Annotated in this window: 56 protein-coding genes and 1 tRNA gene (2 of these 57 only partly in view); 25 read left to right on the top strand and 32 right to left on the bottom strand. The window is 65.4% G+C overall.

Going from position 1 to position 56084, the window contains the following annotated elements:
- Positions 1-332: the beginning of a gamma-glutamyl-gamma-aminobutyrate hydrolase family protein gene (locus ACVINW_RS29285; protein WP_456754479.1), read on the bottom strand. It extends 439 nt beyond the left edge of the window; only the first 332 of its 771 coding nucleotides appear in the window; it begins with the start codon at positions 330-332; the stop codon falls past the left edge of the window.
- A gap of 280 nt (positions 333-612) precedes the next feature.
- Here ACVINW_RS29285 and ACVINW_RS29280 point away from each other — a divergent pair, with 280 nt between their 5' ends.
- The gene (locus tag ACVINW_RS29280) at positions 613-1755 is read left to right on the top strand and encodes an AI-2E family transporter (protein ID WP_456754478.1); all 1143 of its coding nucleotides are present in this window, start codon (positions 613-615) and stop codon (positions 1753-1755) included.
- Positions 1756-1822: 67 nt separating this feature from the next.
- Here ACVINW_RS29280 and ACVINW_RS29275 read toward each other — a convergent pair whose 3' ends face one another.
- From ACVINW_RS29275 to ACVINW_RS29255, 5 genes are all read right to left on the bottom strand, one after another.
- Entirely contained in the window at positions 1823-2059 is a 237-nt protein-coding gene (locus ACVINW_RS29275) for a hypothetical protein (RefSeq protein WP_456754477.1), read from the bottom strand.
- A gap of 44 nt (positions 2060-2103) precedes the next feature.
- Complete coding sequence (locus ACVINW_RS29270) at positions 2104-3321, bottom strand: diguanylate cyclase (RefSeq protein WP_456754476.1); 1218 nt, start codon at positions 3319-3321, stop codon at positions 2104-2106.
- A 248-nt stretch (positions 3322-3569) separates the two neighbouring features.
- Positions 3570-4046 (bottom strand): 30S ribosomal protein S9, encoded by a 477-nt coding sequence (rpsI, locus tag ACVINW_RS29265; RefSeq protein WP_212013477.1) that lies wholly within the window; start codon positions 4044-4046, stop codon positions 3570-3572.
- Positions 4046-4510, bottom strand: a complete 465-nt coding sequence (gene rplM / locus ACVINW_RS29260) for a 50S ribosomal protein L13 (RefSeq protein ID WP_021079117.1) — start codon at positions 4508-4510, stop codon at positions 4046-4048. The genes rpsI and rplM overlap by 1 nt, the downstream gene beginning before the upstream one ends.
- Before the next feature lie 153 nt (positions 4511-4663).
- Positions 4664-5092: a PaaI family thioesterase gene (locus tag ACVINW_RS29255; RefSeq protein WP_456754475.1), complete on the bottom strand. Its 429-nt coding sequence runs from the start codon at positions 5090-5092 to the stop codon at positions 4664-4666.
- 70 nt (positions 5093-5162) lie between these two features.
- On the opposite strand from ACVINW_RS29255, the gene ACVINW_RS29250 reads away from it, so the two are divergent.
- The 8 genes from ACVINW_RS29250 to nadC all read left to right on the top strand — a co-directional run bounded on the left by ACVINW_RS29250 (position 5163) and on the right by nadC (position 13103).
- Positions 5163-5990 carry an enoyl-CoA hydratase gene (locus tag ACVINW_RS29250; RefSeq protein ID WP_456754474.1) on the top strand — a complete coding sequence of 276 codons (828 nt, stop codon included), beginning with the start codon at positions 5163-5165 and terminating at the stop codon, positions 5988-5990.
- A 129-nt stretch (positions 5991-6119) separates the two neighbouring features.
- Positions 6120-6704 (top strand): CoA-binding protein, encoded by a 585-nt coding sequence (locus ACVINW_RS29245; RefSeq protein WP_456754473.1) that lies wholly within the window; start codon positions 6120-6122, stop codon positions 6702-6704.
- A 148-nt stretch (positions 6705-6852) separates the two neighbouring features.
- Positions 6853-8133 carry an O-acetylhomoserine aminocarboxypropyltransferase gene (locus ACVINW_RS29240; protein ID WP_456754472.1) on the top strand — a complete coding sequence of 427 codons (1281 nt, stop codon included), beginning with the start codon at positions 6853-6855 and terminating at the stop codon, positions 8131-8133.
- A gap of 158 nt (positions 8134-8291) precedes the next feature.
- Positions 8292-8696, top strand: a complete 405-nt coding sequence (locus tag ACVINW_RS29235) for a hypothetical protein (protein WP_456754471.1) — start codon at positions 8292-8294, stop codon at positions 8694-8696.
- Between the two features lie 14 nt (positions 8697-8710).
- Complete coding sequence (locus ACVINW_RS29230) at positions 8711-9667, top strand: NUDIX hydrolase (protein ID WP_456754470.1); 957 nt, start codon at positions 8711-8713, stop codon at positions 9665-9667.
- A 54-nt stretch (positions 9668-9721) separates the two neighbouring features.
- Positions 9722-10708 (top strand): quinolinate synthase NadA, encoded by a 987-nt coding sequence (gene nadA / locus ACVINW_RS29225; RefSeq protein WP_456754469.1) that lies wholly within the window; start codon positions 9722-9724, stop codon positions 10706-10708.
- Positions 10705-12255: an L-aspartate oxidase gene (locus ACVINW_RS29220; protein ID WP_456754468.1), complete on the top strand. Its 1551-nt coding sequence runs from the start codon at positions 10705-10707 to the stop codon at positions 12253-12255. The genes nadA and ACVINW_RS29220 overlap by 4 nt, the downstream gene beginning before the upstream one ends.
- Positions 12252-13103, top strand: coding sequence for a carboxylating nicotinate-nucleotide diphosphorylase (gene nadC / locus ACVINW_RS29215; protein WP_456754467.1), 852 nt, complete (start codon positions 12252-12254; stop codon positions 13101-13103). The genes ACVINW_RS29220 and nadC overlap by 4 nt, the downstream gene beginning before the upstream one ends.
- 10 nt (positions 13104-13113) lie before the next feature.
- Here the strand turns inward: nadC and ACVINW_RS29210 are convergent, their stop codons facing one another.
- Complete coding sequence (locus ACVINW_RS29210; RefSeq protein WP_456754466.1) at positions 13114-14199, bottom strand: COX15/CtaA family protein; 1086 nt, start codon at positions 14197-14199, stop codon at positions 13114-13116.
- Positions 14200-14301: 102 nt separating this feature from the next.
- Here ACVINW_RS29210 and ACVINW_RS29205 point away from each other — a divergent pair, with 102 nt between their 5' ends.
- On the top strand, positions 14302-14511 hold the full coding sequence (locus tag ACVINW_RS29205) for a DUF2842 domain-containing protein (RefSeq protein ID WP_229183239.1): 210 nt from the start codon (positions 14302-14304) through the stop codon (positions 14509-14511).
- Here ACVINW_RS29205 and ACVINW_RS29200 read toward each other — a convergent pair.
- Entirely contained in the window at positions 14508-15572 is a 1065-nt protein-coding gene (locus ACVINW_RS29200; RefSeq protein WP_456754465.1) for a polysaccharide deacetylase family protein, read from the bottom strand. The genes ACVINW_RS29205 and ACVINW_RS29200 overlap by 4 nt on opposite strands.
- Positions 15573-15726: 154 nt before the next feature.
- On the opposite strand from ACVINW_RS29200, the gene ACVINW_RS29195 reads away from it, so the two are divergent.
- Positions 15727-16920 (top strand): GNAT family N-acetyltransferase, encoded by a 1194-nt coding sequence (locus tag ACVINW_RS29195; protein WP_456754464.1) that lies wholly within the window; start codon positions 15727-15729, stop codon positions 16918-16920.
- A gap of 13 nt (positions 16921-16933) precedes the next feature.
- On the opposite strand, the gene ACVINW_RS29190 is transcribed toward ACVINW_RS29195, so the two are convergent.
- A complete protein-coding gene (locus tag ACVINW_RS29190; protein ID WP_456754463.1) occupies positions 16934-17872 on the bottom strand; it encodes a LysR family transcriptional regulator in 939 nt (312 codons plus the stop codon).
- Positions 17873-18218: 346 nt separating this feature from the next.
- Here ACVINW_RS29190 and ACVINW_RS29185 point away from each other — a divergent pair, with 346 nt between their 5' ends.
- On the top strand, positions 18219-19547 hold the full coding sequence (locus ACVINW_RS29185; protein ID WP_456754462.1) for an MFS transporter: 1329 nt from the start codon (positions 18219-18221) through the stop codon (positions 19545-19547).
- 64 nt (positions 19548-19611) lie between these two features.
- On the opposite strand, the gene ACVINW_RS29180 is transcribed toward ACVINW_RS29185, so the two are convergent.
- Positions 19612-21948, bottom strand: a complete 2337-nt coding sequence (locus ACVINW_RS29180; RefSeq protein ID WP_456754461.1) for a GumC family protein — start codon at positions 21946-21948, stop codon at positions 19612-19614.
- Between the two features lie 176 nt (positions 21949-22124).
- Between ACVINW_RS29180 and ACVINW_RS29175 the strand changes: the two genes are divergently transcribed.
- The 4 genes from ACVINW_RS29175 to ACVINW_RS29160 all read left to right on the top strand — a co-directional run bounded on the left by ACVINW_RS29175 (position 22125) and on the right by ACVINW_RS29160 (position 26961).
- Entirely contained in the window at positions 22125-22751 is a 627-nt protein-coding gene (locus ACVINW_RS29175) for a polysaccharide biosynthesis/export family protein (protein ID WP_456754460.1), read from the top strand.
- A gap of 3 nt (positions 22752-22754) precedes the next feature.
- Positions 22755-23894: a glycosyltransferase family 4 protein gene (locus ACVINW_RS29170; RefSeq protein ID WP_456754459.1), complete on the top strand. Its 1140-nt coding sequence runs from the start codon at positions 22755-22757 to the stop codon at positions 23892-23894.
- A 115-nt stretch (positions 23895-24009) separates the two neighbouring features.
- Positions 24010-25554: an undecaprenyl-phosphate glucose phosphotransferase gene (locus tag ACVINW_RS29165; RefSeq protein ID WP_456754458.1), complete on the top strand. Its 1545-nt coding sequence runs from the start codon at positions 24010-24012 to the stop codon at positions 25552-25554.
- A 138-nt stretch (positions 25555-25692) separates the two neighbouring features.
- Positions 25693-26961 carry an O-antigen ligase family protein gene (locus ACVINW_RS29160; RefSeq protein WP_456754457.1) on the top strand — a complete coding sequence of 423 codons (1269 nt, stop codon included), beginning with the start codon at positions 25693-25695 and terminating at the stop codon, positions 26959-26961.
- Here ACVINW_RS29160 and ACVINW_RS29155 read toward each other — a convergent pair.
- Positions 26933-27406: a MarR family transcriptional regulator gene (locus tag ACVINW_RS29155; RefSeq protein WP_456756532.1), complete on the bottom strand. Its 474-nt coding sequence runs from the start codon at positions 27404-27406 to the stop codon at positions 26933-26935. The two genes, ACVINW_RS29160 and ACVINW_RS29155, sit on opposite strands and share 29 nt — an antisense overlap.
- 147 nt (positions 27407-27553) lie before the next feature.
- Here ACVINW_RS29155 and ACVINW_RS29150 point away from each other — a divergent pair, with 147 nt between their 5' ends.
- Positions 27554-28753 carry an FAD-dependent oxidoreductase gene (locus tag ACVINW_RS29150; protein WP_456754456.1) on the top strand — a complete coding sequence of 400 codons (1200 nt, stop codon included), beginning with the start codon at positions 27554-27556 and terminating at the stop codon, positions 28751-28753.
- Positions 28754-28887: 134 nt separating this feature from the next.
- Here ACVINW_RS29150 and ACVINW_RS29145 read toward each other — a convergent pair whose 3' ends face one another.
- From ACVINW_RS29145 to ACVINW_RS29135, 3 genes are all read right to left on the bottom strand, one after another.
- Positions 28888-30063: a saccharopine dehydrogenase family protein gene (locus tag ACVINW_RS29145; protein WP_456754455.1), complete on the bottom strand. Its 1176-nt coding sequence runs from the start codon at positions 30061-30063 to the stop codon at positions 28888-28890.
- A gap of 131 nt (positions 30064-30194) precedes the next feature.
- Entirely contained in the window at positions 30195-30977 is a 783-nt protein-coding gene (locus ACVINW_RS29140; protein WP_456754454.1) for a DUF169 domain-containing protein, read from the bottom strand.
- An 87-nt stretch (positions 30978-31064) separates the two neighbouring features.
- Positions 31065-31859, bottom strand: coding sequence for a YdcF family protein (locus ACVINW_RS29135; RefSeq protein WP_456754453.1), 795 nt, complete (start codon positions 31857-31859; stop codon positions 31065-31067).
- A gap of 66 nt (positions 31860-31925) precedes the next feature.
- Between ACVINW_RS29135 and ACVINW_RS29130 the strand changes: the two genes are divergently transcribed.
- From ACVINW_RS29130 to ACVINW_RS29115, 4 genes are all read left to right on the top strand, one after another.
- Positions 31926-32867 carry an acetamidase/formamidase family protein gene (locus ACVINW_RS29130; RefSeq protein WP_456754452.1) on the top strand — a complete coding sequence of 314 codons (942 nt, stop codon included), beginning with the start codon at positions 31926-31928 and terminating at the stop codon, positions 32865-32867.
- 86 nt (positions 32868-32953) lie between these two features.
- Positions 32954-34780, top strand: a complete 1827-nt coding sequence (locus ACVINW_RS29125; RefSeq protein WP_456754451.1) for an AMP-binding protein — start codon at positions 32954-32956, stop codon at positions 34778-34780.
- 175 nt (positions 34781-34955) lie between these two features.
- Entirely contained in the window at positions 34956-35156 is a 201-nt protein-coding gene (locus ACVINW_RS29120; protein ID WP_016844973.1) for a hypothetical protein, read from the top strand.
- A gap of 103 nt (positions 35157-35259) precedes the next feature.
- Positions 35260-35727, top strand: a complete 468-nt coding sequence (locus ACVINW_RS29115; RefSeq protein ID WP_456754450.1) for a GcrA family cell cycle regulator — start codon at positions 35260-35262, stop codon at positions 35725-35727.
- A 156-nt stretch (positions 35728-35883) separates the two neighbouring features.
- Here ACVINW_RS29115 and ACVINW_RS29110 read toward each other — a convergent pair whose 3' ends face one another.
- The 3 genes from ACVINW_RS29110 to ACVINW_RS29100 all read right to left on the bottom strand — a co-directional run bounded on the left by ACVINW_RS29110 (position 35884) and on the right by ACVINW_RS29100 (position 39492).
- Positions 35884-36846, bottom strand: coding sequence for an SDR family oxidoreductase (locus ACVINW_RS29110; protein WP_456754449.1), 963 nt, complete (start codon positions 36844-36846; stop codon positions 35884-35886).
- A gap of 351 nt (positions 36847-37197) precedes the next feature.
- Positions 37198-37425 (bottom strand): hypothetical protein, encoded by a 228-nt coding sequence (locus ACVINW_RS29105; RefSeq protein WP_456756531.1) that lies wholly within the window; start codon positions 37423-37425, stop codon positions 37198-37200.
- A gap of 531 nt (positions 37426-37956) precedes the next feature.
- Positions 37957-39492, bottom strand: coding sequence for a porin (locus ACVINW_RS29100; RefSeq protein WP_456754448.1), 1536 nt, complete (start codon positions 39490-39492; stop codon positions 37957-37959).
- A gap of 457 nt (positions 39493-39949) precedes the next feature.
- Between ACVINW_RS29100 and ACVINW_RS29095 the strand changes: the two genes are divergently transcribed.
- Both ACVINW_RS29095 and ACVINW_RS29090 read left to right on the top strand, forming a co-directional pair.
- Positions 39950-40462, top strand: a complete 513-nt coding sequence (locus tag ACVINW_RS29095) for a MarR family winged helix-turn-helix transcriptional regulator (protein ID WP_456754447.1) — start codon at positions 39950-39952, stop codon at positions 40460-40462.
- Between the two features lie 143 nt (positions 40463-40605).
- Positions 40606-40683, top strand: a tRNA-Pro gene (locus ACVINW_RS29090).
- A gap of 17 nt (positions 40684-40700) precedes the next feature.
- Here ACVINW_RS29090 and ACVINW_RS29085 read toward each other — a convergent pair.
- The 6 genes from ACVINW_RS29085 to ACVINW_RS29060 all read right to left on the bottom strand — a co-directional run bounded on the left by ACVINW_RS29085 (position 40701) and on the right by ACVINW_RS29060 (position 45493).
- Positions 40701-41318 (bottom strand): MerR family transcriptional regulator, encoded by a 618-nt coding sequence (locus ACVINW_RS29085; protein ID WP_456754446.1) that lies wholly within the window; start codon positions 41316-41318, stop codon positions 40701-40703.
- A 209-nt stretch (positions 41319-41527) separates the two neighbouring features.
- Entirely contained in the window at positions 41528-41863 is a 336-nt protein-coding gene (locus tag ACVINW_RS29080) for an integration host factor subunit alpha (RefSeq protein ID WP_035631661.1), read from the bottom strand.
- A gap of 130 nt (positions 41864-41993) precedes the next feature.
- Positions 41994-42971 (bottom strand): beta-ketoacyl-ACP synthase III, encoded by a 978-nt coding sequence (locus ACVINW_RS29075; RefSeq protein WP_456754445.1) that lies wholly within the window; start codon positions 42969-42971, stop codon positions 41994-41996.
- The gene (gene plsX / locus ACVINW_RS29070; protein ID WP_456754444.1) at positions 42968-44029 is read right to left on the bottom strand and encodes a phosphate acyltransferase PlsX; all 1062 of its coding nucleotides are present in this window, start codon (positions 44027-44029) and stop codon (positions 42968-42970) included. Before plsX ends, ACVINW_RS29075 begins: the two co-directional genes overlap by 4 nt.
- 322 nt (positions 44030-44351) lie before the next feature.
- The gene (locus ACVINW_RS29065; protein ID WP_456756530.1) at positions 44352-44945 is read right to left on the bottom strand and encodes a YceD family protein; all 594 of its coding nucleotides are present in this window, start codon (positions 44943-44945) and stop codon (positions 44352-44354) included.
- Complete coding sequence (locus ACVINW_RS29060; protein ID WP_456754443.1) at positions 44942-45493, bottom strand: ubiquinol-cytochrome C chaperone family protein; 552 nt, start codon at positions 45491-45493, stop codon at positions 44942-44944. Before ACVINW_RS29060 ends, ACVINW_RS29065 begins: the two co-directional genes overlap by 4 nt.
- 137 nt (positions 45494-45630) lie before the next feature.
- On the opposite strand from ACVINW_RS29060, the gene ACVINW_RS29055 reads away from it, so the two are divergent.
- Both ACVINW_RS29055 and ACVINW_RS29050 read left to right on the top strand, forming a co-directional pair.
- Positions 45631-46110, top strand: a complete 480-nt coding sequence (locus ACVINW_RS29055) for an outer membrane protein assembly factor BamE (protein ID WP_456754442.1) — start codon at positions 45631-45633, stop codon at positions 46108-46110.
- A 157-nt stretch (positions 46111-46267) separates the two neighbouring features.
- The gene (locus tag ACVINW_RS29050) at positions 46268-47275 is read left to right on the top strand and encodes a Bug family tripartite tricarboxylate transporter substrate binding protein (RefSeq protein ID WP_456754441.1); all 1008 of its coding nucleotides are present in this window, start codon (positions 46268-46270) and stop codon (positions 47273-47275) included.
- Positions 47276-47442: 167 nt separating this feature from the next.
- Here the strand turns inward: ACVINW_RS29050 and ACVINW_RS29045 are convergent, their stop codons facing one another.
- The 9 genes from ACVINW_RS29045 to glyA all read right to left on the bottom strand — a co-directional run.
- Positions 47443-47598 carry a hypothetical protein gene (locus ACVINW_RS29045; protein ID WP_167528976.1) on the bottom strand — a complete coding sequence of 52 codons (156 nt, stop codon included), beginning with the start codon at positions 47596-47598 and terminating at the stop codon, positions 47443-47445.
- Between the two features lie 239 nt (positions 47599-47837).
- Positions 47838-49958 (bottom strand): sodium-translocating pyrophosphatase, encoded by a 2121-nt coding sequence (locus tag ACVINW_RS29040; protein ID WP_456754440.1) that lies wholly within the window; start codon positions 49956-49958, stop codon positions 47838-47840.
- 223 nt (positions 49959-50181) lie between these two features.
- A complete protein-coding gene (gene thiL, locus ACVINW_RS29035; RefSeq protein ID WP_456754439.1) occupies positions 50182-51183 on the bottom strand; it encodes a thiamine-phosphate kinase in 1002 nt (333 codons plus the stop codon).
- 138 nt (positions 51184-51321) lie between these two features.
- Positions 51322-51816 (bottom strand): transcription antitermination factor NusB, encoded by a 495-nt coding sequence (gene nusB, locus ACVINW_RS29030; RefSeq protein ID WP_212013410.1) that lies wholly within the window; start codon positions 51814-51816, stop codon positions 51322-51324.
- A 2-nt stretch (positions 51817-51818) separates the two neighbouring features.
- Positions 51819-52310, bottom strand: a complete 492-nt coding sequence (gene ribH, locus ACVINW_RS29025) for a 6,7-dimethyl-8-ribityllumazine synthase (protein ID WP_456754438.1) — start codon at positions 52308-52310, stop codon at positions 51819-51821.
- A gap of 234 nt (positions 52311-52544) precedes the next feature.
- Positions 52545-53153, bottom strand: a complete 609-nt coding sequence (locus ACVINW_RS29020) for a riboflavin synthase (RefSeq protein WP_456754437.1) — start codon at positions 53151-53153, stop codon at positions 52545-52547.
- Positions 53153-54313, bottom strand: a complete 1161-nt coding sequence (gene ribD, locus ACVINW_RS29015; RefSeq protein WP_456754436.1) for a bifunctional diaminohydroxyphosphoribosylaminopyrimidine deaminase/5-amino-6-(5-phosphoribosylamino)uracil reductase RibD — start codon at positions 54311-54313, stop codon at positions 53153-53155. The genes ACVINW_RS29020 and ribD overlap by 1 nt, the downstream gene beginning before the upstream one ends.
- Entirely contained in the window at positions 54310-54792 is a 483-nt protein-coding gene (gene nrdR / locus ACVINW_RS29010; RefSeq protein ID WP_016844999.1) for a transcriptional regulator NrdR, read from the bottom strand. Before nrdR ends, ribD begins: the two co-directional genes overlap by 4 nt.
- 75 nt (positions 54793-54867) lie before the next feature.
- Positions 54868-56084, bottom strand: the 3' portion of a protein-coding gene (gene glyA / locus ACVINW_RS29005) for a serine hydroxymethyltransferase (RefSeq protein ID WP_456754435.1). The gene runs 85 nt beyond the window's last position; 1217 of the gene's 1302 nt are visible here — the last part of the coding sequence; its start codon lies off the right edge, out of view; it ends in the stop codon at positions 54868-54870.

The following is a 56084-nucleotide window of genomic DNA, read 5'->3' as shown; positions in this document are numbered from 1 at the left end:
CCGAAGATCGGCACGCCGCGCGCGACGCAGGCCTCCGTCAGCGCCAGCGCCACGTCATCGCGGTGGATGTCGTAGGGCTCGTGGGCGGCGCAGGGCTCGGTGTTGAAGCGGGTCGGATGGACGTTGGCGCGGGCTCCGGTCAGGACGACGCCGTCGACCACGTCGAGCAAGGCACCGACCTCGGTGATTTCGGGGCTGCCCGCGAACATCAGCGGCACGGCACCCGAGACCTCGGCAACCGCACGCAGGTTGCGCTCCCCGACCATCTGGACTGTGAAACGATTTTCGATGCGATGGGCGTTTCCGATCACGCCGACCACGGGCCGTCTCATTATTGAAGTCTCGCGCAATGATTCTTCTAAGCTTGCGACGTTGCGGAGACGATCATGCCTTCGAGTTCCCGCCGGATCAACCGTCTATTCCTGCACAGGGGGGCTTGCAGCCCTGCACAGATTGGCGCCCCGGCGGGCCGAAATCCGGCCGGACGCCCGGCAGGTCGTCCCCGTCACCACGGCGCGTCAGCGGCAAACCGGCACGGCCGGCCCAGCTTGATCCCGGCGGGATTTTCGCCAAAGACTGCTCCGGACACCGTCCGCGAAAGGGGAATCACCCGTGACTGACTCGGCTGACAATCGCCTGCAGGCCCGCAACGACCTGGCGTGGGCGATCGCCATCGGCGGCATCGGCATCGTGCTGTTCGCCGCCCTGCTGCTGTTCGCCTGGCAGTTCGCCGCGACGCTGTTCCTGCTGTTCGCGGGCATGCTGCTCGGGGTCGGCCTCAATGCCATGACCACCCTGCTCGGCCGGCTGACCGGGCTGCCGCACGCGCTGCGGCTTGCGATCGTCTGCCTGGCGATGGCAGGCCTGTTGTCCGGCATCGTGTTCCTCGGCGGCACCACCATCGCCCAGCAGGCCACCGTGCTGAGCAACACGATCAAATCGCAGCTCGGCAGCGTCAAGGAATTCCTCGAGCAGCACGGCGTCGATACTAGCTATCTCGATTTCACCAATGCCGCCGGCGAGGCCAAGGGCGAAGGCACAGCGGTGGCGACGACGACAACGAGCCCGGCGGCGGCGTCCCAGTCCCATGGCATCCCCGGCGCCGGCGCGCTGGCCTCCAGCGGCGGCGCCATCATCAGTCAGACGCTGAAAGTCCTGCTCGGCACCGTCAGCGTGGTCGGCAACTTCTTCATCGTGCTGTTCCTCGGGCTCGCCTTCGCGGCGCAGCCCGGCATCTACCGCGCCGGGCTGTTGTTCATCGCGCCGGCCAAATACCGCGCGCAGGCGACCGTCATCGTCGACCGCATCGGCGAGACGCTGGAGCGCTGGCTTATCGCCCAGATCATCACCATGGCGGCGGTGTTCCTGGTCACCTGGATCGGGCTTGCCATCATCGGGATTCCGAGCTCGTTCATCCTGGGCATCCAGGCCGGGCTGCTCGCCTTCATCCCGACGGTTGGCGCCATCCTCGGCGGGCTGATCGTGGTGCTGGCGAGCCTGGCGAGCGGCTGGATCGCGGCGCTGTCGGCCTTCGTCCTGTTCCTCGGCGTGCATGCGCTGGAAAGCTACGTGCTGACCCCGATCATCCAGCGCCAGGCGCTCGACATCCCGCCGGCCACGCTGTTCGCGTTCCAGATCCTGCTCGGCGTCGTGTTCGGCGTCTGGGGTCTGGCGCTGGCGCTGCCGCTGATGGCGATCGCCAAGGTGATGATCGATCACTTCAAGGCGGAGGATCAGGCTCCGGCGCACAGCTAAAGCGTTTTCAAGCGAAGTGGTACCGGTTCGCGTCAGGAAAACGCGTTAGGACGACAACGAAAGCACTTCAGGAGAACAGCAGGACTGTCCCCACCACCATCAGCAACAGGCCGAGCAGCATCACGATCGGCCAGCGGCTGTTCGGCGCCTCGTATCGCCCTTGCGCGCGCCGTTCGGCGATCAGCGCGGTCTCGTATTCATCGGAGTCCGCGAACAGGCAGGCGAATCCGCTGCGGGCCGAAGCCGCGTCGGCTTCGAGCGACATCAGGGCGGATTGCGGATTGCGGCTGCGGATCGACTCCATGCCCGAAAGCATGGGATCGAATGGTTAACCAGTCGTTACCGTGCTCATGTCCGCACAGTCGCGGGCCTCTGTCGCGCCGCGGCCGGCAGGCCGGCGGTCTTGCGCCGCCAGTTCTCCAGCGACAGCGGCAGCTCCTCCGCCGCCTCGACGCGGTTGCGGCCGCCGCGCTTGGCCTGATAGAGCGCGGTGTCGGCCGAGGCCAGCAGCACCTCGAGCTCGGTCCCGGCCGGACCGCCGGCGACGCCGATGCTGACCGTGGTCTCGACCGCGCCTTCCTCACAGGTGATGTTGCTGTTCTCGAAGGCTTCGCGCACCCGCTCGGCGACCAGGACGCCCTCCTCCAGCGAGCACGGCAACAGCGCCGCGAATTCCTCGCCGCCGATCCGGCCCGACAGATCGCTGATCCTCAGGCTGTTGACCACCACGGCGGAGAACAGTTTCAGGATCTCGTCGCCCGCGGGATGGCCGAAGCGGTCGTTGATCGACTTGAAGTGATCGAGGTCGAAGATCATCACCGTGACCGGCCGACCGGCCGTGGCCTCGCGGTCGATCACCCGCATGCAGGCCTCGGTGAAGCCGCGGCGATTGAGCATGCCGCTCAACGGATCGATCGACGCGGCCGTCTTGTGCACGGCCACTGCACGGTCCGACACCATCATGAAGATCACGAACACGGTGCCGATCGCATAGAGCACGAGTTCGATCGAGAACAGCGTGACCCAGAAGCTGGAGATGACATTCTGGCCGTTCAGGCGCAGCAGATCGCCGACCAGGATCGGCAGCATCAGCACGCAGCCATGGGCGACCGGGATCACGATCGCAATCCAGCGCCGCTGCATCGCACGGCGGCGCTCGCTCCACAGTTCAGACGCGGTCAGCGCCGCGTAGACCGCGACGATCGCAGCGCCGATGGTCAGGCGCATCGCCGGATCCTGCACCGTCGTCACCGCACCGATCCACGCGATCGGGCCGAGCAGCAGGCCCGGCAAATTGGCCTTGCGGCCGTGGAAGATCCGCGCGGCGTTCCAGACCATGCCGCAGGCGGCGAAGCCGATCGCATTGAGGCCCAGCAGCACCATCGGATCGAGCATCGCGCTGCCGACCGTCCACAGCGCGACCGAGGCCGCGCCGAGCAGATAGGCGGTGCCCCACCATTTCAGCGCGGGAATGTTCTCCTGCCTGCCGAACAGCCAAAGCATGGCGCCGAGCATGCCCGCGACCATGGTGGCGAACAAATAGAGCGTCGATGGATCGAACGACATAAACTCACCCCAGCCCGGTGTGATGCAACGTTCGCAGGCGCAATTAATACGGTGATGCAGCGCCGGTGCGAGATCGCACGCTAGAAGGCCCGAGTTCCGATTTCGTTTGCACGCACACGCAAGTTTTCATGAAAAACTGCGCTAATTCACCGCGAAGCGCGCGGCATTGGACGCAGCAAAAAGGGCGCCTTGCGGCGCCCTCTGCAACTCGATGCTCGCGGCAATTGCCGCGAATTTTACAGCTCGAATTAGCGCTTCGAGAACTGGAAGGACTTGCGGGCCTTCGCCTTGCCGTACTTCTTGCGCTCGACCGAACGCGAGTCGCGGGTCAGGAAGCCGCCCTTCTTGAGGACGCTGCGCAGCTCGGGCTCGAAATTGGTCAGCGCCTTCGAGATGCCGTGGCGGACCGCGCCGGCCTGGCCGGACAGACCGCCGCCGGCGACGGTGCAGATGACGTCGTACTGGCCGTTGCGGGCGGCAGCGACCAGCGGCTGCTGGATCATCATGCGCAGCACCGGACGGGCGAAGTAGACTTCGAACTCGCGGGTGTTGACCGAGATCTTGCCGGAGCCGGGCTTGACCCACACGCGCGCAACCGCGTCCTTGCGCTTGCCGGTGGCGTAGGCGCGGTTGAACTTGTCGACCTTCTTGACGTACTTCGGCGCGTCGGGCGCGGCCGGCTTGACCTGCGAGAGCTGGTCGAGGGACTGCAACGTGTCGGACATTATGCGGCCCTCGTGTTCTTGCGGTTCAGGGAAGCGATATCGACCTTCTCGGGGCTCTGGGCCTCATGCGGATGCTCGGCACCCGGATAGACGCGCAGATTGCCCATCTGCATGCGGCCGAGCGGACCGCGCGGGATCATGCGCTCGATCGCCTTCTCGACGACGCGCTCGGGGAAGCGACCCTCGAGGATCTGCTTCGCAGTGCGCTCCTTGATGCCGCCGATGAAGCCGGTGTGCTTGTAGTAGGTCTTCTGGTCGCGCTTGCGGCCGGTCAGCACCACATGCGCGGCGTTGACGATGATGACGTTGTCGCCGCAATCGACATGCGGGGTGTAGGTGGGCAGGTGTTTGCCGCGCAGGCGCATCGCGACGAGCGTGGCCAGACGACCGACGACCAGACCCTTGGCGTCGATCACGACCCACTTCTTCGTCACTTCGGCGGGCTTGGCCGAGAACGTGCTCATGTGTGAAATCCGTGAAAAAGAAATCGGCGCCGTATGCGCCGAACTGGGTGGGTTTCTAGAGAAGCCGCGGGCGCGCGTCAACGCCGACGCACAGGAATTACATCAGTAAAAACAATGACTTAAAAATATGGTGCAATAATACCGCGAAAAAGACTATTGATTTGGAATGGAATAGGTCGCCGTGACATGGGCGATCGGATCCGGCGAGGTGCCGGACAACAGGTTCACCTCGCCGACCGCAAGCCGCTTGCCGAGCTTGAGCAGCTTGGCGACCGCGAGCACGTCCTGCCCCGGCTGGCCCTTGCGCAGGAAGTTGATGTTGAGGTTAGTGGTGACGGCAAGGCCGATCGGCCCGATCGCCGACAGCAGCACCACATACATCGCGAAATCCGCCAGCCCCATCAGCGTCGGCCCCGACACCGTACCGCCCGGCCGCAGCATGCGCTCGCTGAAAGCCTGGCGCAGCAGCGCCGTCTCGCCATCGGCGCTCTCGATCCTGATGTCGTCGAAGGCGAACGCCTGCGGAAATTCCTTGCGCAGGAACTCCTCCAGCTCAGCCACGCTCATTTTCGCAATCGCCATGCGGTCCCTGCCCTCGCGTCTGCCTGCCTGTTACATTAAGTTGTCATACAGACCAACGTGGAATTTCACCATGTCCGCCCAAGCCGCCCGCGCAGAAGCGCCGCAACACCAGCCGATCCTGCTGCGCGAGACCGTCGGCAGTATCGCGCTACTGACGCTCAATCGGCCAGCGGCGCGCAACAGCCTGTCCGAAGGCCTGATCGGCGAACTCCACGCTGCGCTGAACGAGATCGGCGGTGACAAGAGCATCCGCGCCGTCGTGCTCGCCGCCAACGGCCCGGCGTTCTGCGCCGGCCACGACCTCAAGGAGCTCACCGCGCGCCGCACCGATGCCGACCGTGGCCGCGCCTATTTCGCTGAGATCATGAACGCGTGCAGCGCGATGATGCAGGCGATCGTGCATTTGCCGAAGCCGGTGGTGGCATCGGTCCAGGGCATCGCGACCGCGGCCGGCTGCCAGCTCGTCGCAAGCTGCGACCTCGCGGTCGCCTCTGAGGCGGCGGCGTTCGCGACACCGGGCGTCGACATCGGGCTGTTCTGCTCGACGCCGATGGTGGCGCTGTCGCGCAACGTGCCGCGCAAGCAGGCGATGGAAATGCTGCTGACCGGTGAGCCGGTCTCCGCGGCAACGGCGCAGAGCATCGGCCTCGTCAACCGCGTGGTGCCGGCAGGCACCGAGCGCGACGCCGCGATCGCGCTAGCCGAGAAGGTCGCGCTGAAATCGGCCTATACCGTCAAGCTCGGCAAGGAGGCGTTCTATCGCCAGGCCGAGATGAGCCTCGCGGACGCCTATCGCTTCGCCGCCGAGGTGATGACCGAGAACATGATGGCACGCGACGCCGAGGAAGGCATCGGCGCCTTCATCGAGAAGCGCGATCCGAAGTGGCAGGACAAGTGACGACCGCAGGTCGTCATTCCGGGGCGATGCGAAGCATCGAACCCGGAATCTCGAGATTCCCCGATGCGCGATTGCGCATCTGAGGTCTGGTGCTAACGCACCATCCCGGAATGACAAAGCGGAAGAAAAATGAATCACGACGCCTACGACGACAACTACATCCGCAGCATCCTGAACGGCGTCAAATCGATCGCGATGGTCGGCGCCTCGCCGGTCAATGTGCGGCCGAGCTATTTCGCCTTCAAATATCTGGCGCAGCGCGGCTACGACATGATCCCGGTCAACCCCGGCCATGTCGGCAAGACGCTGATGGGCAAGCCGTTCGTCGCTTCGCTTGCGGATATCGACCGCCCGATCGACATGATCGACATCTTCCGCAATTCAAGCCACATCATGCCCGTCGTCGACGAGGCGCTGAAATTGTCGCCGCCGCCGAAGGTGATCTGGATGCAGCTCGGCGCGCGCGACGATGCCGCGGCCGAGAAGGCGGAAGCCGCCGGTCTCAAGGTGGTGATGAATCGCTGTCCGAAGATCGAGTATGGCCGTCTGTCGTCTGAAATCTCCTGGATGGGCGTCAACTCGCGCACGCTGAGTTCCAAGCGTGCACCGATCCCGACGCAGGGCATGCGGCTGTCGCTCAACCGCACGAGCTTCGGCGGCGGCCAGACTGCGGCATCCGACCGCGCGGCAAAAAACAAGACCGAGACCACCTGACATCGCGGCGGAATAATCGTTCCGCTCGGCCGGTATGGCGTGGGATGCCTTTTCAGCAAATGGCGGCGTCCCGAACGCGCTTGACGGCGGCGGCCGCCGCCATCAGCATGCCGCGCATTTTCGACCAGGCCACAACAGGACACCAAGAATGACCGATCGCCTTCCGGGATTTTCCACCCTCGCCGTGCACGCCGGCGCACAGCCTGATCCCACCACCGGCGCGCGGGCGACGCCGATCTACCAGACCACGTCATTCGTGTTCAACGATGCCGATCACGCCGCCTCGCTGTTCGGCCTGCAGGCCTTCGGCAACATCTATACCCGCATCGGCAATCCGACCAACGCCGTGCTCGAGGAACGCGTCGCAGCGCTCGAAGGCGGCACCGCGGCGCTCGCCGTCGCCTCCGGTCACGCCGCGCAGGTCGTCGTGCTGCAACAGCTGCTGAAGCCCGGCGACGAGATCATCGCCGCGCGCAAGCTCTATGGCGGCTCGATCAATCAGTTCACCCACGCCTTCAAGGCGTTCGGCTGGAACGTGGCCTGGGCCGATCCGGACGAGATCGAAAGCTTCGAGCGTGCGGTGACGCCGCACACCAAGGCGATCTTCATCGAGTCAATCGCCAACCCCGCCGGCAGCATCACCGACATCGAGGCGATCGCCGCAGTCGCCCGCAAGGCCGGCGTGCCGCTGATCGTCGACAACACGCTGGCCTCGCCCTATCTGATCAAGCCGATCGACCACGGGGCCGACATCGTCGTGCACTCCCTGACCAAGTTCCTCGGCGGCCACGGCAACTCGCTCGGCGGCATCATCGTCGACGCCGGCACCTTCGACTGGTCGAAGGACAACAAGTACCCGATGCTGAGCGAGCCGCGCCCGGAATATCACGGCATCCGGATCCAGGAGACCTTCGGCAATTTCGCCTTCGCGATCGCCTGCCGCGTGCTCGGCCTGCGCGACCTCGGCCCGGCGCTGTCGCCGTTCAACGCCTTCATGATCCTCACCGGCATCGAGACGCTGCCGCTGCGCATGCAGAAGCACTGCGACAACGCCAAGGCGGTGGCGGAATTCCTCTCCACCCACCCGGCCGTCTCGGCGGTGAATTATGCCGGCCTGCCTGGCGACAAATACAATGCGCTGCAGCGCAAATATGCGCCGAAGGGCGCCGGCGCGGTGTTCACCTTCAGCCTCAAGGGCGGCTACGACGCCGGCGTCAACCTGGTGTCGAACCTGAAACTGTTTTCACATCTTGCCAACGTCGGCGACACCCGCTCGCTGGTGATCCACCCGGCCTCCACCACCCACAGCCAGCTCGACGACGCCGCCAAGGTGAAATCCGGCGCGGCGCCCGAGGTGGTGCGGCTCTCGATCGGTATCGAGGACAAGGAAGACCTGATCGCCGACCTCGACCAGGCCCTGCGCGCCTAAATCCAAAGGATGTGCCGGAGCAGTGCGCCGCATCGCTCCGGCAATTCCGGCCAAACGGCAGGTTTCCCGTTAACGCTTAATCCCGACAGGTCTCTCGTTAACGTTCAATCCGGCATAAAGTGGCAGTGATAGGCTCCGGATGATTCGGGAGACCATGGATGCTGCGCTGGATATTGCCGCTCGCGATCGCGCTGTCTGCGATATCGCCTGCTGACGCCGCCGACGGCCCGGTCGTCGCCAAGAGCCCAACCGTCAAGGCTGCACGCCAATTGCCGGCCGGCCTGCCGCGCCGGCACTACGCCTACCGCACCACCATCACAGGGCCGGCCTATGTGCGGCGCGGACGCCAGCTCGTGGTCGTCGAGCCCAAGGTGATCCCGCTCAATTCGGAGCCGTATATCCCGTTCGTGCGCGGCGAGCCGCTGCTGCCGGGATCGTCATCACTGCCCGGCTATTACGGCAATTCGCGTTCCTACAGGTATCTCGGCCCCTATTACGGCGGCGCCTATGTCGACTATTGGGACCGCCTGCCCTACGCCTGCGGCGTCTACGGCTACTGCTAGCGCGGAACGATCGCGTGGCCAGATCGCCGCAGAAATCCAGTGCAACGGCTTCGGGCAACGCCGTCACCGCCGACCTCGTCGCCGTGCTCGTCGCCGTCACCGACGGCACGCCCAGGATCATGACCATCGCCGGCGGTGCCGCGCTGCCGAGCGGCCCGTTCGAGTTCACCCACCGCTCGCTGCAGACTGCGCTGCGAGCCTGGGTCGAGGCGCAGACCGGCCATCCGCTCGGCTATGTCGAGCAGCTCTATACCTTTGCCGATCGCGGCCGCTCCGGCGACGCCAAGGGGCCGCACAGCGTCTCGATCAGCTATCTCGGCCTGACCCGCGAGGACCGGGTCGGCGAAGGCTTCGAGGCGCATTGGTCGGGCTGGTACGACTACTTCCCCTGGGAGGATCATCGCGCCGGCCCGCCTTCGTGCCTGGCCAAGATCATCGCGCCGAAGCTGAAGGCATGGGCGAAAGCCGCGCCGACGCCGACATTGCAGCGGGAGCGCTGGCAGCGCTGCGCCATCACGTTCGGTCTCGACGATCGCGACTGGAACGAAGAGCTGGTTTTGCAGCGCTATGAGCTGCTCTACGAAGCGTCGCTGATCCCCGAAGCCGACCGCACGCGCGCGCGCGATGCGACCGTGGTGCCCGGCAAGCCGATGACGGCGGATCATCGCCGCATCCTCGCGACCGGGATCGCGCGGCTGCGCGCCAAGATCAAATATCGTCCGGTGGTATTCGAATTGATGCCGGCCGAGTTCACCCTGCTGCAACTGCAACGCAGTGTTGAGGCGCTCGCAGGCCGTCTGGTCCACAAGCAGAACTTCCGCCGGCTCATCGAACAGCAGGAACTCGTTGAAGAGACAGGCGCAATGGCTGCCGATACCGTCGGACGGCCGGCCAAGCTGTTCCGCTTCCGCCATGCCGTATTGGCCGAACGGGCCGTCGCCGGGACCAAGCTTCCGCTTTCACGCACTTGACACGCTTTATGCTCAGGATAAGTATAAGCCATCTTATGCTCACGGAGAGTATAAATGGTTGCACCCGATACCGATCTGCTCACCCGCACCGCGCCGCTCTATGAGCGCGTCAGACGCGTCATCCCGCCATTCGAATGGGCCACCTTCGCCGAGGACGTCGATGCGATCCTCGCGCTGAAGCGCCGCCGCAACGCGGTGGTGCTGGCGCACAATTACCAGACGCCGGAAATCTTCCACGGAGTCGCCGATATCGTCGGCGACAGTCTGTTGCTGGCGCGCGAAGCGACCAAGGTCGACGCCGACGTGATCGTGCTCGCCGGCGTGCATTTCATGGCCGAGACGGCGAAGCTGCTCAATCCGGCCAAGACCGTGCTGATCCCCGATCTTGCGGCCGGCTGCTCGCTGGCGGATTCCATCACAGCCGAGGACGTGCGGCTGATGCGCGCGCGCTACCCGGATGCGCCCGTGGTCGCCTACGTCAACACGTCGACCGCGGTGAAGGCGGAATCCGACATCTGCTGCACGTCAGGCAATGCGCTCAAGGTCGTCGAGTCGCTCGACGCCGCGCGCGTCATCATGCTGCCCGATGAATATCTGGCGCAGAACATCGCCAAGCAGACCAGCAAGAAGATCATCGCCTGGAAGGGCCATTGCGAGGTGCACGAGCTGTTCACTGCCGACGACGTCCGCCAGCTGCGCGAAAATTATCCTGATGTCACCGTCCTCGCGCATCCGGAATGCCCGCCCGAGGTGGTCGCGGAAGCGGACTTTGCGGGCTCGACGGCGGCGATGCAGTCGTTCGTCGAGACCAGGCGTCCGCCGCGCGTCGTGCTGCTGACGGAATGCTCGATGAGCGACAACATCGCGGCGCGCAATCCGGATGTCGACTTCGTCCGCCCCTGCAATCTCTGTCCGCACATGAAGCGGATCACCTTGAAGAACATCCGCCACGCGCTGGAAACCAACCAGCACGAGGTCACGATCGATCCGGAGATCGCCGATCGCGCGCGCAGGAGTGTCGAAAGGATGCTGACGATATGAGCAACGATTTCTCCGATCTCAATGGCCGCCCGGTCATCATCGGCGGCGGTGCCGCAGGACTGATGACCGCGCTGCAACTCGCGCCCGAGCCGGTCGTGCTGCTCTCGAAGTCTCCGCTCGGCGCCGAGGCCTCCAGCATGTGGGCGCAGGGCGGCCTCGCCGCTCCGGTCGGCGCGGATGACAGCCCTGCGCTGCATCTCGCCGATACGCTCGCGGCCGGTGCCGGCCTGTGCGACGCGGCCGCGGCGAGCCGCATCGTTCATGCCGCGCCCGCCGCGGTGGAGCATCTGGCCGAGCTCGGCGTCGCCTTCGACCGCCGCGCCGACGGCAGCTGGCGCCTCGGGCTCGAGGCTGCGCACAGCCGCAACCGCATCGTGCACGCCACCGGCGACGGCACCGGCCGGGAGATCATGCGCGCGCTGATCGCGGCGGTCCGCCGGACGCCGTCGATCACGCTGCTGGAAGGCGTCGAGGCGCGCCGGCCGCTGGTCGAGGACAATGCGGTCCGTGGCGTGCTCGCAGCCAGCGACCGCGGACCCCTGACGATCGCGACCAACCGCGTCGTGATCGCAACCGGCGGCATCGGCGGGCTGTTTTCCGACAGCACCAACCCCGCCGGATGCTCCGGCCAGGGCCTCGCGCTCGCGGCGCATGCCGGCGCAAGGCTGTCGGATCTCGAATTCGTCCAGTTTCACCCGACCGCGTTCGACGGTCCGTCACGGCCGATGCCGCTATTGACCGAGGCGATCCGCGGCGACGGCGCTGTGCTGATCGACGAGACCGGGCAGCGCTTCATGGCCGGTCAGCCCGGCGCCGAGCTTGCGCCACGCGACATCGTCGCGCGCGCCGTGTGGCGCCATCGTGCCGCGGGGCATCGCACCTTCCTCGATGCGCGCCAGCATCCGGGTGCGGATTTCGCCGAGCGCTATCCCGTGATCAGCGCGTTCTGCAAGATGGCCGGTATCGATCCCGCCCGTGATCCGATTCCGATCCGGCCGGCTGTCCACTACCATATGGGCGGCATCGCGGTTGACGGTTTTGGCCGCAGCAGCGTGCAGGGCCTGTGGGCCTGCGGCGAAGCCGCACGCACCGGCCTGCACGGCGCCAACCGGCTCGCCAGCAACTCGCTGATGGAGGCGATCGTCTGCGCGCGCTGGGTCGCCGAGAGCATCGAAGGCGTGAGCGCAGGCCCGCGCGCGATGCTGCGTGACGACACGCTGCCCCCGGCGTCCGATCCTTCGGCGGTACGACCGATCCTCACCCAGGGGCTCGGCGTGCTGCGCGATCGCGACGGCATCGCGCGCGCGATCCGGAGCCTCACTCCGCTCGCACGCAGCCAGAGCGCGGCATCCGACGCAGCATTGGTCGGATTGATGATGGCCGTTGCCGCGATCCGGCGTGAGGAAAGCCGCGGCGGCCATTTCCGCACCGATTTCCCGCACACCGCGGTGTCGGCATCGCCGTCGTCCCTCACCCGTGCCGAAGCACTCGCCGCCGCACGCGACATCGTTGAATCCAAGCTATCAGCCAGGAGCGCCCTATCATGACCCTCAATCCCCTGTTGCCGCTGCTCTATGAACCGATCGTGCAGACCGCGCTGCGCGAAGACCTCGGCCGCGCCGGCGACATCACCGCAGACGCCATCGTACCGGCCAGCCAGCAGGCGCGGCTGGTGATGCGGGCACGGCAGCCCGGCGTGATCGCCGGCCTCGATGTCGCGCGGACGGCCTTCCAGACGGTGTCGCCAGCCGTCACGCTGCGCGCCGAGCGGCCCGACGGCAGCGCGGTCGAGCCCAACCAGGTCATCGCGATCATCGATGGCCCAGCCCGCAGCCTGCTCACCGCGGAACGGACTGCGCTCAACTTCCTCTGCCATCTCAGCGGCGTCGCCACCGCCACTGCCACGCTGGTCAAGGCCGTCGCAGGCACCCGCGCGCAGATCGTCTGCACCCGCAAGACCACGCCGGGACTGCGGACGCTGGAGAAATATGCGGTGCGCGCCGGCGGCGGCAGCAATCACCGCTTCGGGCTCGATGACGCCGTGCTGATCAAGGACAACCACGTCGCGCTCGCCGGCGGCATCCGCACCGCGATCGAACGCGCCAAGGCCAACGCCGGCCATCTCGTCAAGATCGAGGTCGAGGTCGACACGCTATCGCAGCTCGAAGAGGCGCTGGCGCTCGGCGTCGATGTGGTGCTGCTCGACAACATGACGACCGAGCAGCTCGGCCAGGCGGTGGCGATGGCGCGCGGCAAGGCGATCACCGAGGCCTCCGGCCGCATCACCGCGGCGACCGCCGCAGCCATTGCCGCCACCGGCGTCGATTTGATCTCGGTCGGCTCGGTGACCCACAGCTCGGCCGCGCTCGATATCGGCCTCGATTACCTGTCCTGATTGATCAGGATCAAAGCGACTGGCCGACCGGAACCAGGGTCGGCTGGTCCCGTTCGGTGCGGCGCGCCGCGAAGCGCTCGGTTTGCAACACCGCGAGCGTCAGCACCACGATCGCGACGGCCTGGTGCGTCAGCGCCAGATCGATCGGCACCTGATGCAGCAGCGTCAGGATGCCGAGGGTGGCCTGCAGCGTGATCGCCGCAACCAGCCACCACGCGCCCGCAATCACCGCAGCGCCGGCGCGCGCACGCACGGCATCGATCGCATGCGCGATCGCCAGCGCGAACAACAGATACGCGGTCATGCGGTGCTCGAACTGCACCGTCAGCGTGTTGTCGAATAAATTGCGCCACCACGGCGTCTCGAACCAGAGACGATCGGCCGACGGGATCAAACCGCCGTCGATGTCGGGCCAGGTGTTGTAGACCCTGCCCGCGCGTAGCCCCGCGACCAACGCGCCGAAATAGAGCTGCACGAAGGTCAGCACGAGCAGCACCGCGCTTGTAATCTTCAGCCTGACGGGCGCAATCACGGACGGGCGGTCAGTCAGGCGCCGCAACGTCCAGACGATCGCCGCGAAGATCAGCAGCGCCAGCACCAGATGCGTCGCCAGCCGATACTGCGACACCTCGACACGCTCCGAGAGGCCGGATGCCACCATCCACCAGCCGACGCCGCCTTGCAGCGCACCGAGGCCGAAGATCACCCAGAGCCGCCGGCCGAGCTCGCCACTCACCGCGCCGCGCCACAGGAAATACAGGAACGGCAGCAGATAGGCCGCGCCGATCACCCGGCCGAGCAACCGATGGCTCCACTCCCACCAGAAGATCGTCTTGAACTCCGCGAGCGTCATCCCGGCGTTGAGCTCGCGATATTGCGGAATCTTCCGGTAGCCCTCGAAGGCCTGGTTCCACTGCGTCTCGGTCAGCGGCGGCAGCGCGCCGGTCACCGGCTTCCATTCGACGATCGACAGGCCGGACTCGGTGAGCCGCGTGGCGCCGCCGACCAGCACCATCAGCGCGATCAGGCCGGCGACTGCGAGCAGCCATACGCGGACGGCGCGGAGCTGCGATGTCTTTGCGGAAATACCGGCCATTTCGCCCTGACTTGATTGGATTTTCGCGCCCCTTATAGTCCGCCGCGCCGGCCGCGCAAGCGCTGCCGAAACGCTTGAGATCACGAGTTACAGATATCCGCCATGGCCATACGCACCCGCAAATTGCTCGGAACCATCTTCCTGCTCATCCTGGTGGTGGTGTGGTCGCTGCTCGGCATGACCGTGGCCCAGACCCCGTGGCTCGCCAGTTCCGGCCTGTTGCAGGCGATCTTCTACGTCGTTGCAGGCCTCGGCTGGGTGCTGCCGGCGATGCCGATCGTGTCCTGGATGTCGCGGCCTGATCGCGCCTAAATCACGTGTTGGCCGCGCGCGCTCCGCGTCGGCCGCACCGGCGCGAACATCACGCCCGAGAGCAGCACCCGCATGATCCGTAGCGAACGCACCCGGCCATCCCACGCGATCCGCGGCAGCGCATAGAGGTTGGTCCGGCCCTGCGCCTCGACCACCCCCGAGATGGTCGACACCGCGCTGGCAAAGCCGGCCTCCTCGGCCATCACCACATCCGGACGGGCGAAGGCGTCGCGGTCCCCGAAGGGATAGGCGAAATGCCTGACCGGCCGGCGAAGCGCGCTCTCGGCCACCGCCTTGCCCATCGCCATCTCGCGCTGCGCGGCGGCATCCTTCACGCTCGACAGCGCCGGATAGTTCACCGTGGCGCTGCCGAACGTCACGTTCGGATCGGCCGCGAGCTTCGCCAGGTCCGCCCAGTCGAGCGAGGCGTCGCGTGACAATTGCACCGCGTCGGCCGCATAGCGCCGACCGAGATCGTTCACCGCATAGGCGAGATCCGACGGCGGCAGCCGGCGCAGCCAGCCGGACAGGAAATCGAACAACTCGTATTTGTCCGACAGGCTGGAGATCGCGAAGTGGCGTTCCCTGCCGTCGATCACCAGGCTGATGCGGCGCTCGCGCGCGATGATGTCCTCCAGCGCCAGCCACCACGCCACGCCGACGCCATCCGGGAACGCCGTCGGCAGATAGAGCGTGAAGGGCACGCCGTGCCTGGCGAGCACCGGATAGGCATGGGTGACGATGTCCTTGCTGGCGCCGTCGAAGGTCAGGCAAGCAAACCGCCGGCGCTCCGGCATGGTCACCGCGCGGCGGCAGGCCTCGTCGATCCCGACGATGTCGTACTTCCAGCGCTTCAGCGCGCGGATCGTGCGATCGAGGAATGCCGGCGTGATCTCCTGCGACCTCAGCGGCTGAAACCGCGCCCGGCGCGCGGGCCGGACGCGCGCGAAGCGCAGGATCGCCCCGGCGCCGCCGGCTTCGCGCTCCCGCAGCCTGAAGGCGCCGCTGAAATATGCGAGCTCCATCCTGGCCCGCCGCAAGATCCCGTTATCCGGCGCCAAAATCTCCCGCCTGTCCCAGCCTTTTGCCCGGCGGTTCCCGCCAACCGCCACGCCCCCATCGACGCATTCTTATTACTCTTTGTTGACATTTCCCTGCGAATGTCGCGCCAGCTGAGACCTGTAAATTAATACCTTAAAAAATTTGGGCTCCGAGATGATCATGGCGGCGGCAGCTGAAGGCCAGACGGCGGGCACGCGAACGTGGCCGAACGCAATCCGCGTGGCCGGCGTCGACATTTTTCATGACCTCGCGGCGGCCGAAGCGACCTGGCGCAGTCTCGAGACGCCACAGCACAGCTACACACCCTATCAGCGCTTCGATTTCCTCGCCAACTGGCAGCGCCAGGTCGGCGAGCGCGAGGGCTTGCGGCCCTTCATCGTCGTTGCCCATGACGGCGAGCGCCGGCCGCTGCTGCTGTTGCCGCTCGCCGTCGAATCTCGCCTGGGCGCGACCTGCGCGAGCTTCATGGGCGGCAAGCACGCGACCTTCAACATGGCGCTGTGCGACAAGGACTTCGCCGCCAACGCGACCGAGGCCGACATCACCGCCCTGATCGGCTCGATCGCCGAACGCTCCCGCGTCGATGCGCTGGTGCTGTGCCAGCAGCCGCTGCGCTGGCAGGACCAGCCCAATCCGCTGGCGTTGCTGCCGCACCAGGCTTCCGTCAACGACTGCCCGCTGCTGGTGATCGAGCCCGGCGCCGCGCCCGCGACGCTGATCAGCAACTCGTTCCGCCGCCGCCTCAAGGGCAAGGAGCGCAAGCTGCAGCCGCTGCCCGGCTACCGCTATCATGTCGCGAGCACGAGCGCGGACGTCTGCCGGCTGCTCGACTGGTTCTTCCGCGTCAAGCCGCAGCGCATGGCCGAGCAGAAGCTGCCCGACGTGTTCGCCGAACCCGGCGTCGAGCAGTTCATCCGCGCCGCCTGCCTCGCGCCACGCGCCGACGGCAACGGCTATGCGATCGACATCCACGCGCTGGAGTGCGACGAGGAAGTGATCGCGATCTTCGCCGGCGTCTCCGACGGCCATCGCTTCTCGATGATGTTCAACACCTACACGATGTCGGCCAATGCCAAGTTCAGCCCCGGGCTGATCCTGATGCGCGACATCATCGATCGCCATGCCGGGCAGGATTACCGCGCCCTCGATCTCGGCATCGGCTCGGATGAGTACAAGCGGCTGTTCTGCAAGGACGACGAAGCAATCGTCGACAGCTTCATTCCGCTCAGCCTGCGCGGCAAGCCGGCGGCCGGCATGCTGTCGGCGATCAGCCGCGCCAAGCGCGCTGTGAAGCACAATCCGGCGCTGCTGGAGATCGCGCAGAACCTGCGCAGCATGTTCCGCTGAGGATTCCTGCGGGCTAGACCGGCGAGCCCTCCGCCGCCTGTCGTCCGCTCTCGACGCCGAGCCGCATCATCGCATCGAACACCAGCGTCGCGGCCGGCGACAGCGCGCGCTTGCGCAGCTTGATCAGCCCGTAACTCTCGAGCATCAGTTGGTCGCGGATGCGCAGCATCTTGAAGCGCTGCGGATCGAGCAGATCGAAGATCAGCAAGGGCACCGGCACGATCGCATCGATCCCCGCGGCAATCCCGATCGACGCGGAAAAGGATTCGGTGTTGATCATGCGCTGCGGCGGTGCAATGCCCCGGCTGTAGAACAGCCGCTCGAGCGCCTGGCGCATGAAGGATTCCCGCGGCTGGGAGATCCATTGCAGGTCGACCGTGTCTTCCAGATTGACGTTGTCGAGCGCGGCCAGCGGATGCTCGGCGCGCACCAGGAGCGCGGCCTGCTCGGCGCCGATCTCGTGATAGTCGAACTGCGCCGGATCGACGCCGGCCGGTATTCGCGCCACGATGAAATCGAGCTCCAGCGCGAGCAGCCGCGCGACCAGCGGCGGGCTGGTGCTGACATCGAGCGAAATGCTCACCCGGTGCAGCTTCTCGCCGAGATACTGCATGACGTCGACGACGAGGTCGATGCTGGGCTTGGCCACCGTCCCGACCGAGACGGTGCCGAGCTCGCCGGACCGGTAGCCGGCGAATTCATTGGTGACCCGGTCAAGGTCGGCCAGCACGCTCCGGCCGCCCCGGATCAGGATCGAGCCGTAGGCGGTCGGCTCGACGCCGCGCGCGGTCCGTTCAAACAGCGGAACCCGCGCCACCGCCTCGATTTCGGCCAGCATCTTGGATGCCGCCGACTGGGTGATGTTGAGGCGCTCGGCGGCCAGCTGCAGCTTGCGCTCGCTGTCGAGCGCGACCAGCAGGCGCAACTGGCGCAGTTTCAGATTATTGATCACGGCCCGTCACCATCCTGCCCGGGAAGAGCCGTCCGGTCCGATCCAATCGGAACGAACAGAACTCCAGCTTCTTGTCTCGACGCGTTTTCTATACGCCCCCCGGTATCCGGCTTCGCTGAAATACCCGAGTTCCAACCGTTATACCGCGGTGCATCATGACAGTTTCGCCGTGGCTCCATTCCCAAATGCCATTAGTCACGCGGCCGTCAATTACACAACAATGAACGCAAGGCTTGCAACAAAACTTGCAAGGGCCAAGCGACGGACCGCTGCGGGTGTACACTGTACGCCCCCGGAGAGCGCGGTGACCGTGCGCCGAATCGAAAAGCCAGAAGGGACGGGAACGATGAGCGACGATGTCGAGAAGCGCGCGGTTGGAAAGATGATGCGGCGGCTGATTCCGTTCCTCATCCTGTGTTACTTCGTGGCCTATCTCGATCGCGTCAATGTCGGCTTCGCCAAGCTGCACATGAATGCCGCGCTTGGGCTCAGCGAAGCCGCCTACGGGCTCGGCGCCGGCCTGTTCTTCGTCGGCTACTTCTTCTTCGAGGTGCCCTCCAACATCCTCCTCGAGCGGTTCGGCGCGCGGCGCTGGATCGCCCGCATCATGATCAGCTGGGGCATCGTCTCGGCGGCATTCGCGTTCATCCCGCAGATGTCGGCGGCGAGCGGCGTCTCGAGCGAATGGATCTTCTACTTCCTGCGCCTCTTGCTCGGCGCCTGCGAGGCCGGCTTCTTCCCCGGCATCATCTTCTATCTGACGCTCTGGTTCCCGACGATCTATCGCGCCCGCGTCATCAGCCTGTTCATGCTCGCGATCCCGATCTCCAGCATCATCGGGGCGCCGATCTCGGGCCTGCTGCTCAATTTGTCGGGTGCCGGCCTGACCGGGTGGCAGTGGCTGTTCATCTGCGAAGCGCTGCCGTCGGTGCTGGTCGGCTTCGCCGTGCTGGCGATGCTGCCCGACTTCCCGCGCCAGGCAAGCTGGCTGCAGCCGGACGAGATCAAATGGGTGCAGAACTCACTTGAGATCGAGCGGCAGAAGAAGGAAGCCGTGGAGCACATCTCGGTCATGCAATCGCTGACCGATTCGCGGGTGCTCGCCTGCGCGCTGGTGTATTTCTGCCTCAATGCAGCGAGCTACGGCGTCGCGTTCTTCCTGCCGACCATCATCAAGGCGTTCGGCGTCACCGACACCCAGACCGGCTTCCTCGCCGCCCTGCCCTTCGTGTTCGGCGCGATCGGCATGGTGCTGCTCGGCCGCCATTCCGACAAGACCGGCGAGCGGCGTTACCACGTCGCCGGCGCGCTGACGCTCGCCGCCGTCGGTATCGGCCTCGCCGGGCTGGTCTCAAGTCCGGTGCTGATCATCGGCCTGCTCTGCCTCGCCCAGATCGGCGTCTCCGCGGTGCCGCCGATGTTCTGGCCGATGCCGGCCAGCATCCTGAACGGTGCCTCGGCCGCCGCCGGTATCGCCGCGATCAACTCGCTCGGCAACCTGTCGGGCTTCGCCGGCCCGTTCGCGATGGGCTACCTGAAGGACCTGACCGGCGGATTCACCGCGGGCCTGCTGCTGCTCGCGGTCGTCGGACTGATCGGCGCCCTGGTCACGATCCGGCTGCGGATCGATCCGGTGCTGGAGCGAGCCGCGCGCGAGCCGGTGCTGGCACACTGAAGCGCCATCAGGGAACAGCGCGATGACGATCCGATCGGATCTCATCTCGCTTTAACGGCTCGATTCAGGCCGCCACGACCCGCGGGCCGGCAGCAGCCGCTTGCGACGGCGCGCAGGGCTTGCTCAGCATCGTCACCTCGGAGAAGCCGACGGCCCTGAGCTGGTCGACCATCGAACGGCGGGCATCCTGCGTCATCGCGGCATCGGGCACCACGACGGCCTGCGCCTTCGCGGTCAAGAGTTCGGCCGGCAGGTCGAGCGCCGAACCGGCGTCGAGCAGCACGTGGTCGTAGACCCTGAGCAGCGCATCGATCGCAAGCACGAGCCGCTGCGATTGCAGATAGCTGCGATCGAAGCCCGGACGCCCGGCGCTGACGATCTGGACGCGCGACTGCCGATCCTTGGTGATGATCTGCGCGAACGTCGCCTCGCCCTGCATCAACTCGGCAAGGCCGGGCGCTGCGGGGTCGACGGTGGCTGCCGCCAATACCTGCGAGGAGCCGACGAGATCGACCATCACGACCTTGGCCTGGCGCGCCATCAGACGGGCCAGCGCCAACGCCGTCGCCGTCACGCTCTCACCGGTCGCCGGACCGAGGACCGTGACCTTATGCGCGGCGGGACCGGCCGCGACAAGACGCTCGGCAAGTTCATCGATCTCGTCGACCGCATGGGCCGGCGCAGGCTGCGGCTCGCTGACGACGGGCTCATAGGCAACCGCCGGCGCCGGCGGCAATTCAGGCTCCGGCGGTGTCCTCGGTGCAACCGGCGCCGCGCGGGCGGGCTCAGGCGGCAGCGCTGGCACCGGCTCGTCTTCGGCCGCGGCCTCCATGACCGGCTCGCGGCGCCGGATCACGGCGGCCGCCGGCGCGAAGGCCCGGCCGACCGCGCCGGGCGCGGTGATCCGCAGCAACTCGCCGGTGATGATGATGCCTGACGACAGCAACAGCGTCGCCAGCGTCGCGATCAGCACGATCGGCAGCTTCTTCGGATAGGCCGGCGTGTTCGAGACCGTGGCCCGCGAGATGATGCGGCCGTCGGTCGGCGCGGCCTCGATGTTCTCGCGTGCGGTCGCCTCGCGATACTTGGCGAGGTAGGCCTCCAGGAGATCGCGCTGCGCCTTGGCTTCACGCTCCAGCCCGCGCAGCTGCACGTCCTGGCTGTTGCTCGACGAGGCCTGCTTCTTCGACTGGTCGAGGCTCGCCTGCAGCGCCTGCACGCGGCCGTCGGCGACACGGGCATCGTTGTCCAGCGAGCGCGAGATCTTGCCGGCCTCCTCGCGCAATTGACGGTCGAGGTCGGCGATCTGCGCCTTCAATTCCTTGATGCGCGGATGGTTGTCGAGCAGTGTCGATGATTGTTCGGCAAGCTGCGCGCGCAGCGTGCCGCGCTGTTCGGCGAGCCGGCGGATCAGCTCGGAATTGAGCACTTCCGAGGCCTCGATCGGCTTGCCGCCCTGAAGCATTTCGCGGATCAGCCGCGCCTTGGTCTCGGCATCCGCCTTCAGCGCGCGGGCATTGTTGAGCTGGGTGTTCAGCTCGCCCATCTGCTGGTTCGACAGCGGGATATTGTTGGTGCCGACGAACAGGCTCGACTTGGAGCGGAACTCCTCGACCCGCGAATCGGCGTCCGCGACCTTGCCGCGCAGCTTGTCGATCTCGCCGAGCAGCCAGGTGCTGGCGGACTTGGCCTGATCCTGCCGCGCGCCCTGCTGCAGCACGAGATAGCCGTCCGCGATCGAGTTGGCGACACGCGCCGCAAGCTCGGGATCCTCCGACTGGAATTCGATCACCATGACGCGCGACTTGTCGACCGCGTAGGCCTGGAAGCGCTCGTAATAGGAATCGAGCACCCGCTCTTCCGGCGTCAGGCTGAACGGGTCACGGCCGATGCCGAACAGCGCCAGCAGCGACTTCAGCGGGGAAAAGCCGCGCAGCACCGGATCGAACTCGGGGCGCTCGGCGAGCTTGTTCTTCTTGATGATGTCGCGCGCGAGATCGCGCGACAGCAATAGCTGCACCTGGCTCGTCACCGCCTCGGCATCGAGCGAGGTGCGCTCCAGGTCGCGCTCGCCGTTCGGACGCAGGAAGGCGTTCTCGCGATTGTCGATCAGGATTCGCGCTTCCGACTTGTAGCGCGGCGTCACGACGTTGACGGCGGCAAGCGACAACGCAAACACCAGCACGGTCGGCACGACGATCCAGCCGCGCTTGCGTGCCAGCGCGCGGCCGAGCACATGCAGATCGAGATCGGTTGCCTCGGCCGGACGCGCCGGCTTGTCGGGAATGGGCTTCGGCGCAACCGGCTTCACGACAGCTTCATCGGCAACGCGCGCGGACTTCGGCACCGCCCGTTGCACGACGGCCTTTTCCTTGTCTCTACGCCAGAATGCAAACCGCATAACCAACTCCCGCGGACGCCGCGACTCCCCTTCAATGGCGGCGATTACAGTCCATTAAGGTTGCTGCCGGGTTAATCGGTGCGGTTGCCGGACATCGCCGCCACCACCTGATCCGTCATTGTTTGTTAACCATGAGCGCCGTTAATCGGGACCGATATTGTCGCGGGATTCCTCACATGCGCGATCTGCGCGCTCCCCCTGTTTGTCTGATTGCTGCGCTCGCGCTGTCGGGCTGCATGGGCCGGACGTCGCCGGTTGCCGGCGACCCCGGCCTCGACTCGATGGCTTACGGCCAGCCCTCCTATGCCGCGCCGATCGCCTATGCCGAGCCCGCGCCGAGGCGCGAGGCCTATAATCTCGGCCCCGGCGACAAGCTGCGCGTCGTGGTCTATGGCCAGGAAGGCCTGACCAACTCCTATGCGATCGATGCCGCCGGCGCGATCACGATGCCGCTGATCGGCTCGGTGCCGGCACGCGGCCGGACGCCGGCGGGGCTCGCCGCCGAGATCACCGCACGGCTCCGCAACGGCTTCATCCGCGAGCCTTCGGTGGCGGTCGAGATCGAGTCCTACCGGCCGTTCTTCATCCTCGGCGAAGTCCAGGCCCCCGGCCAATATCCCTACGTGCCCAACATGACGGTCGAGAGCGCGGTGGCGATCGCCGGCGGCTTCTCGCCGCGCGCCAGGCGCGACGAGGTCACCCTCACCCACACCGATGCATCGGGCGCAGGCCGCTTCGTTGCTCCCCTGGGCACCCCGATCGGGCCTGGCGACACCGTGTTCGTCGGCGAGCGCTGGTTCTGATCGATGGCCCAGGATCAAAACCAGCAAGCGCCGCTCCGCATCCTGCACGTCGTCCGTGCCCCGGTCGGCGGCATCATTCGCCACATCCTCGATGTCGCCAACGGCCAGATCGAGCGCGGCCACCATGTCGGTATCGTCGCCGACAGCCTGACCGGCGGCACCCGCGCCGACGGCGTGCTGGCCGAAATCGCGCCGCGCCTCACGCTCGGCGTCCACCGCGTGGCGATCCGCCGCGAGCCGCGCTTCGCCGACGTCATGGTCTGGGCGCATATCGCCGGGCTGATCCGCAAGCTGAAGCCCGACGTCGTGCACGGCCATGGCGCCAAAGCCGGCGCCTATGTTCGCCTGCGGCGGCGCTCGAGCAAGGTGATCCGGGTCTACACGCCGCATGGCGGCTCGCTGCACTACCCGCTCGACACCTGGAAGGGCCGCTTCTACAGCCAGCTCGAGCGCACGCTGATGAACAGCACCGACCTGTTCCTGTTCGAGAGCGCGTTTGCCCGCGACACCTACCAGCGCACCGTGGGCAAGCCGACCGGCCTCGTGCGCTGCGTCTTCAACGGCGTCACGTCGGAGGAGTTTGAGCCGGTCCCGAGGGCCGACGACGCCACCGATGTGGCCTATGTCGGCGAGTTCCGGCGCATCAAGGGCGCTGACCTCCTGATCGACGCGGTGGCGAAACTGCGCGCTGAGGGCAAGCCGGTGACACTGACGCTCGGCGGCGACGGCGAGGAATTCGAGCGCCTCAAGGAACAGGTCAAGCGGCTGTCGCTCGGCGATGCCGTTCGCTTCATCGGCCACGTCAAGGCGCGCTTCGGCTTCTCCAAGGGCAGCCTGCTGGTAGTTCCCTCCCGCGGCGATTCGATGCCCTACGTGGTGATCGAGGCCGGCGCCGCCGGCGTTCCGATGATCGCCGCCAATGTGGGCGGCATCCCGGAGATATTCGATACCCACACCGACGCCCTGTTCGCGCCGAGCAATGCGGGAGCAATGGCCGACGCCATCAAGGCCGCGCTGGACAATCCCACGACGACCACAGCGCGCGCGCAGCAACTGCGCGAGCGGATCTCCGAGCATTTCTCACAGAGCGCAATGGTCGAGGGCGTGCTCGCCGGCTATCGCGACGCGTTTGCCGAACGTTAACCATTTCTTGCACACGTAACCGTTTCTTCCGATTTGTCCCCTTAAGTCGCGTCCAGGGGAATTTCGCTGCTGCGCGCGGATGCCCATCTGCATGCGCAGGAATGGACGTGGACTCGTGGAACCGTTTAACGCACGCTCGATGCTGGACGCCGCGGCGTCAGCGACGGCCGCTCAGCCGCAGATCGAACGCCGCCGCCGTTTGTCGCCGGCCGCGCTCGCCGTCACCAATCAAAAAGTTCGCGGCGCCTATTCGCCGGTCGTGATCGCCGGCGTGGTTCGCCTCGCCGATTTCGTGCTGCTCAGCCTGGTCGGCGTCGGGCTCTATCTCGCCTATGTCAGGCCGCTCGCCGGCGGCGGCATCCACTGGGGATACGTCAGCTCGATCCTCGGCATGTCGGCCGCGGCCGTGGTCTGCTTCCAGGCCGCCGACATCTACCAGGTGCAGATCTTCCGCGGCCAGCTCCGCCAGATGACGCGGATGATCTCGTCATGGGCCTTCGTGTTCCTGCTGTTCATCGGCGTCTCCTTCCTGGTCAAGCTCGGCGGCGAGGTGTCGCGGGTCTGGCTGTCGTCATTCTTCTGCGTCGGCCTCGCGGTGCTGATCGCCGAGCGGCTGCTGCTGCGCTCGATGGTGCGGGCCTGGGCGCATGACGGCCGGCTCGACCGCCGCACCATCATTGTCGGCGCCGACCAGAACGGCGAACAGCTGATCGAGGCGCTGAACACCGACGACGACACCGACATCCACGTGCTCGGCGTGTTCGACGACCGCAATGACGCCCGCGCCATGGAGACCTGCGCCGGCTCGCCGAAGCTCGGCAAGGTCGACGACATCGTCGAGTTCGCCCGCCGTACCCGGGTCGATCTCGTGCTGTTCGCGCTGCCGATCTCCGCCGAGACCCGCATCCTGGAAATGCTGAAGAAGCTCTGGGTGCTGCCGGTCGACATCCGCCTGTCGGCCCACACCAACAAGCTGCGCTTCCGGCCCCGCTCCTACTCCTATCTCGGCAAGGTGCCGACGCTGGATGTGTTCGAGGCGCCGATCACCGATTGGGATCTGGTGCTGAAATGGCTGTTCGACCGCGTGGTCGGCGGCCTCGCTTTGCTTGCCGCGCTGCCGGTACTCGGACTGGTGGCGCTCGCGGTGAAGCTCGACAGCCCCGGCCCGGTGCTGTTCCGCCAGAAGCGCTTCGGCTTCAACAATGAGCGGATCGACGTCTACAAATTCCGCTCGCTCTACCATCACCAGGCCGATCCCACCGCCTCCAAGGTGGTGACCAAGAACGATCCGCGCGTCACCCGCGTCGGCCGCTTCATCCGCAAGACCTCGCTCGACGAATTGCCGCAGCTGTTCAACGTCGTGCTGAAGGGCAACCTCTCGCTGGTCGGCCCGCGCCCGCACGCCGTGCAGAGCAAGCTGGAGAACCGGCTGTTCGACGAGGCCGTCGACGGCTATTTCGCCCGCCACCGTGTCAAGCCAGGGATCACCGGCTGGGCCCAGATCAACGGCTGGCGCGGCGAGGTCGACACCGACGAGAAGATCCAGAAACGCGTCGAATACGACCTCTATTACATCGAGAACTGGTCGGTGCTGTTCGACCTCTACATCCTGCTCAAGACCCCGTTCTCGCTGATTACCAAGAACGAGAACGCGTACTGAGATCCGAGACTAACTGCCGTCATTGCGAGGAGCGAAGCGACGAAGCAATCCATGCCGCAATTCGGGGATAGGTGGATTGCTTCGCTTCGCTCGCAGTGACGAAACCAAGATTTTTGTACCGCGTTGCGTGAGTATCCGATGGCCTATGCGGCGACAGCCGGGACGTCTCAATCGCTGACATCGGCGCCGTCAGGCGTGCTGGCGTTGCAGCGGGCGCTGGTGTGGCTGGCCGGCGCGTCGATCGCCATCGTGTTCATCGAGCCGAGCCCGTATGAACTGGTCACGCTGACCGCCTGCGTGCTGTTCTTCGCCACCGGCCTGCGCATGCAGCTGGTGTTCATGCCGCTGTTGTTTTCGCTGATCGTGCTCAATGTCGGCTACAGCATCGGCGCGGTGCCGTTCCTCGACAAGCCGGAGGTGGTGAACTGGGTGCTCACCTCCTGGTACATGGCCGTCACCGTCGTGTTCTTCGCGATGGTGATGTCGGAGGACACCGAAGCGCGCCTCGACATGCTGCGCCGCGGCCTGATCGTCGGCGCGATGATCGCCTCGCTCGCCGGCATCGCCGGCTACTTCCATCTGGTGCCCGGCGGCTACGACCTGCTGACGCTGTACGATCGCGCCCGCGGTACCTTCAAGGATCCCAACGTGCTCGGCGCGTTCCTGATCCTTCCGGCGCTGTTCACGCTGCAAAGCGTGGTCTCCGACCGCTTCGGCAAGGCGTTCCGCAACGCCATCGCGTTCGGCATCATCTCGCTTGCGATCCTGCTGTCGTTCTCGCGTGCCGCCTGGGGCGGGCTCCTGATCACCGCGGCCTTCATGCTGGCGCTGATGGTGTTCACCAGCCGCTCGCAGGCGCAGCGCTCGCGCATCATCGTGATGACCTTGATCGCCGCGGTCCTGGCGGTCGCGCTGATCGCGGTGCTGCTCTCGATCGGCTCGGTCGCCGACATGTTCAAGCAGCGCGCGAGCTTCGACCAGAGCTACGACGAAGGCCGCTTCGGCCGCTTCGGCCGCCACATCCTCGGCGCCCAGATGGCGCTGGAATTGCCGTTCGGCATCGGGCCGCTGCAATTCCACACCTATTTTCCCGAGGATACCCACAACTCCTTCCTCAACGCCTTCATGTCGGGCGGCTGGATCTCGGGCATCTGCTATCCGGCGCTGGTGTTCGTCAGCGCGGTCATCGGCTTCCGCTACATCTACACGCGGGTGCCGTGGCAGCGCGACTATCTTGCGATCTTCTCGGCATTCCTCGGCATCGCCGGCGAGAGCTTCATCATCGACACCGACCATTGGCGGCATTTCTGGATGATGCTGGGCACGATGTGGGGCATGTACGCGGCCACCGAGCGCTATCGCGCGATGCCGGCCGAAATCAGCGACGAGACTTCGGCGGCAGCTTGAGATTGGCGCGCTGCTCCGGCGGCATGTCGATCACCGCCTTCAGTGCTTCGGTTGCTTCCAGCACGCCCTTGTAGCCGTCATTGGCGAAGCGCAGCAGCAGCCGCAACTCGTCGTCGCTGTAGCTGCTCCAGAGCTTGAGCATGGCGTTCTGCATCGGCACGTAGAACTTGCCGATCTCCATCGCCTTGTCCTCCACCACCGAGATGAAGACCTTGCGGCGGTCGCTCTCATCCCGCTCGCGGCGCACGTAGCCCGCCTTCTCCAGGCGATCGACCACCCCGGTGATCGCACCCGTGGTCAGCCCGGTGACTTCGGCGAGCCGTCCCGCGGTGACGCGGCCCTCAAGGTGCAGGATGTCCATGCACTCCATATCGGAATTGGAAATTCCGGCCATGTTTGCAACGGCTTGACCGTACATCACGCCCTGCGCGGAGGACCGCCGCATGGCCTCCTCGAGTTGCTGCATCAGCGCATCGCGCGACTTGGCGCTTGACAAAGGCGACCTCTTACCTCAGAAGATAAATATCTTAGCAACTAAGATGATTAGCCGCTAACCCTTCCTAGCCGACACGGATGCATGGAGCAAGACATGATGACCAGACGTCCCCGCAAGGCACTCATCATCGGCGCCGGCATCGCAGGTCCGGTGACCGCGATGTTCCTGACCCGCGCCGGCATCGAGGCCGAGCTCTATGAGGCCTGGCCCTATTCGACCGGGATCGGCGGCGGATTGCAGATCGCACCGAACGGCATGCATGTGCTGGCCGAGCTCGGGCTCGCCGACGAGCTGATCCGCAACGGCTCGATCGCGGAGTCCTTCGACTTCTATTCGCAGAACGGCAAGAAGCTCGGCTCGCTCAACCAGAACATGCAGCAACGCTTCGGCCAGCCTGCGGTGAACATGTGCCGCGCGACCTTGAACGAGACGCTGATCGACAAGGCCTGGGCCTCCAACGTCTCGGTGTTCTTCGAGAAGCGCCTGGTCAAGATCGAGGATCGCGGCGATCAACCCGTGATCGCGTATTTCAACGACGGCACCACCGCCGAGGGCGATTTCGTGATCGGCGCCGACGGCGTGCATTCGGCGGCGCGGCGGCACGTGATCCCGGACGGCCCGACGCCGTTCGACACCGGGCTGCTCGGCTTCGGCGGCTTCGTGCCGCGCAGGGTGATCGAGCATCTGCCGATCGGCCAGAAGGTCGAGACCACGTTCGGACAAAGCGGCTTCTTCGGTTACGGCCTGTGCAGCCCCGATCCGGATGCGGGTGCGATGTGGTGGAGCACGCAGCCGTCGCACGGCATGACCGCGGCGGCCTACCGGCTGCAAAGCCAGGACGCGATCAAGCAGCATCTGCGCGATTTCCACGCCGGCTGGCATGCGCCGATCCCCGCGATCATCGAGGCCACCGAGAACATCGGAGTCACCGACACGCTCGACGTCGCGACGCTGCCGACCTGGTCGCGCAAGCGCACGCTCTTGATCGGCGATGCGGCGCACGCCACCAGCCCGCATGCCGGCCAGGGCGCATCGCTCGCGCTGGAGGACGCGCTGCGGCTCGGCATGCTGATGCGCGACGGCCAGGAGCTCGGCATGACCTTCCAGGCCTTCGAGCATGAGCGGCGTCCGCGCGCCGAGAAGATCGTGGCGATCGCCCGCCGCAACGGCAACAGCAAGCGCGAGTTCAGCCCGACCGGTGCCTGGCTGCGCGATCACATGCTGAAGCTGCTGCTGCCGGTGTCGTCCAAGGGCATGGATTTCATGTACGCGTATAATCCGCGGGCGGCGGCGTAGCGCTCTGGCTGTCATGCCCCGCGAAAGCGGGGCATCCAGTATTCCAGAGACGTCCGTGCCTGAGCGGATAGGCCGCGGCGTACTGGATCGCCCGGTCGAGGCCGGCCGATGACATGGAGCAATATTTCGCGAGGCTACTTCTCAACCTCGAACGTCAGCCCGGCGTGATCGACCAGGCGCTTGATCAGTTTTCCCTGCATCGCGGCTCCCGGCGTCCAGAAGCCGGGTGCGACGTCGGGCGTATCGCGCAACAGGCAGATCGCGCATTCCGAGATCATCTTCGAGGTCGAGCCGTAGCCGGGATCGCGATCGCCCTTGATGCCGGCGCGGACCGTGCGGCCGTCGGGGGCGACCGCAACATACAGCAGATCGTAGCGGCCGTTCTCGCGCTCTTCCTTTGACGGCCCCTCGCCCGGCTTCGGCGCGCTCGGGCCGGTCTTCTCGGCGTTCAGCGCCATCACCTTCTTGGCATTGGCCTCGCCCTTCTCGCCGGGGCCGGTCAGGACCATCTCGTCGTAGACGAAGTCGCGTCCGTAGGGAAAGCCCATCAGCATGTTGGAGCGGTGGACGTTGCGCGTGTTGATCAGCGCCATCATGAACGGCGCGGTCCACGAGTGCAGATCCTCCTCATAGGCCGGCTTGCTGCCGCGCGGCTGCTTCGGGCCCTCGAAGCCCGGCGTCAGCGCGAACGGATTGTTGAGGATCGCAACCAGGCTGAGGTCCTTGGCGACCGCATCGAAGGTCGCCTTGGCGCTTGCCGCGGTGCCGCCCGACAGCGTGCCGCGCATGTCGCGCACCCGGCCCTTGACGCGCGGTGCCGGCGCGCCGAACACGCGCCTGGCTTCCTCCTGGACAAAGAATGCGCCGAGCTCGAACGGCACGGAGTCGAAACCGCAGGAGAACACGATCCGCGCGCCGCTGGCCTTTGCCGCGGCCTCGTATTTATCGATCATCTGCCGCATCCAGACCGGCTCTCCGCAGAGATCGAAATAGTCGGTGCCGCTTTCCACGCAGGCGGCGATCAGCTCATTGCCATACAGCTGATACGGGCCGACCGTTGAAATGACCGACTTGGTCTGCGCCAGCATCGCCTTCAGCGATGCGGTGTCGCCGGCATCGGCAACGATCAGCGGCGTGTCGGCGGGCGCGCCGATCGCATCGCGAACCGCGGCGAGCTTGTCCTTGCTGCGTCCGGCCATCGCCCATGTCAGGCTACTGTCGCGATAGTTCGCCGCGAGATATTCGGCGACCAGCTGGCCGGTGAAGCCGGTCGCACCGTAGACGACGACATCGAGTTTCGACGAGGACATGGATCAGGCTCCAACACAACGAAATTGCCCCGTTTTGTCATTGCGAGCGAAGCGAAGCAATCCATTTCACCGCGTGTGCGGCGCGATGGATTGCTTCGTCGCTATCGCTCCTCGCAATGACGCGCGTGCCGCTACTTCTTGTACGACACCCCCATGACGGCGCGGACGTCGGCCTGAATGCCATAGGGCGCGATCGGGTAGCGCAGGCCGTTCTTGGCAAGCTGCTTCATTCCGGCGATCGCCTTCACCAGATAGGCCGGCGGCAGCGCCATCAGCATCTCCTCATCGGGCACGCCGCCATAGCGGCGCTCGGCGAAGCACGGCAGCGACAGGCTCGGCTCGCCGGTCTTCAGCGCCCGCCCCCACGAATCCGCGCAGGCGGTCTCGCCGACCACGCCCCATTCGAACTTCTTGTAGCCGGTATATTGCAGCCCGTTGATCAGGATAATCATCTGCCCCGGCGTCGCATAGACGAGGCAAATGTCGGGCGGATTGAGGCGTCCGCTGGTCAGTGGGCTCACCGCCATCGCCTGGTACTGGCCATAAGGCACCACGTCGAGCGCTTCCTGGCGCTTGCGCGCGTCTTCCGCGGTGCCATGCCAGACCCCGACATAGTTCTCGCCGGCAAGCCACGTCTCGTCCTGCGGTGCGAGCCCGATCACCGCGCGGCATTGCGCGCCGACCAGATCGTCGGCGGTGATGCCGACGGTCCAGCCGAGCCGCGAGGCCATGCTGACAATCTGGTCTGTGGTGTGCACCGCCGACGGTCGGCGAATTTTTGGAATCGCCTCCATCTCCTCGACGCGCGCGAACATCTTGATGCCGATCACCGTGGTCTTCAGCCGCAGCAGGCCGTTCAGATCGGCGACGGTCGCGGCAAGATCGAATTGTTCCGGCGGTGTCTGTTGCTGCATGCGTAAGCTCCCGTGATCGGCGGCTTGGCGCCACCTTTTGCATGGATGTTAGCCGGAATGCACGGTCGACGCGACAGGTGCCTTGCGCTACCGCGCGGCCGGTCCCGGCAGCAGATCGTCGGTTTTGCCGGCCAGACGATAGGCCACGAGCCCGATCCACTCCCGCGTGCCGAGATCGGTGCGCGACAGGCCCTCGATCGCCAGCGTCGCGAAGCTCATGACATTGCCGACCCGCCAGTCGACCGGATAGGCCTCGACGTCGAATCCAGCCTTGCGGAACAGCCCGACCGCGCGCGGCATGTGATAGGCAGAGGTCACGAGCAGCCAACGCTCGCCCGGCTTGGGATCGACCAGCGCCTTGGAAAATTCGGCGTTCTCCACCGTGTTGCGCGAGCGGCGCTCGATGGTCACTCGCGACTTGGGAATCCCGAGGCTCTCGAACATCTCGGCGGCATAGTCGGCCTCGCGCGCATCGTTCGAGATCAAATTGGCGCTGCCGCCGGTGAACACCAGCCGCGCGTTCGGATATCGTCGCGCGAGCGCGGCGGCCGCGATGACGCGATCGGCGGCGCTGCGCACCACAGGCGTGCCGTGTGCAACCGACAGGTCGGCATCGATCGAGCCGCCGAGCACGATGATGCCGTCGGGCGCGCCGCGCGAGGCGTCCCATGGCGGGAAGCGCTGCTCCAAGGTCGCGATCAGCACATTGCCGAGCGGCGAGAAGCCGCAGATCGCGAGCAGCAGCAGCGCCGCAATCATCAGCCTGCGGCCGAGGCGCGCAAACCGCGTCAGCACCAGCACGGCGCCGATCACGCCGATGCCGATCAGGAAATTGATCGGCAGCAGCATGATGCCGAGCGTCTTGGAGAGCACAAAAAACAAGGGAAGCCTCTGCGAAGTTCTGCTACAGCGTCATACGCTGCTGGGAAACCAATCAAAAGCCGTCACATGACCCATCATCATCTGAAATCCAGTCCCGAAACCTGCCATTGGGGCTTCTTCGAAGCCAAGCTGAAGCCGGTCCTGACCATCGCGAGCGGCGACGAGGTCACGATCGAGACCGTCAGCGGCGGCGCCGATGTGGTGCCCGACCGCGGCAAATTTCATGTCCCGCCGGAGCTCGACGAGATCCATGCGAAGTGTGAACGGATGGTGCCCGGGCACATCCTGACCGGCCCGATCGCGGTTGCCGGCGCCGAGCCCGGCGACGTGCTCGAGGTCGATATCCTCGACGTCCAGCTGCGCCAGGACTGGGGCTACAATCTGATCAAGCCGCTGTCCGGCACCCTGCCCGACGATTTTCATGAGACCCGCTTCCTCAACATCCCGCTCGATCGCGCGCGGATGGTCGGCCGCATGCCCTGGGGACTCGACCTGCCGCTGAAGCCGTTCTTCGGCGTGATGGGCGTGTCGCCGCCGCCGGCCTGGGGCCGCATCTCCTCGCTGATCCCGCGCGCCATGGGCGGCAATCTCGACAACAAGGAGCTCGGCGCCGGCGCCAAGCTCTATCTGCCGGTGTTCGTGCCGGGCGCGCTATTCTCCTGCGGCGACGGCCATGGCGTACAGGGCGACGGCGAGGTCTGCGTCACCGCGATCGAGACCGCGCTCACCGGCCGCTTCCGCCTCACCCTGCGCAAGGATCTCAAGCTCGCCTATCCGCGCGCCGAGACCGCGGACCACTACATGACCATGGCGATGGATCCCGACCTCGACCAGTGCGTGGTGCGGGCGCTGCGCGACATGATCGTGCTGCTCGGCGAGAAGCGCAACCTGTCGCGCGAGGACGCCTACACGCTGTGCAGCCTGGCCGCCGACCTGCGCGTGACGCAGACGGTCAACGGCTCCAAGGGCATTCACTGCATGATCGCCAAATCCGTGGTCCACGGCTGACAGCCGGTCGATAGGCCGCACTTGTGCTCCGCAAGCGCGGCTCGCTACACTCCCCTCCTAACGAACAAAAATGGACGGGGACGGATATGCTGAAGGACAGGCTTTCGCCGGCCGACGAGGCTCTGCGCGACAAGGAGATGCAGGAGACGCTCGCCGCCTGCCCGCGCATCCTCGATCTCATCGCCCGCGGCCCGCAGGCCGCGCCGGACGCCGAGGCCGCGATCTATCTGCGCTCGCCGCTCGATCCCAACCCGGTCGTGATCTCCAACGATCAATTGATGGGCTCGATCAAGGCTGCGGAAAACTATTTCCGCGGCCAGGGCATCGGCAAGGACGATGCGGTAGCGATCCTGGTGCCGGCGTGTCCGGCAAGCATCGTCGCGATCTTCGGCGCGGCCGCCTGCGGCGTCGCCGAACCGCTCAATTTGTTGTTCACCCGCGAAGCGATCGCAGCCCAACTCAATGCGATCAACGCCAAACTGCTGCTGGCGCCGCCGCCGGGCATGCCCGGCGGGCTGTATGAGCGGATCGAGGGCCTCGAGCGCGAGGTGCCGTCGCTCAAAGGCATCGAGATCGTGCCGCTCGACGGCACGATCTCGTTCGACGGCGAGGTGCTGCGGCCGGATCCGGCGTGGCGCGACGACTACGGCAAGTCCAGGGATATGCGCGAGGCCGACCGCGTCGCGGTGATGCTGCCGACCGGCGGCACGACAGGCCATCCCAAGGTGGCGCGGCTCACCAACCGCGCGATGGTCGCCTCCACCGTATCGTCGCGAATGGCGCTGGATTTCCATCGCGGCGAGCGCGCGATGATCACGATGCCGCTGTTCCATGTCGGCGGCCTGTTCTGCACCTCGGCCAATTGCCTGTCGGCGGGCACGACGATGGTGATCCCCGGCCCCGCCGGCGCGCGCGATCCGGCGCTGGTCCGCAACTTCTGGCAGATCATCGAGCAATACCGCATCAACATCGCCGGCAACGTGCCGACCATCCTCGGCGCGCTGGCCGACGTTCCGGTCGGGGAGAGCGACATCTCGACCCTGCGCGTCACCGCCACCGGTGCCTCGATCTGCCCGCCGGAGATCGAGCGGCGTTATCTCGCGACCTGGGGCGGCGCCTGCATCCAGCAGCTTTACGGCATGACCGAGCTCGCCGGCGCCATCACCCATGACGTGCACGGCGTGAAGCCGCGCGCCGAAAGCGTCGGCACCCGCAATCCGCTGGTCGAGCTTGCGATCCTCGAGGGCGACAAGCTGCACACCGGGCCGTGGCCCTCGCCGGTCGGCGAGCTCCTGACACGGGGTCCGCAGGTGTTTGCCGGCTATGTCGACAAGAAGCAGACCGAGGAGGCGTTCCGCGACGGCTGGCTGCGCACCGGCGACATCTGCCGGATCGATGCCGACGGTTTCGTCTACATCCTGGGCCGCGCCAAGGACGTCATCATCCGCGGCGGCCACAACATCGATCCGCGCGCCATCGAGGACGCCGCGCTGGCCTTCCCGGGCGTGGCGCTGGCTGCGGCCGTCGGGCGTCCCGACACCTATGCCGGCGAGGTGCCGATGCTGTTCGTCTCGGCGCAGCCGGGCGCCCAGATCGATCCGAACGCGCTCGCGGCGTTCGTGCAGGAGAATATCCTGGAGCCGCCGGCGCGGCCGCGCGTGGTGTCGGTGATTGCGGAGATGCCGGTCACGCCGGTCGGCAAGATCTTCAAGCCCAAGCTGCGCGAGATCGCCGCCGGCGAGGCGGCGCGTGAGTTGCTGGCGCTCGAAGGGTTGTCCGGCGAGGTCAGCGTCGACGCCATCACCGACCCGTCCCGCGGGCTATACCTGAGCGTGAAGGCACCGCCGGACAAGGCCGAAACGGCGGAGCGGCTTCTCAAGAAGTTCCCGGTCAAGGTCGAAGTACGACCCTAACCATTTCATTTGTCTCGATAATCAGACAAAGGCGGCGCGCCGGAGTTGATCCGCGGCTTGCCGATGCGCGGCTGTCTTCATTTTGCGGCTGAACGGCTTGACGGACAGCCTTATTCCTAAATAGACTCTAAATAGATACTTTTCAGTACGGGCGTTCAGAGTTAAGCGTTTCACCATGGCTACGGAAAAGGCCGAAACCGACCGCGTCCCGGTCACGTTGGCGCTCTCGACCATCGGATACCTCGAGAAGCTGGTGAGACAGGGCACCCACGGCACGAGCGTCCCGGGCGTCGCACGGACATTGATCGAGGAAGGCATTCGGCTCGCCATCAAGGACGGGTTGCTTGCAATCCGCGACAACGGCCGCACGCCCTGAGAGCATCCCTCGCGGCAAACGCGAAAGCGTTTGCGCGGAGCTCAAGAACTAAGGACGTGCGCGTCGACGCGGCGGTTCTAAACACAGAACGTGGAACCGTCAGATGATTGCGATCGAACCCACCTGGACGCCGGAGCGCGTCGACCAACTCAAGATCTACTTTGAAGCCGGCCTCTCCTGCCGCGACATCGCCGTCAATATCGGCGTCAGCCGCAATGCGGTGATCGGCAAGCTGTCGCGGCTGAACCTGATGCGTACGACGCCGGACCAACGCCGCGCACGGCGCAAGAAGTCCGCCGCAAACGCCGCGCAGCGGGCGACCGCGAAGCAGCAGCTGCAGTTGCTGGAGGCGCTCTACGAACCGGAGCCCCGCGACGCGCCCGTTGTCAGCGCCAACAATTGCTCGCTGTTCGAGCTCAGCGAGCAGCGCTGCCGCTGGCCGATCAGCAGCCCGGGCGCCGACGATTTCTGCTTCTGCGGCAACCCGCCGCTCGGCGGCATGCCCTATTGCTCAGGGCATTACCGCCTCGCCTATCAGGCAGGATCGCGCCAGCGCGCGATGCGCGGGTAGTTAACCCCGTCATCCTGAGGAGGCCGCAACGCGGCCGTCTCGAAGGATGAACGGCCACCAGCTCGGCCGCGCATGCTTCGAGACGCGCGTTCCGCGCTCCTCCAGCGACAACGGCAAAGCCGTCGCGCGGGCATGACGGATCTTATGGAGGATTGATCAACCGACCTTCCAGCCGGTCGCCGCGACGAGGTCCTGATAAAACTCCGGCGTGTAGGCCTGCTCCGGGGTCCTGCGCACGCGCTCGTCGAGCAGGTGGGCATCGTCGCCGACCAGGATGCGCCAGCGATCGGCCTTGACGCCATCGAGGATGATCTTGGCGGCGGCGGCCGCCGTGGTCGGCGCCTCGTCATGGAAGATGCGGGCGCGATCGAGCGCCAGCTGCTGGATGTCGGCATCCGACATCTTGGCGACATCGATGCCCTGCCCTTGCAGACGCTGCCGGGCCTGTTTCAGCTCGTCGGCATTGAGTTGGTCGGCGCCGTTCTGCACCTTGCGCGAGTTCGACACGATCGAGGTGCCGATGTGGCCGGGCATCACCACCGAGCACTTCACATGCGGCGCGTTGAGACGGAGATCGTTGATCATCGCCTCCGTGAAGCCCTTCACGGCGAATTTCGCCGCGCTGTAGGCGGTGTGCGATACGCCGAGGCCGACCGAGGCCCAGAAGCCGTTGACGCTCGAGGTGTTGACGATGTGCGCCTCGTCGGCCTTCACCAGGAGCGGCAGGAAGGTACGGACGCCGAGATAGACGCCGCCCCAGCAGATGTTGAAGGTGCGCTCCCACTGCTCGCGGGTGTTGGTGAACAGGCTGCCGCCGCCGCCGATGCCGGCATTGTTGAACAGCAGATGGATCTTGTCGGTCGCCTGCTGCTCGATCAGCTCGTCGCGGAAACGCTTGTAGTGATCCTCGATCGAGACGTCGGCAACGTGTGTGGTGATGCGCAGGCCCTGCGGCAGCTTCTCGACCTCGCAGAGCCGCTTGGTCTCGGCCATCGCCTCGGCCGAGACATCGCACATCGCGACGTTGCAGCCCTCGGCCACGAGCTGCCGCGCCAGCTCGCGCCCCATGCCCGTACCGCCACCGGTGATGACGGCAATCTTTCCGGCAAAATCCTTCATGTGAGATCCGTTCCCTGATTTTTCTCGCCCTGATTTTTCTTTTCGGTTGGAGCGCGGATCGCAGTCCCAACCGTTTGGTGTGAGGCAGTCTACATCACCGAATTATCGCGCAGCAACGCCGCCTGCTGGCACGCGCAAGCGAGCTGCATGCAGCAGATCGAGGCGGCGGCGACGCAACGAAATCATTCCGCGCGACGAACAATCCGACTTCAATAATCGGAAGCGACGGATCGCCAACATCTTGAACGGACGAGGCGTGACAACGCTGATCGCGATCGCCGCTGCAATTTCCGACGCGGCTGTCACAGGCGCGGAAGCGATGACGCGGCCGGCGCGTGCCAGTCCACCGGACTAATGCGAATGGCTGGAGCCGACGATGCTGTTGCCGGGAGCAGACGTGACGGCCGCGTCGGTGCGAAATCCGCCGGCATCATGTGCCGGGAGCACGGGACGCGGTGGAAAGAGGAAACGCCAGAGGCCGCGCCAGGAGAAGTCGATCACCACCTCATGGTGCCGCAATCCCTTGCCGCCCTTTACCAGCCCGAGATCCCGGATCAAGCAATAATGGCCGCTGCTCATGCGAGCCAGGCGGCTGTTCTTGAAGCGTCCCATGACTGACGAGAATGCACTGCGGATCGATTCCGTCAAATCTTGACGGCCTCGAATCGGAGAGGACGACGACGGGAGCAAGCTCGCATCATGGCCGGGCCCAGGCCTTGAATCGAAAGAGCCTTGAATCGAAAGAGCTTCGAATCAAAAGAGCCTTGAATCAAAAACCTCCGGCAGGGCATTGCCGGAGGTTTGGGAGGCTTAGCAGAGAGCTAAGAGCCATCATGCAATGTGTTGGCTGACGGCTATATAGTTTAGTAGATCAGGTAAGTAAATAAGTTTGCAGGCGAATGAATCGCATGGCTCGTCTTCGTTGTTCGCGTGGACCGAAATGACGCAGCCAACGCCTTCATCAATCCCGCTTTGACGTCCTTTGTTCACGCCAGGCGGCAGCCACTTCGCCGAACCACGCTCGCAGCTTTCGCGGCTGCTGTTTCCCAAACAAAAACCCCGGCAGTTGCCTGCCGGGGTTCTGTTGGATCGTGATCAGATCAACCGGTATTACCAGTTGCGCTGAGCGCGGAAGAGCATCTGGACAGTGTCCTGATCCTTCAGCTCGTAGGTTGCGCTCGGCTTGCCGATACCAGCCGAAGAGGTGGTGATCGTGCCGGCATACTTCTGATCGAGATGGACGTAGGTCACGTCGGCCGAGAAGGTCAGGTTCTTGACCGGGGTCCAACGGGTGATCACGCCGATCTGACCGATGTTGTAGTCGGGGTTGCAGCTGGTCACGCCAGCGCCGCCGCCGAAGGCGGTGCGGAACGTACCACCGACGCCGCCAATGCCGCAAATGAGCGACTTGGCCGTGTCGTTATACATGACCGCAGCGTAAGCACCGTACAAGCTGGTGTTCCAGTAGGGATCCCAGTTGTGGGTGTACGCACCGCGGAAGCCCCAGGTCTTGATCGACTGCTGCTGGCCATTCAAACCGAACACCGTGTCGGGTGCCGTGCCGAAGCCAACGCTCTGATAGACGCCGGGCAGGTTCGAACCGCCATAGATGGCGACCGAGCTGAACTGGCTGGCCAGTTCCTGGATGTTGTAACGGGTCGCACCGTCGGTGTAGACGCCCTGGATGTTGATGGTGTCGCCGGGGCCGGTCGGAATGTTCTTGATCGACAGGGCCAGTGCACCAGCCCAACCCCACTTGTCGTCGGGATGACCGGTCAGCTCGGTGCCACCGTAATAGGCAGCATGGTTGTCATGCGCGGCCACCGACGCCTGGAAGATACCCCAGGCCTGGTCGACCTTGAGCGCAGCGACGAAGTCCGGCGCGATCGTGCCGGCGTAGTCGCTCGAGCCGTAGGCGCCGCCAACCGAGAGGTTGTTCACGCCAGCCTGCATGTAGGCAACCTGATCCTGCGCCGACAGAGCCAGCGACACGCCGTTGCCGAACTGCGCGGTGTAGGTGAACTGGTTGATGCCGTTGGTGGTGCTCACGCCACCGACGAGACCGTCGTAGTTGTTGCCCGGATAACCGTTCCAGGGAGCAGCGAACTGCGAGACCGCCTTACCGATGGTGAAGCCGGCGAACTGGATGAAGGCGTAGTAGACGCCGACCGTGCCGGCAGCAACGCCACCCGACGAGGCATTGTTCGGCGCCGCCGAGGTGCCGATCGCCGAGTAGATCGACGAGCCGTTGCCCTGGCCGGTGTAGCTGTCCGAGGTCCAGGTGAACACTGCATCGAAATAGGTGCGGACCACGCCGTACTCGGTCGCGGTGCGCGTATCGATGTTCAGGTCTTCACGCGAACGCCAGGTGTAGCCGTTGGTGAAACGGTTGTTGGCACCGCTGGCGCCGTTGACGTTCGGGCCGTAGACGCTGTTGCCGTTGACGACCACGTCGGCGCGAACAAAGCCGCCCAGCTTGATGCAGGTGTCAGTGCCGGGGATGTAGTAGAAGCCCGGGCCATACAGGGAGCAAACCTTCACGTACTCGACCGCTTTGGCCTTGACGGGAAGATCGGCCGCCTGTGCCCCGCCGACCGCGACCAGCGCAGCAGCCGAGCTCAGAATAAGGCTCTTCGCCAATTTCATATTAAACCTCCAAGTTGCTCATATGCGGAGAGTCCAAGGCTGCGAGCGCCCTGTGATCCTCCCGCATTGTCCAAGACCGCTTTCCCCAAACCCCGCACCCGCAGATCAATCTGTGGTGTGCGACGGACTTGAACGATCACCGCAACGGGACGATCGAGATTCCCCTACCGCCGGGTTCAATATGCATTGGCGAGTTCGCCAATCAAAATAGTTTATAAAGTCAGGAATGCGAATGCGGCCACACTGTGTCTCGCCGGCAACGCTGGTGGTAAGCCCTTTACCTACCTGAGAAAACTTGTCACACCCTATTTCGTCGAATCTTCACGCGCCCGTTATAATTACTTTACGTTCACTTGCGTTCGTTGGTGGCTTACGAGAAAAATTCGACCGCCAAGGCGGGAAACCAAGAAATAAATCAGCGCAAAGCTGAGTCGGCACCTAAGGGAAGAGGAAAGCTTTGTCAGTGACAAGGAAGGATACGACGCGCCAGCGCGCCATCGAACATCTCGACCTCATCAAACGATTCACGCTCGAGATTTCATCGATCAATTCGCATCTGGAACGGGTCCGCCAGATCTGGGGCAAGGCCCTCGGTGTCAGCGGTCCGCAGTGGATGATCCTGATCGCCATCTCGGATCTCGACAAGGATGACGGCGTGCCGATCAACGTGGTGTCGAAGCTGCTGCACGTCGATCCGTCATTCGTGACCACGCAGTCGAAGCTGCTCGAGCAGAAGGAACTGCTGCGCCGCGCGCCCTCCCCGGCCGACGCGCGCGTGGTGCGGCTGTCACTGACCGACAAGACCCGCAAGCATCTCGCCGGCCTTTCCGAGCAGCACAAGGCGTTCAAGAAGACCGTGTTCGAGGAGTTCAGCGAGGCTGAGCTGGCCGAATTCACCGGCAAGCTTGCGATGCTGACCAACCGCCTCGAAAAGGCCTGCCTGATTGTCGCGATGGATGCCGAGAGCTGAAACGCGGGCCACAGCGGGGTCCAAAACAACCCCACCACCGAATGCTTCGGGGAACCGGCCTCCCAGATGGCAGCCATTATAAGGCCCAGATAAGGCCCAGTCCGCCTTGCGCGAACACAGGATCGCGGCTAATGGAACGGCATCGGAGCGTGGCGCAGCCCGGTTAGCGCACTAGTCTGGGAGACTAGGGGTCGGAGGTTCAAATCCTCTCGCTCCGACCATTCTTCAAACTCAAAACTTAGCCGTCCTTCATCGCCGCGTCGATCATCTGCCGGCAGGCAACCAGTTCCTGCAGCACGCGCTCGAGCCGCTCCCGATCGACCGTGGGAACGGAGGGACGCACCGGCGGCGCTGCAGCGGACGCCCTTCCGGGCTGCGCCGCGGCCTTGCCCGGCTGGGCGTGCGCCTTGTAGGTCGAGAGGATCGGATCCTCGTCGGGATCGACGAATCGGTAATCGATGCCCTGCTCGTCGCCGTCGGCTTCCTCGCTGTCGAAATCCAGGCCGTCATTGCCGTCGTGCTCATCCGGCTCGGCCATGCTGTTGCCGACCGCCTCCTCGACCGCGCCGAACGAGACGGCCGCGGTCTGGTCGGCGATGCCCTGCACGGACTTGATACCGTGCTCTTTCAGGATCCGCTGCACGCCGCGGATGGTGTAGCCCTCGCCATAGAGCAGCCGGCGGATGCCCTTGAGCAGGTCGACGTCGTCGGGGCGATAATAGCGGCGTCCGCCGCTGCGCTTCATCGGCTTGATCTGCGCGAAGCGGGTTTCCCAGAATCGCAGCACATGCTGGGGAATGTCGAGCTCGTCAGCGACCTCGCTGATGGTACGGAACGCATCCGGCGCCTTGTCCAAATGCCCGCTCCTTCTACCTCAATGCCCAGAGCCTTGCCGGTTCCGATCAAATCGGAACGCGGCCCTGGATGCTAGGTTTGGCGCGTCTTCTTCACGCGAATCGGGAATCCACTTCGCTTGAAAACGCTTTACAGCATGATCCGGAAAAGTGCGAAGCGGTTTTCCGAAAGGATCATGCTCAAACAAACAAGCTAAAGCGCGACCGCGCTTTAGTCGGCCTTGCTGCCGTCGCCATTGGTGACGACGTGGCCATTGATCCGCTGCTTCAGGATAGCCGACGGCTTGAACACCATCACGCGCCGCGGCGAAATCGGCACCTCGGTGCCGGTCTTCGGATTGCGGCCGATACGCTGGCCCTTCTTGCGCACCATGAAGGAGCCGAACGAGGACAGCTTCACCGTCTCACCCTTTTCCAGGCAATCGGTGATCTCCTTCAGCACCAACTCGACAAACGCCGATGATTCCGTGCGCGACAGCCCTACCTTTTGGTAGACCGCCTCACACAAATCGACGCGCGTTACCGTTTTTCCAGTTCCCGTGGTCATCGCCTGCCCCGCACTCTCGGCGAACAATTTCTTGACTGAAATTAAAAGCTTAGCGCGCAATGGTCAACAGCGACCAGCATTCGGGCGCCGGAAAGATACCGGCAACTTGTCGGTACTCTTTAACGAGGCGCTACCAGCGCACGAGCGCCGAACCCCAGGTGAAGCCGCCGCCCATCGCCTCGAACAGCACCAGATCGCCCTTCTTGACGCGTCCGTCCCTGACCGCGACCGACAGCGCCAGCGGGATCGAGGCCGCCGAGGTGTTGCCGTGCTTGTCGACCGTCAAGACCACCTTCTGCGGCGCAATATGCAGCTTGTGGGCCGAAGCATCGATGATTCGCTTGTTGGCCTGATGCGGAATGAACCAGTTGATGTCCTCGGCGGTAAAGCCGGTGGCGTTGAACGCATCGACGATCACGTCGGTGATCATGCCGACAGCGTGCTTGAACACCTCGCGACCTTCCATCCGGAGATATCCGACCGTCTTGGTCGAGCCGGGGCCGCCATCGACGAACAGCTTCGACTTGTGGCGCCCGTCGGAGCGCAGATGCGTGGTCAGCACGCCCGGATCGTCTGTGGTGCCGGAATGCTGCTGCGCCTCGAGCACGACCGCACCGGCGCCGTCGCCGAACAGCACGCAGGTGCCGCGGTCGTTCCAGTCGAGGATCCGCGAAAAGGTCTCGGCACCGATCACCAGCGCCCGCTTGTGGTGGCCGGCGCGCAGGAAATTATCCGCGGTGGTCAGCGCGAAGACGAAGCCGGAGCACACCGCCTGCAGGTCGAAGGCGACACCGTGGTTGATGCCGAGCGCATGCTGGACCGCAACCGCGGTGGCCGGAAAGGTGTTGTCGGGCGTCGAGGTCGCCAGCACGATCAGGTCGATCGACTGCGCGTCGACCTTGGCGTCGGCCAGCGCGGCCTGCGCGGCCTTGATCGCGAGATGCGAGGTGAACTCGTCGTCGGCCGCGATGTGGCGCTCGCTGATGCCGGTGCGCTGCACGATCCAGTCGTCAGACGTGTCGATCCGGCTGGCCAGTTCGGCATTGGTCAAAACCCGCTCCGGCAGATAGGAGCCGCAGCCGAGCACTACCGAACGTATCGCAGTCACGAGACAGCCTCCTGCGCGGTCTGCGCCTGCACCAGCGCACTGCCGTCGCGATTAAGCATCTGATTGATCTTGGTGAGGAGATCGAAGCGGGCCATCTCATAGCCAACATCGACCGCATAGGCAAAGCCTTCCGCGTTGGTGCCGCCATGGCTCTTGACCACGACGCCATTCAAACCCAATAGCACGCCGCCGTTCGACTTGTTGGGGTCCATCTTGTCACGCAATGCCCGGAAAGCGCGGCGGGCCAGCAGATAGCCGAGCTTGGACATCCAGCTCCGTTGCATCTCGTTACGGAGCAATTCCGCCATCTGCCGGGCGGTTCCTTCGGCCGCTTTCAGCGCGATATTGCCGCTGAAACCTTCGGTCACGATCACGTCGGCCAGACCCTTGCCGATGCCGTCGCCCTCGACGAAACCGATATAGTCGAGTTCCGGCAGGTTCATCGCACGCAGGATTTCGCCGGCCTCGCGAATCTCCTCGTGTCCCTTGATCTCCTCGGTTCCGATGTTCAGGAGACCCACCGTGGGCCGCGGCTTGTCGAATTGCACGCTCGCCATCGCAGCGCCCATGACCGCCAGCGACACCAGGTGGCGCGCGTCGCCGCCGATCGTGGCGCCGAGGTCGAGCACGACGGACTCCCCGCGCTTGGTCGGCCAGATCGCGGTGATGGCTGGCCGGTCGATCCCCGGCAGGGTCCGCAGGTTGAACCGCGCCATCGCCATCAGTGCGCCGGTGTTGCCGGCCGACACCGCCACATCGGCCTCGCGCTTCTTCACCGCGTCGATCGCAAGCCACATCGAGGAGGTCTTGCGGCCACGCCGCAGCGCCTGGCTCGGCTTCTCGTCCCCCGCCACGGCGACATCGGTATGGATCACCTTCGAGACAGCCTTGAGCGGGGGATATTTCGCGAGCTCGGGATCGATCTTGGCCTGGTCGCCGACCAGCAGGAATTCGCTGTCGGGATGCCGGCTCAATGAGATCGCAGCGCCGGGAATGACGACCGATGCGCCCTCATCGCCCCCCATGGCGTCAAGCGCGATTCGAACCTTGTGAGGCATGAACGTCCCGGAAGCCTGCTCTCCCACAGCCCTTCAGACGAAGACCGCGAGCTTGAAGTCACCGCCGTCAACGGCGCGCGGCCAAACACCAATTCGGGTCTAGGCCGGGCCGCGACAATAGCGTGTCCACGGTTCGGCACAACCTCTTGACCGCAAAGGATGGCGTTGCCGAACCGTCACGCGGCGCCACTCAACAATACCAGAAATGCGTTGTACTTCAACACATTATGAAACTTATTTGAAGTGACGCCAGACACCGCTCGCGCAGCGGCGCAAGCAAGCCATCCCCTCAAATGTTGGCCGAAGGCACCTTCGACTTCGCTCAGCCGCCGTCTTTGGGCTTCTTGCCGTCAGGCTTGCCCTTCAGCGCCTTCAGCGCCGCGAAGGGATGATTTTCCGGATCAGGCGCTTCAACTTCCTGTTCAAAGACTGCATCCGACTTGCGCGGATACGGGTCTATGCCGAGGAACAGCGCGTCGGTGGCGAGCCGGCCGATGTCGATGAATCCGCCCGTGATCGGCTCCGGCGGGTCCGGCGTTTCTTCGTCGCCGTCCTCGGCATCGTCGACGAGGTCGGACATCTCCGGAATCTGCTCCGGCGGCGCAAACACCACATCGATCGGCTCAATGATCTCATTCTCGATCGGATCGAGCGTGACCACGCAGGTCTGCCCGATGCGGGCCTGGACCCGGCCGGTGACGTGGTAACTGCCGTCGCTCTTCGGCTGCAGGTCGAACTCCGCCCGCGCCGAGACGACCTCGCGCAGCTCCGCGACTTCGGCCATCGCCTTGCGCGCGGCCTCGTCGGCCGCGATCTCGCGATGCAGCCCGGTCTCGGGAATCTGCGCGACATTGACGAGCACGCGCCAAGGGTCGCGGTTATCGCGGTCCGGCCGCCCTGTTGTGCCACTGCTCATGCCGCAGTGCCCGCAGCCTGCGGCGCCGGAAAGCGCCACGCGCCCCTGGTCAGCGCCGCGAGGTCGGCGCGCGCCAATTCCGCCATCGCCTCCCGGGCATAGGCGGCGAGGTCGCGGGCCTTGTCGAGGGCCTCGCCATTGAGGATGTTCTTGCAGAACGACGCGGCCAACGCCTCGTCGCTGTCAGCCGCCGCCAGATCATAGGCCGCGGTACGGCCGTAGAAGGCCTCGCCGAACGCCTGCATGCGCTTGGGCACCGTGAGGTCGCCGACGCCCATTTCCCGGAGATTGTCGTCCATGTCGATGCAGAAATGATCGAACAAGGCCTGCGATAATTCCGCGCCGCCGTCTGCGGATTTGAGTCGCCGCAACACCAGCCACAGATGCATCAGAAGCAAGTCAAAACGCCCATTAACCGTGTCGGGAACGCCCAAGTCACGGTAAAACAACGGTTCTCGCGCCTGCGTCACGATCATGCCATAGATGGTCTCAATGGTGCTGCGCGCGGGCACCCGGGGTTTTCTGAAGTGATTGAACGGCCAAAGCATGACGGGTTCCGGCTGCCGGTCCCCAAAGGGACGCCTGTTGAGGGGGCGCCCGTAGGACGCCGGCGTTATTGCAATCCATTGAGCTGCCCGGTACGTCAATGCCCCGGCCGATGCAAGAGGACGGATCAGATCCGCCGATGAACCACACCCTTTCACGACAGTCTCGCGCGGCTTCCGCGCGCGGGTTCCTTTCGCGCTTCCGCGCCATCGCGGTCGTTGGCCTCGTCTGCTCCGCCGCCCTCGGCGGCTGCACCGGCGAACAATTCCAGAAGGGCTATATCCTGCCCGATGGCGCGCTCGAGCAGATTCCGATCGGCGCCAGCCAGGATCAGGTCCTGATCGTGCTCGGCACGCCCTCGACGGTCGCAACGCTGGACGGTGAGGTGTTCTATTACATCTCGCAGCGGACCTCGCGCCCGGTCGCCTTCATGAATCAGCGCGTGATCGACCAGCGCGTGATCGCGGTTTATTTCGACAAGAACCGCCAGGTGCGCCGGCTCGCCAATTACGGCTTGAAGGACGGCAAGATCTTCGACTTCGTCAGCCGCACCACGCCGACGTCGGGCCAGGAAATGTCCTATCTGACGCCGCTCTTCAAGCTGCTGAGCTTCAACTAGAGCGTTTTCGAGCGAAGTGGACTTCCGGTTCGCGTGAAGAAAACGCGTCGAACGGGAGTCCAAAACCTCTGCTGCGCCAAGTTGTCGCGCTTGCCCGACGGGCAAGCGGTCCCCTAGGCTTGTTCGCAAACAAGAAGCCTGAACAGGGGGTAAGCGCGTGAGAGCCAAGAGATTTTCCCGTCGCACGGTATTGTCGGGCGCATCCGTGCTGGCGGCCGCGTCGATCCTGCCGCGCGCCGGTCTCGGCGCCGGCGATTGGCGGCCGAACGAGACGGTTCGCATCATCGTGCCGGCAGCGGCCGGCGGCTCGACCGACGTGATGGGGCGTCTGCTGGCGGCACATTTGCAGCCGCTCTGGGGCCAGTCGGTCGTGGTGGAGAATCGCTCCGGCGCCGGCGGCACCATCGGCACGGCCGAGGTCGCGCGCAGCAAGGGCGACGGGCACACCATCCTGATCGGCAATCCCGGCCCCAACGCGATCGCCTACAGCATCTTCCGCAACCTGACCTACAAGGCCGACCAGTTGCAGGCGGTCTCCAACATGATCCGGATCCCGAACATCGTCTCGGCGCATCCGTCGACCGGCATCAAGTCGATCCCGGAACTGATCGCCTATCTGAAGAAGAACCCCGACAAGCTGACCTACGGCTCGTCCGGCACCGGGCAGAGCCCTCACCTCACCGGCGCCTGGTTCCTGCAGCTCACTGGGCTGAAGATGACGCATGTGCCGTTCCGCGGCGCCGGACCCGCATTGCAGGCGGCGCTTGCCGGCGACATCCAGATCCTGTTCGACAACCTCTATCCGTCGCTGCCGCAGGTGCAGGACGGCAAGCTCAACGGGCTCTGCGTCACCACGACCGAGCGCAGCGAGTCCGCGCCCAATCTGCCGACGATGCGCGAGGCTGCGCCGGAGCTGGCAAAGTTCGACGTCGCGTCCTGGTTCGGCGTGTTCCTGCCGAAGACCGCACCCGCGTCCGTCGTCGACGAGCTGAACCGCCAGATCAAGGCGATGCTGGAGCGCGACGACGTCAAGAAGAACATCAGTGGCATGGGCGCGCGCGCCGACTACGGCACGCCGCAGCAATTCTCCGATTTCGTCGATGCCGAGACCAAGAAGTTCGCCGCCATCATCGAGAAGGAAGGCCTCCAGATGGAGGTGAAATAGCTTCCGAACAAGGCTCGCGCCGCGCACTCCGCGTCATCCCTGAGGAGCCGCGCGCTTGTGCGGCGTCTCGAAGGATGGCCGCATGCACCGCCTCTCATCCTTCGAGGCTCGCTCCGCTCGCACCTCAGGATGGCGACCGCTGAGTTGTAGGACGCACGCGGCCCAGGCTACGAGGACTTATTGATCTTCTTGACCTTGGCGTCGGTTGCTTCGATCGACATCGCCAATTCCATGATCGCCTGCGACAGCAGCTCGATGGCCTCCTTCTGGTCCTGCGACTTGGCGGCACGCAGCGCGTAGTTCCGTGCGGATGAGAGCGACATTGATTGACCTCCGAGGTGTTGGCGCCAAGCTACTGGCGGATATCGTTGGCGGAATACACCGTCATTGCGAGGAGCGACAGCGACGAAGCAATCCATTTCCCCGCTTGTGAAGCGATGGATTGCTTCGCTCCGCTCGCAATGACGGTGCGATATTTTGCACCCACCTGAAGCAAAAACCCCGCGGCTCGCACCGCGGGGTTTGCATTCGTTCGTTGCACGCCGCTTAGCGCGCCAAGACCTTAGTGCGCCAAAATCGCCAGCAGCAGCAGCGCCACGATGTTGGTGATCTTGATCATCGGGTTCACCGCCGGACCCGCCGTATCCTTGTAGGGATCGCCGACGGTGTCGCCGGTCACCGCGGACTTGTGGGCATCACTGCCCTTGCCGCCATAGTGGCCGTCCTCGATGTACTTCTTGGCATTGTCCCAGGCGCCGCCGCCCGAGGTCATCGAGATGGCGACGAACAGGCCGGTGACGATGACGCCGAGCAGCATGGCGCCGACCGCGGAGAACGCCGCAGACTTGCCGTCCGCTCCGCCGCCGGCGATGAAGTAGATCAGGAAGTAGACGACGATCGGCGACAGCACCGGCAGCAGCGAGGGGATGATCATCTCCTTGATCGCCGCCCGGGTCAGCAGGTCGACCGCCTTGCCGTAGTCCGGCTTGTCGGTGCCCTGCATGATGCCGGGTTTCTCGCGGAACTGACGCCGCACCTCCTCGACGATCGCGCCGGCGGCGCGGCCGACGGCGGTCATGCCCATCGCACCGAACAGATACGGCAGCAGGCCGCCGAACAGCAGGCCGACCACGACGTACGGGTTGTTCAGGGAGAAGTCGGGATTGACGCCCTTGAAATAGGCATGGGCGTTGGAGTCGCCGATGAAGAATTTGAGGTCCTGATTATAGGCCGCAAACAGCACCAGCGCGCCGAGACCGGCGGAGCCGATCGCGTAGCCCTTGGTCACCGCCTTGGTGGTGTTGCCGACCGCGTCGAGCGCGTCGGTCGACTTGCGCACCTCCTTGGGCAGCCCCGCCATCTCGGCGATGCCGCCGGCATTGTCGGTGACCGGGCCGAAGGCATCCAGCGCGACGATCATGCCGGCCAGCGCCAGCATGGTGGCGGTCGCGATCGCGATGCCGAACAGGCCGGCCAGGCTGTAGGTGACCAGGATGCCGGCGATGATGACGATCGCGGGCAGCGCGGTCGCCTCCATCGAGACCGCGAGGCCCTGGATCACGTTGGTGCCGTGACCGGTGACCGAGGCGGAGGCGATCGACTTCACCGGGCGGTAGTCGGTGCCGGTGTAGTATTCGGTGATCCAGATGATCAGGCCGGTGACCACGAGGCCGACCACGCCGCACCAGAACAGCGCCATGCCGGTGTAGTCGACGCCGTCGAGCTTGCCGAAGCCGATCAGCCAGTTGATGACCAGCGCGACGCCGACCAGCGACAGGATGCCGGTGGCGATCAGGCCCTTGTACAGCGCGCCCATGATCGACTGGCTGGCACCGAGCTTGACGAAGAAGGTGCCGATGATCGAGGTGATGATGCAGATGCCGCCGATCGCGAGCGGCAGCGTCATCATGTTCACCAGGATCGGCGTCTTGGCGAAGAAGATCGCCGCGAGCACCATGGTGGCGACCGCGGTCACCGCATAGGTCTCGAACAGGTCCGCCGCCATGCCGGCGCAGTCGCCGACATTGTCGCCGACATTGTCGGCGATGGTGGCCGGGTTGCGCGGATCGTCCTCGGGGATGCCGGCCTCGACCTTGCCGACGAGGTCGCCGCCGACGTCAGCACCCTTGGTGAAGATGCCGCCGCCGAGACGGGCGAAGATCGAGATCAGCGAGGCGCCGAAGCCGAGCGCCACCATGGCGTCGACCACGGTGCGGCTGCCCGCTTCCAGACCCATGAACTTGACCAGGATCATGAAGTAGATGGTGACGCCGAGCAGCGCGAGGCCGGCGACCAGGAGACCGGTGATCGCGCCCGCCTTGAAGGCGAGCTCGAGGCCGCCGGCGAGCGAGGTGGTTGCCGCCTGCGCGGTGCGGACGTTGGCGCGCACCGAGACGTTCATGCCGATGAAGCCGGCCGCGCCCGACAGGATCGCGCCGATCGCAAATCCGAGGGCCACCAAGAGGCCGAGGAAGTAGGCCAGCAGCACGAAGATCACGATACCGACCATGCCGATCGTCGTGTATTGCCGCCGCAGATAGGCTTGTGCACCCTCGCGCACCGCGCCTGCGATTTCCTGCATGCGGGGACTGCCCGCATCCGCGTTCAGGACCGACTGGGTCGCCCAGATCGCGTAGACGATGGAAAGCGCCCCGCAGAGCACTATCAACCACAAAGCTGTCATTGAATGTTGCCTCAGATCCTTGATGTAACCCCCGCGCCTATTTGTGCCGCTAGGGGGCGGCAGGCGCTTATTTTGCGAAGACAACCCTCCCCAAAAACGGATTGCCTCAAATCGGGCGCGACCTTGCCAAAATCGTTACCGCTGTGCAACGCCACCTGTGGCCGAAAACGCCGATATCGGCAGCAATTTGGAAGGAAAATCGGCGCCAGCCGGCGCGAGGATTCTAGAAATGGCTGTAGGACAGCCGCGTCAGCGCCAGTTCCCTGCCCTGCCCGTCGAGGAAACTGGGCGGCGACGAACCGGCGATGAGGCCACCGATCGCGGTCACCGCGACCTTGGCCTGCCGGGCCTCCCGCAGGAAGGCGTCGACATGATCGCCCGGGACCGCGCACAGGATCTCGTAGTCGTCACCGCCGGCGACGAGGGTCTCGATCCCGATCGCCTTGCGTGCGACGAGGCCCGCAGCCACCGACGACAACGGAATGCTCGGGACGTTGATCACGGCCGTCACGCCGCTGGCCGCGCACAGCTTGGCCAGATCGCCGGCGAGACCGTCGGACACGTCCATCGCCGCGCTGGCGTGGCTACGGACGGCGTTGGCAAGGAGGTTGCGCGGCTGCGGAACACGGTAGCGGGCGGCCAGAAAATCCCGGCCTGCGGCATCGTCTGCCAGCGCCGCCGCGACCGGTCCATTCCGGAGCACATCGAGACCGAGCGCGGCATCGCCGATTGTGCCGGTGACGAACACGCGGTCGCCCGCCTGCGCGCCCGCGCGATGCACCATCTTGCCCTGCGGCAGCCGGCCGAACGCCGTGATCGAGATCATCAGCGGCCCCGGCGTCGAGACCGTATCGCCGCCAAGCAGCGGACAGCCAAAATCGGCTGCGTCCTCGCCGAGCGCCCGGGCGAACGGCTTCAGCCAGACCTCATCGACCTTGCGCACGGCCAATGTCAGCACGAAGCCCGCCGGCGTCGCCCCCTTGGCCGCGATGTCTGACAGGTTCACCCGCAGCGCCTTGCGCGCCAGCGTGTCCGGCGGATCATCGGGGAGGAAATGCACGCCCTCGACGATGGCGTCCGTGGTCACCACGATGTCCTCGCCGGCCGCCCGCAGCGCGGCAGCGTCATCGTCGAGACCGAACGCGCCGGGATCGGTCGCCAGCGGCTTGAAATAGCGCGAGATAAGGGAATCTTCGCCGGAGGGGCTGTCGTGACGCTCTGCCATGTCGCGCGCCTTCCCCTCAGCTGTCATCGCCCGGCTTGACCGGGCGATCCAGTACGCCGCGGCAGCTGTTGTTGCCAATGACCGCCGCGGCGTACTGGATCACCCGCCTGCGCAGGTGATGACGGCGGAATACGTGGTTCAGCTCCGCACAAACTCGTCGCCGCGGAACTGGCGTGCGATCTGGTCGAGCACGGCGTTGACCATGCCGGTCTCGTCCTTCTCGACAAAGGCATGCGCGACGTCGACATATTCGGACACCACGACGCGGCCCGGGACGTCCTTGCGATGCTCGAGCTCGTAGGACCCGGCCCGCAGCACCGCGCGCAGGATCGCATCGATGCGCTTCAGCGGCCAGCCCTTCGATAGCGCTTCGTCGATCAGCGGATCGAGCTTGGCCTGGTCGCGCACCACGCCGGAGACGACGTCGCGGAAGAACGCCGCTTCCGCGGGCAGATATGTCTCGCCCTCGACCTCGTTGCCGAGCCAGTGGCTCTCGAACTCGGCGAAGATGTCGTTGATCCCGGCGCCGCCAATGTCCATCTGGTAGAGCGCCTGCACGGCGGCAAGCCGGGCCGCGCCGCGCCGGTTGGCTTTTCGCTCAGGGGCTTTGCCGGGTTTGTTGCTGTCAGCCATGATCAGGCCTTTGCCAGGCGGCGTTTGATCCGCAGCATCGCGATCGCCGCGCGCGCGGCGTCGCCGCCCTTGTTCAGTTCGCTGGCGCGCGCCCGCGCCCAGGCCTGGGCCTCGGTGTTGACGGTGAGGATGCCGTTGCCGAGCGGGAATTTCCGGCTCACGGCCAGATCCATCAGGCCGCGCGAGGATTCCTGGGAGACGATCTCGAAATGGATGGTGTCGCCGCGCACCACGCAGCCGAGCGCGATCGCCGCGTCATAGGGCTTGCCGTTCGCCGCGGCGGCATCGATCGCGATCGCGATCGCCGCCGGGATCTCCAGCGCGCCCGGCACCGTGATCACGTCGTGGCTGGCGCCGGCCGCCTTCAGCTCGGCGAGCGCGCCTTCCAGCAGCGCATCTTGGATGTCGTCGTAAAACCGGGCTTCGACGATCAGCACGCGTGCGCCTGATATGTCGGTCTGGTCCTTCAGGGGTGCGCGCCGCGCGTCAGCCATCTGCGTATCCGTTTCAATTTGTTGACATTCACCGATAACGTTGGATGTCAACGTTTCGCGAGTTTTTAGTCGCCCCAACGGCCGAAGCCAAGCAGGAATGCTTTCGACATCGTCATTCCGGGATGGTCCGCAGGACCAGACCGCAGATGCACAATTGTGCATCGGGGACTCTCGAGATTCCGGGTTCGATGCTTCGCATCGCCCCGGAATGACGTCTGCATGACGGCTAAGCCGTCATTTCATCTCCGACAGCCGCGCGGCGTAGCGGGCCATCAGATCGACCTCGATATTGACCTCGCTGCCGGCCTTCCAGCCGCTCAGGGTCGTGACACTGAGCGTGTGCGGGATGATCAGCACCGAAAAGGCAACGTCCTCGACCGTATTCACGGTCAGCGACACGCCGTCCAGCGTGACCGAGCCCTTGGCCGCAATGAAACGCGCCAGTTCGCGGGTGGTTCTCAGCTCAAAGCGCGCCATGTCGGGCAGATCGTCGCGCTTGACGATGGTGGCGATCCCGTCGGCATGGCCGGCCACGATGTGACCGCCGAGCTCATCACCGATCTTCAGCGCGCGCTCGAGGTTGAGCCGGCCGCCCTGCATCCAGTGCTTGGCGGTGGTCATGCCGAGCGTCTCGGCCGCGGCATCGACGTCGAACCAGGTCTTGCCGTCGGCTGTGCCGGAGGCGACCACGGTGAGGCAGACGCCATTGCAGGCAATCGAGGCGCCGTCGGCGATCGTGGTCTGGTCGTAGTCGCAGGCGATCCGCAACCGGTGCAGCTGCCCCTGCGCGACCGGCTTCAGGCTGACGATCTCACCGATATCGGTGACAATTCCGGTAAACATTACGCACGCTCGTAGATATTGAGACTGTCTTTGCCGTGGGTTTCGCTAGCACGAAGCCGAAACGCGGGCGACTGCGTGATTGCGTCGAGCGGCATTGCGTCCAGCGCGGGAACGCCATCGGCACCGATCGCATCGGGCCCGCGCAGCAGCCAGATTTCATCGACAAGGCCGGCCGCCACGAAAGAATTTGCCACGCGCGCGCCGCCCTCGACCAAAAGCCGCGTGATCCCCCTCTCCGCCAGCGCATGCAAGACGGCCGGCAGGTCGAGCCCGGCCGCGCCGGTGGTGGCCACGCGGATCACCTCTGCGCCGGCAGCGCCGAGCTTCACTGCGGCGGGCGCCTCCGCCATGTCAGACGTCACCACCCAGAGCGGCGTCTCGCGCGCGGAATGCACCAGGCGGCTGTCGCCGGAGATCCGCAGCGCGCGGTCGAGCACCACCCGCACCGGCGAGCGCGCCGCCATGCCGGGGAGCCGGCAGGTCAGCAGCGGGTCGTCAGCCCTCACCGTGCCGATGCCGACCAGGATCGCATCGCTCCGCGCGCGGAGCAGATGCACGCGGGTCCGCGCCGCCTCGCCCGTGATCGCGACCGGTTGGTGACCGCTGGCCGCGATCTTGTCGTCGGCGGACACCGCGAGCTTGAGGCTCACATGCGGGCGCTTCTCCGTGATCCGGCGGAAGTGTCCGGCATGGTCATGCGCGGCCTCCGCCCGGCACAGCCCGACATCAACACTGATACCGGCGGCACGCAGCTTGGCGTGCCCCTTCCCGCCGACCTCCGGATTGGGATCCTCGATCGCCGACACCACGCGGGCAAGCCCGGCCGCGACCACGGCATCCGCGCAAGGCGGCGAGCGGCCGAAATGCGAGCAGGGTTCGAGCGTGACATAGAGCGTCGCGCCGCGCGCCGCCTCGCCTGCGCGCCGTAGTGCCTCGACCTCGGCATGCGGGCGGCCACCGGCCTGGGTCCAGCCGCGGCCGACGATCACGCCGTCCTTGACGATGACGGCGCCGACCGCCGGATTGGGCCAGGTGCGCCCGAGCCCGCGCCGGCCGAGCGCGAGCGCGAGCTGCATGAAGCGCAGGTCGGCGGCTTTGGCTGCTTCCTTGGCCTCTTTGGCTTTCTGCGCGAACTGGTCTTCCAATATCCGGAAGATCATTTTCGCAACGTCGCGAGCCGCGGGTCCTCTTCGCCGGTCAGCTCGTCGAGCACCGCCTCAAAGTCCTTGGCTTCGCGGAAATTGCGATACACCGAGGCGAAGCGCACATAGGCGACGTCGTCGAGCTGGCGCAGATGCTCCATCACGATCTCGCCGATCGCCTCCGAGGAGACCTCCGCCTCGCCGCCGCTTTCGAGCTCGCGCACGATGGTGGAGACCATCTTCTCCACCCGCTCCGACTCCACCGGGCGCTTGCGCAGCGAGATCTGCAGCGAGCGCACCAGCTTGTCGCGGTCGAACGGCACGCGGCGGCCGTTGCGCTTGATCACGGTGAGCTCGCGCAGTTGCACCCGCTCGAAGGTCGTGAAGCGGAAATTGCAGGCCATGCAGACGCGCCGCCTGCGGATGACGGCGGAGTCCTCGGTCGGACGCGAGTCCTTGACCTGCGTATCAAGAGAATTGCAGCTCGGACAGCGCATCCAGCGGGACCTCTAGCTTGTTTGCGCGTGATTTCTTCGGAAAACCGGTGCCCACTTTTCCGGATCACACGGCTCTTATTGATAGATCGGGAAGCGATCGGTCAGCGCCTTGACGCGCTCCTTGATCGCGGCCTCGACCAGCGGCGCCTTGCCGTCCGGCGACTGCGCCAGCGCGTTCAGCACCTCGGCGATCATGCCGCCGACCTGCTTGAACTCGGCGACGCCGAAGCCGCGCGTGGTCGCAGCCGGCGTGCCGAGCCGCAGGCCCGAGGTCACGAACGGCTTCTCGGGATCGAACGGAATGCCGTTCTTGTTGCAGGTGATGGCGGCGCGCACCAGCGCCTTCTCGGAGACGTTGCCCTTCAGCCCCTTCGGCCTGAGGTCGACCAGCATCAGATGGTTGTCGGTGCCGCCGGACACGATGTCGAGGCCGTGGCCGCGCAGCGTCTCGGCCAGCGCCTTGGCGTTCTCGACCACGTTCTTGGCGTAGACCTTGAAGTCGGGCCGCAACGCCTCGGCGAACGCCACCGCCTTGGCCGCGATGACATGCATCAGCGGGCCACCCTGCAGGCCGGGGAAGATCGCCGAGTTCAGCTTCTTGGCCAGCGTCTCGTCATTGGTGAGGATCAGGCCGCCGCGCGGACCGCGCAACGACTTGTGCGTGGTCGTGGTGGTGACGTGGGCATGCGGCACCGGCGAGGCATGCACGCCGCCGGCGACCAGCCCTGCGAAGTGCGCCATGTCGACCAGCAGATACGCGCCGACGCTATCGGCGATCTCGCGGAAGCGCTTGAAGTCCCAGGCGCGCGAATAGGCCGAGCCGCCGGCGATGATCAGCTTCGGCTTGGCGATCTCGGCCTGCTTCTGCACCTCGTCCATGTCGATGATCTGGTCCTCGCGGCGCACGGTGTAGTGCGCGGCCTTGAACCACTTGCCGGACATGTTGACCGGCGAGCCGTGGGTGAGATGGCCGCCGGCGGCGAGATCGAGACCCATGAAGGTGTCGCCGGGCTGCAGCAGCGCCAGGAACACCGCCTGGTTCATCTGGCTGCCGGAGTTCGGCTGGACGTTGGCAAAGCCCGCGCCGAACAGCTTCTTAGCGCGCTCGATCGCCAGGTTCTCGGCGACGTCGACCCACTCGCAACCGCCGTAATAGCGCGCGCCCGGATAACCCTCCGCGTATTTGTTGGTCATCACCGAGCCCTGCGCCTCCAGCACGGCGCGGCTGACGATGTTCTCGGAGGCGATCAGCTCGATCTCATGGCGCTGCCGGCCGAGCTCACCCTTGATCG

The organism is Bradyrhizobium sp. USDA 4461, assembly GCF_054055655.1.
This window is presented reverse-complemented; position numbering and strand designations above follow the sequence as displayed.

Excerpts from the sequence above, each read along its gene's own strand:
- ACVINW_RS29275 (WP_456754477.1), bottom strand. The coding sequence starts at position 2,059 with ATGGAGTCGATCCGCAGCCGCAATCCGCAATCCGCCCTGATGTCGCTC.
- ACVINW_RS29270 (WP_456754476.1), bottom strand. The coding sequence starts at position 3,321 with ATGTCGTTCGATCCATCGACGCTCTATTTGTTCGCCACCATGGTCGCG.
- ACVINW_RS29040 (WP_456754440.1), bottom strand. The coding sequence starts at position 49,958 with ATGACAGCTTTGTGGTTGATAGTGCTCTGCGGGGCGCTTTCCATCGTC.
- ACVINW_RS29205 (WP_229183239.1), top strand. The coding sequence starts at position 14,302 with ATGGCCATACGCACCCGCAAATTGCTCGGAACCATCTTCCTGCTCATC.
- ACVINW_RS29110 (WP_456754449.1), bottom strand. The coding sequence starts at position 36,846 with ATGAAGGATTTTGCCGGAAAGATTGCCGTCATCACCGGTGGCGGTACG.
- ACVINW_RS29240 (WP_456754472.1), top strand. The coding sequence starts at position 6,853 with ATGACCGATCGCCTTCCGGGATTTTCCACCCTCGCCGTGCACGCCGGC.
- ACVINW_RS29065 (WP_456756530.1), bottom strand. The coding sequence starts at position 44,945 with ATGAGCAGTGGCACAACAGGGCGGCCGGACCGCGATAACCGCGACCCT.
- ACVINW_RS29100 (WP_456754448.1), bottom strand. The coding sequence starts at position 39,492 with ATGAAATTGGCGAAGAGCCTTATTCTGAGCTCGGCTGCTGCGCTGGTC.
- nadA (WP_456754469.1), top strand. The coding sequence starts at position 9,722 with ATGGTTGCACCCGATACCGATCTGCTCACCCGCACCGCGCCGCTCTAT.
- nadC (WP_456754467.1), top strand. The coding sequence starts at position 12,252 with ATGACCCTCAATCCCCTGTTGCCGCTGCTCTATGAACCGATCGTGCAG.
- ACVINW_RS29180 (WP_456754461.1), bottom strand. The coding sequence starts at position 21,948 with ATGCGGTTTGCATTCTGGCGTAGAGACAAGGAAAAGGCCGTCGTGCAA.
- ACVINW_RS29195 (WP_456754464.1), top strand. The coding sequence starts at position 15,727 with ATGATCATGGCGGCGGCAGCTGAAGGCCAGACGGCGGGCACGCGAACG.
- ACVINW_RS29245 (WP_456754473.1), top strand. The coding sequence starts at position 6,120 with ATGAATCACGACGCCTACGACGACAACTACATCCGCAGCATCCTGAAC.
- ACVINW_RS29105 (WP_456756531.1), bottom strand. The coding sequence starts at position 37,425 with ATGAGCAGCGGCCATTATTGCTTGATCCGGGATCTCGGGCTGGTAAAG.
- ACVINW_RS29145 (WP_456754455.1), bottom strand. The coding sequence starts at position 30,063 with ATGTCCTCGTCGAAACTCGATGTCGTCGTCTACGGTGCGACCGGCTTC.
- ACVINW_RS29080 (WP_035631661.1), bottom strand. The coding sequence starts at position 41,863 with ATGACCACGGGAACTGGAAAAACGGTAACGCGCGTCGATTTGTGTGAG.
- ribH (WP_456754438.1), bottom strand. The coding sequence starts at position 52,310 with ATGGCTGACGCGCGGCGCGCACCCCTGAAGGACCAGACCGACATATCA.
- ACVINW_RS29125 (WP_456754451.1), top strand. The coding sequence starts at position 32,954 with ATGCTGAAGGACAGGCTTTCGCCGGCCGACGAGGCTCTGCGCGACAAG.
- ACVINW_RS29130 (WP_456754452.1), top strand. The coding sequence starts at position 31,926 with ATGACCCATCATCATCTGAAATCCAGTCCCGAAACCTGCCATTGGGGC.
- rpsI (WP_212013477.1), bottom strand. The coding sequence starts at position 4,046 with ATGTCCGACACGTTGCAGTCCCTCGACCAGCTCTCGCAGGTCAAGCCG.
- ACVINW_RS29220 (WP_456754468.1), top strand. The coding sequence starts at position 10,705 with ATGAGCAACGATTTCTCCGATCTCAATGGCCGCCCGGTCATCATCGGC.
- ACVINW_RS29020 (WP_456754437.1), bottom strand. The coding sequence starts at position 53,153 with ATGTTTACCGGAATTGTCACCGATATCGGTGAGATCGTCAGCCTGAAG.
- ACVINW_RS29045 (WP_167528976.1), bottom strand. The coding sequence starts at position 47,598 with ATGTCGCTCTCATCCGCACGGAACTACGCGCTGCGTGCCGCCAAGTCG.
- ACVINW_RS29060 (WP_456754443.1), bottom strand. The coding sequence starts at position 45,493 with ATGCTTTGGCCGTTCAATCACTTCAGAAAACCCCGGGTGCCCGCGCGC.
- ACVINW_RS29115 (WP_456754450.1), top strand. The coding sequence starts at position 35,260 with ATGATTGCGATCGAACCCACCTGGACGCCGGAGCGCGTCGACCAACTC.
- ACVINW_RS29210 (WP_456754466.1), bottom strand. The coding sequence starts at position 14,199 with ATGGCCGGTATTTCCGCAAAGACATCGCAGCTCCGCGCCGTCCGCGTA.
- ACVINW_RS29185 (WP_456754462.1), top strand. The coding sequence starts at position 18,219 with ATGAGCGACGATGTCGAGAAGCGCGCGGTTGGAAAGATGATGCGGCGG.
- ACVINW_RS29150 (WP_456754456.1), top strand. The coding sequence starts at position 27,554 with ATGACCAGACGTCCCCGCAAGGCACTCATCATCGGCGCCGGCATCGCA.
- ACVINW_RS29250 (WP_456754474.1), top strand. The coding sequence starts at position 5,163 with ATGTCCGCCCAAGCCGCCCGCGCAGAAGCGCCGCAACACCAGCCGATC.
- ACVINW_RS29175 (WP_456754460.1), top strand. The coding sequence starts at position 22,125 with ATGCGCGATCTGCGCGCTCCCCCTGTTTGTCTGATTGCTGCGCTCGCG.
- ACVINW_RS29170 (WP_456754459.1), top strand. The coding sequence starts at position 22,755 with ATGGCCCAGGATCAAAACCAGCAAGCGCCGCTCCGCATCCTGCACGTC.
- rplM (WP_021079117.1), bottom strand. The coding sequence starts at position 4,510 with ATGAGCACGTTCTCGGCCAAGCCCGCCGAAGTGACGAAGAAGTGGGTC.
- ribD (WP_456754436.1), bottom strand. The coding sequence starts at position 54,313 with ATGATCTTCCGGATATTGGAAGACCAGTTCGCGCAGAAAGCCAAAGAG.
- ACVINW_RS29055 (WP_456754442.1), top strand. The coding sequence starts at position 45,631 with ATGAACCACACCCTTTCACGACAGTCTCGCGCGGCTTCCGCGCGCGGG.
- ACVINW_RS29160 (WP_456754457.1), top strand. The coding sequence starts at position 25,693 with ATGGCCTATGCGGCGACAGCCGGGACGTCTCAATCGCTGACATCGGCG.
- ACVINW_RS29120 (WP_016844973.1), top strand. The coding sequence starts at position 34,956 with ATGGCTACGGAAAAGGCCGAAACCGACCGCGTCCCGGTCACGTTGGCG.
- thiL (WP_456754439.1), bottom strand. The coding sequence starts at position 51,183 with ATGGCAGAGCGTCACGACAGCCCCTCCGGCGAAGATTCCCTTATCTCG.
- ACVINW_RS29255 (WP_456754475.1), bottom strand. The coding sequence starts at position 5,092 with ATGGCGATTGCGAAAATGAGCGTGGCTGAGCTGGAGGAGTTCCTGCGC.
- ACVINW_RS29155 (WP_456756532.1), bottom strand. The coding sequence starts at position 27,406 with ATGCGGCGGTCCTCCGCGCAGGGCGTGATGTACGGTCAAGCCGTTGCA.
- plsX (WP_456754444.1), bottom strand. The coding sequence starts at position 44,029 with ATGCCTCACAAGGTTCGAATCGCGCTTGACGCCATGGGGGGCGATGAG.
- ACVINW_RS29235 (WP_456754471.1), top strand. The coding sequence starts at position 8,292 with ATGCTGCGCTGGATATTGCCGCTCGCGATCGCGCTGTCTGCGATATCG.
- ACVINW_RS29140 (WP_456754454.1), bottom strand. The coding sequence starts at position 30,977 with ATGCAGCAACAGACACCGCCGGAACAATTCGATCTTGCCGCGACCGTC.
- nrdR (WP_016844999.1), bottom strand. The coding sequence starts at position 54,792 with ATGCGCTGTCCGAGCTGCAATTCTCTTGATACGCAGGTCAAGGACTCG.
- nusB (WP_212013410.1), bottom strand. The coding sequence starts at position 51,816 with ATGGCTGACAGCAACAAACCCGGCAAAGCCCCTGAGCGAAAAGCCAAC.